Here is a 57,671-nt window from a genome sequence, read left to right as displayed (position 1 = left end):
GCCCGGGCGGTGGGCGCCACCGAGATCGACCTCGCCACGCTGGAGACGGCGGTCGCTCAGGCAGCGGTCCGCTACGACCGGCAGGGCGACCAGCACTACGACGTCGCCAGCGCCCTGATCAAGAGCATCCGCGGCAGCGACGTCGACGCGGCCGTGCACTACCTGGCCCGGATGGTCGAGGCGGGGGAGGACCCGCGCTTCATCGCCCGGCGCCTGGTGATCAGCGCCAGCGAGGACATCGGCATGGCCGACCCCACCGCCCTGACCACGGCGGTGGCCGCCATGCAGGCGGTGCAGTTCATCGGCATGCCGGAGGGCCACTTCCCGCTCGCCCAGGCCGTCGTCCACCTGGCCACCGCGCCGAAGTCGAACGCGGTGACGGTGGCGATCGGGGAGTCGGTGGCCGACGTCCGCGCGGGGCTGGCCGGGCCCGTGCCCCCCGGGCTGCGGGACGCGCACTACGCGGGGGCGAAGAAGCTCGGCCACGGGAAGACCTACTCCTACCCCCACGCCCACCCGGACGGCATCGTGGCCCAGCAGTACCCGCCCGACGCGCTGGTGGGCAGGGACTACTACCGCCCGACCAACCGCGGCGTCGAGGCCCGGCTGGGGGAGCGGCTGGCGAAGCTGCGCGCGATCCTGCGCCGCACGCGTTGAGCCCACGGCGGGGCACGGACGGCTCGGCGGGCCCGCGACTAGTGTGACGACGCCGGAACGTCGCCCCCGGCGCCCCACCCCCTCAGAACAGGAGCACGCGTGTCCGCAGGAGAGATCGCCGGGCTGATCGCAGCCGGGGCCCTGGTGCTGCTGGTGGTGCTCGTGGCCGTCCCGCTGCTGAAGCTCGGCCGCACGCTCGACGAGACCACCCTGACCATCCGCCAGGTCCGCGAGCAGAGCGCGCCGATCCTCGGCCAGGCCAGCACCACGGTCGCGCACGTGAACAGCAACCTGGAGCGCGTCGACGACATCACCGGCAACGCCGCCAACGTCTCCAGCAACGTCGCCGCGCTCACCAGCGTCGTCGCCGCCACCCTGGGCAGCCCGCTGATCAAGGTCGCCGCGTTCAGCTACGGCGTCCGCAGCGCCGCGAAGAAGAAGCGGGAGGGCCAGGCGATCGCCGAGGCCGCCCGCCGCGACAAGGACGCGCGCCGTGCGCGCCGGGCCGCCCGGCGGGCCGCCTGATGCGCCGGCTGTTCTGGCTCGCGATGGGGATCACCATCGGGGCGCTCGTCGTCCGCAAGCTCTCCGCCGCCGCCGAGAAGATGACGCCGGCCGGCATCGGGGCCTCGATCGCCGAGGGGCTGCGCGACCTCGCCGACGCCATCGGTGACTTCGGCGCCGACGTCCGCGAGGCCATGAGCGAGCGGGAGCAGGAGCTGCGCGCCGGCACGGGGCTCGACGCTCCGCTGCCGGACCCGTCCCAGGTCGAGCTCCCGGCCCGCCGCGGCGGCGCGCACGCCGCCGACCTCTGACCCACCGGCCCGCTCCGCACGCGCAGCGGGCCCCGCAGAACTGAGTTGAGATGCAGACCGCCGAGATCCGCCGCCGCTTCCTCGAGCACTTCGCTCAGCGCGGGCACACCGTCGTCCCCAGCGCCTCGCTGGTGTCGCCCGACCCCTCGCTGCTGTTCACGGTCGCCGGCATGGTGCCGTTCATCCCGTACCTGACCGGCCGCGAGCCCGCCCCCTTCCCGCGGGCCACCAGCGTGCAGAAGTGCGTGCGCACCCTCGACATCGAGGAGGTGGGCAAGACCACCCGCCACGGCACGTTCTTCCAGATGAACGGCAACTTCTCCTTCGGCGACTACTTCAAGGAAGGAGCCATCGAGCACGCCTGGGAGCTGATCACCGGGCGGCTCGAGGACGGCGGGCTGGGCTTCGACCCCGACCGCATCTGGGTGACGGTCTACCTCGACGACGACGAAGCCGCCGAGGCCTGGCACCGCATCGCGGGCCTGCCGATCGAGCGCATCCAGCGGCTGGGCAAGAAGGACAACTACTGGCACACCGGGGCGGCCGGCCCGGGCGGCCCCTGCTCGGAGATCTACTTCGACCGCGGCCCGCAGTTCGGCCCGGACGGCGGGCCGCTGGTCGACACCGCGGGCGACCGGTTCCTGGAGATCTGGAACCTCGTCTTCATGCAGTACGAGCTCGCCGACGTCCGCAGCAAGGAGGAGTTCACGGTCCTCGGCGAGCTGCCGAAGAAGAACATCGACACCGGCATGGGCCTGGAGCGGGTGGCCTTCCTGCTGCAGGGCGTCGACAACATGTACGAGATCGACGAGGTCGCGCCGGTGCTGCGCCGGGCCGCCGAGCTGTCGGGCGTCACCTACGGCAAGGACGTCGAGGCCGACGTCCGGCTGCGGGTCGTGGCCGACCACGTGCGCAGCGGGCTGATGCTCATCGGCGACGGCGTGACCCCGGGCAACGAGGGGCGCGGGTACATCCTCCGCCGGCTGCTGCGCCGCGCCGTCCGCTCCATGAAGCTGCTCGGCGTCGACGAGGCGACCCTGCCCGAGCTCCTGCCGGTGTCCAAGGACGCCATGAAGGCCAGCTACCCCGAGCTGGAGACGGACTTCGCGCGGATCTCGGCGGTGGCCTACGCCGAGGAGGAGGCGTTCCGCCGCACCCTCGCCTCCGGGACGGCGCTGTTCGACACCGCCGTGACGCAGGCGAAGAAGGCGGGCACCCCGACGCTGTCGGGGCAGCAGGCGTTCTCCCTGCACGACACCTACGGCTTCCCGATCGACGTCACCCTCGAGATGGCCGCCGAGCAGGGCGTCACCGTCGACGAGGAGGGGTTCCGCGCGCTCATGAAGGAGCAGCGCGACCGCGCCCGGGCCGACGCCCGCGCCAAGCGCACCGGGTCGGTCGACGTCCTGGCCTACCGCCGGCTGCTCGCCGAGCACGGGCCGACCGACTGGCGGGCCTACGAGGCGTTGCGCACCGACTCCCGCGTGCTCGGCATCGTCGCCGAGGGCGAGGACGAGGGTGCGCGCCCCGCCGGGCCGGGCGAGATCACCCGGGTCGTGCTGGACCGCACGCCGTTCTACGCCGAGTCGGGCGGCCAGGTGGCCGACGCCGGCATCCTCACCTGGGACGGCGGCCGGGCCGAGGTGATCGACGTCCAGCGCCCGGTCAAGGGTCTGGTGGCCCACCAGGTGCGGGTGCTCGAAGGGGAGCTGCGCGCCGGCGCCGAGCTGACCGCCGAGGTCGACCGCGAGTGGCGGCTCTCGGCCTGCCAGGCGCACTCGGGCACCCACGTGGTCCACGCCGCGCTGCGCCAGGTGCTGGGCCCGCAGGCGCTGCAGTCCGGCTCCTACAACCGGCCGGGCTACCTGCGGCTGGACTTCGCCTGGCAGGGTGCGCTCACCCCCCAGCAGCGCAGCGACATCGAGGACGTCGCCAACGCCGCCGTCCGCGCCGACCACAAGGTCACCGCCCAGTACATGCCGCTGCCCGAGGCGCAGGCGTTCGGCGCGCTGGCGCTGTTCGGCGAGACCTACGGCGAACAGGTGCGGGTCGTGGAGATCGGCGGCCCGTGGTCCCGGGAGCTCTGCGGTGGCACCCACGTGCGCGGCAGCGCCCAGATCGGCACGCTCGCGCTCACCGGTGAGTCCTCGGTCGGCTCGGGCTCGCGCCGGGTCGAGGCCGTCGTCGGGCTGGAGGGTTTCCGCTACCTGGCGCGCGAGCGGGACCTGGTGCGCCAGCTGGCCGAGATCCTCAAGTCGCCGCAGGACGGCCTCGTCGAGCGGGTGAGCGGCATGGTCTCCCGCATGCGCGACCTGGACCGGGAGCTCGCCGACCTGCGCGCGCAGCAGGCGCTGGCGGCCGCCGGTGAGCTGGCCGCGTCGGCCCGCGACGTCGGTGGCGTCGCCGTCGTCACCGGCTCGCCGGCCGGCCTCGGCGGGGGTGATCTGCGCACCCTGGCGCTCGACGTCCGCGGCCGGCTGGGCGCCGATCGGGCGGCGGTCGTGCTGCTGGCGTCGGAGTCCGGTGGCAAGGTGGCGCTGGTGGCGGCACTGAACCCGGCCGCGGTCACCCGGGGGCTGTCGGCCGACGACGTCCTCAAGGCGGCCTCGGCTCCCGTCGGTGGCCGCGGAGGCGGCAAGTCCGACGTCGCCCAGGGGGGCGGAACCGACCCCGCGGGTATCCCCGCGGCACTGCAGGCCGGCGAGCAGGCGGTCGCGACCGCCACGGGAAGGTGACCAACGTGTCCGACACCGAGTACAACCCCGAGGACACCGGCCCGGTCGGTGGCCGGCGGCGCGAGCTGCCGGCGGTCCCGCCGGCGCGTCCGCGCCCGACGACGGGGGAGCAGCCGACGTACCACCCGACCACCGAGATCGACCTGAGCCAGGGCTTCCCCCCGGTGAAGCACGAGACCACCGAGATCGACCTCTCGGGCGGCTGGCCGCAGCACCTGCAGATCCCCCCGCGCCGCTCCGGCGCCGGGCGCGCCCGCGGCCGGGTGCTCGGCGTCGACGTCGGCACCGTGCGGGTCGGGCTGGCCCTGTCGGACGCCACGGGGACCCTCGCCAGCCCGCTGGAGACCCTCCGCCGGGCCAAGGACGGCTCGGACCTGGACCGGCTGGCCGCCCTGGTCGTGGAGCACGAGGTGTCAGAGGTGGTGGTGGGAGAGCCGGTGCACCTGTCGGGCGCCTCCGGTGCCTCCGCGCAGGATGCTGCCGATTACGCACAGGAACTGGCCGACCGGATCCCGGACGTGCCCGTGAACCTGATCGACGAGAGGCTCTCGACCGTGACCGCAGCCAGCCACCTCCGGGAGGGCGGCGTCGACAGCCGTCGCCAGCGCGCGGTGATCGACCAGGCCGCCGCCGTGGTCATCCTGCAGCAGTACCTCGACAGCCGGCGGGCGCCCTCATGACCGAGCTTGCGAGGGCATGCATGAGCGCAGCAGCCACGGTCTCGAGGACGACGAGCGGCAGCGAGGCGTCCTCGTGACCGCGCCCGGCGGGAAGCCTCGACGGGGGAGGCACGCGTCCGACGACGGGACCGGCGGCATGCCGGCACCGTTCCGGACCGGCTCCGGTGCCTCTGCCGCGGGTGGCTTCCCGCCGGGCCGCTCCGGCGACGAGACCGGTCCGCTCGGCGCGGCGGGCGGGTGGTCGGACCACCCGCTGACCTCACGGCACGCCGACCGGGACGACCACGGCTTCGGCGCCCAGCACCCGTCGGCGCCGCTGCCGCCGCTGCCGGGCGGTGCGTGGGGCCGGCTGCGGCCCCGCGAGGACGCGGTGGACGACGACGCGACCGTCGCCGCGCCCCGGCTCTCCGCCGGCCCCGACGACATCCCCGACGAGCCGCCGGCCCGGTCCGCCGCGGACGACCCGACCGGCGGGCTGGACGTCATCGGCGCGAACGTCGACGACGACCGGCCGCGGCGGCGCGCGCTCCGCCGCCGCCGGGGCGACGAGACCGCTACCGAGCCGGCCGACGTGCGCGCGCACGACGACTCCGCCGTCCACGAGGACCCCGACGGAGGCGGCCTGCTGCACGACGACGAGATCCCGATCGCCCCCTACGACGCGCGCACCGACGCCCAGCGCCGGCGGCGGCGCCGCCGCCCGCTGGCCATCGGCCTGGCGCTGCTCATCCTCGGCGGCATGGTCGTGGGCATCGTCCTCGCCGGCCAGCAGCTGCTCTCGATGATCGACCCGGCCGCCCGGGACTACCCCGGCCCGGGCACCGGGAGCGTGGACGTGCGCGTGCAGGAGGGCGACACCCTCACCGACATCGCCCGCACCCTCGCCGACGCCGACGTCATCGCCTCCACCGGCCCGTTCGTGGACGCCGCGCAGGCCGAGCCCGCGGCCACGGGCATCCAGCCCGGCGTCTACAGCCTCCGGCTGCAGATGAGCGGGCAGGGGGCCCTGGAGATGCTCCTCGACCCGGCCTCCCGCCAGGTCTCGCGGGTGACCGTGCCCGAGGGCTTCACCGTGGACCAGGTCCTCGCCCGGCTGGCGGAGGAGACCGGCACCCCGCTCGCGGAGCTGCAGGCGGCGGCCGACCCCGCGGCGCTGCCCCTGCCCCCGTACGCGGGCGGGCAGCTCGAGGGCTATCTCTTCCCGGCGACCTACGACTTCGAGCCCGGCACCACGCCGCAGGAGATGCTGCAGCGGATGGTCGAGACGTTCAACGGGGTCGCCGCACGGCTGCGGCTGGAGGAGCGGGCCGCCGCCCTCGGGCGCACACCCGGTGAGGTGGTCACCATCGCCTCGATGATCCAGTCGGAGACGCGCCTCGACGAGGAGCGGGCCGACGTCGCCCAGGTCATCTACAACCGGCTGGAGGCCGGCATCGCGCTCGGCATCGACGCGACGCTCGCCTACGGCCTGGACAAGAGCGGCAACGAGCTCACCGTGACCGACCTGCAGACCGACAGCCCGTACAACACCCGCACCCGCCAGGGCCTGCCGCCCACGCCGATCAGCTCGCCGGGCGAGGCGAGCCTGGAGGCGGCGCTGGCCCCGAGCACCGGCGACCTCCTGTACTACGTGCTCGAGTCGCAGGACGGGACGCACTTCTTCACCAGCGACTACGCCGAGTTCCAGCAGGCCCGCCAGCGGTGCGCCGACGCCGGCCTCGGGTGCGGTGGCTGACCGGCCGCAGCGGGCAGCGGTCCTCGGGCGGCCGGTGAGCCACTCGCTCTCGCCGCTGCTGCACCGCGCCGCCTACGCGGCGCTGGGGCTCTCCAGCTGGACCTACGACGCCCTGGACGTCGGGGCCGAGGAGATGCCGGTGCTGCTCGCCGGCCTCGGGGACGAGTGGCGCGGGTTCTCGGTGACGATGCCGTGCAAGCAGGCCGCCGTCGCGGTCGCCGATGTGGTCGAGCCGCTCCCGCGGCTGCTGGGCGCGGCGAACACCCTCGTCCGCACCGACGCCGGCTGGCGGGCGGAGAACACCGACGTCGCCGGTGTGGGCACGGCCCTGCAGGTGGCCGGTGTGGACGAGGTGGGGCACGCGGCGGTGCTCGGCGCCGGGGGCACCGCGGCGGCCGCCGCCGTCGCCCTGGCCTCGCTGGGCGCGGAGCAGGTCGACGTCGTCGTGCGGGACCCGGCCCGGGCGGGTGACGTGGTGCGGGTGCTGCAGACCCTCGGCGTGCGGGCCCAGGTGCTCCCCCTGGAGGGCGCCCGGGTGACGGCCCCCGTCGTCGTCAGCACCGTGCCGGTCGGCGGGCAGCCGGCCGTGGCCGCCCTCGAGTGGCACCCCGGGCAGACGGTGCTGGACGTCCTGTACGCCCCCTGGCCCACCCCGCTGGCCGAGACCGTCTCCGCTGCAGGCGGCACGGTGATCGGCGGGCTCGAGGTGCTGTTCTGGCAGGCCACCGTGCAGGTGGAGCTGATGACCGGGGAGCCGGCCCCCATCGGCGCCATGCGCGCCGCGCTCGACGCCCGCTGACCCGACCGCCGTGGACGTGTCCCGCCCGGTCCTCGCCGGCGTCACGGTGCTCGCCGGGCTGATCCTCGGACCGGTGCTGGCCCGCGTCTCGGTCCGGCTCGCCGCCCGGGACGACGCCGCCCTGCCCACGCCGGCCCGGGTCGCGCTGACCGGGGCGCTCACGGCCGCGCTGCTGGCCGCCGCCGTCCTGCTGGGCGGCGTCCGGCCCGCAACCGTGGCGCTGCTCTGGGTCGCGGGGGCCGCGGTCGTGCTCGCCGGCGTGGACCTCGCGGCGCACCGGCTGCCCGACCGGGTGGTGCTGCCGGCCGCCGCCGTGTGCGGGGCCGCACTGCTCGTCGACGCCGCCGTGCTCGGCACCTGGCTGCCGCTGGGGCGGGCCGGCGCGGCGGGCGCCGTCGCCCTCCTCGTCCCGGGGGTGCTCCGGCTGCTCGCGCCCGCGGCCCTGGGTCTCGGGGACGTCAAGCTGCTCGGGCTCCTGGGGCTGGTGCTGGGCTGGTTCGGCTGGGGGGTGCTGCTCGCCGGTGTGTTCCTCGGCCTGCTCACCGGGGCGGCGGTGTCGGTGGCCCTGGTGGCGACCCGGCGGGCGGGCTGGCGCAGCACGGTCCCCTTCGGCCCGCCGCTGCTCGCCGGTGCCGTCCTGGCGCTCGCGATCGGCGGGCTGCCGCCGGTGCCGTGATCGCCCCTCTGCACGGCCCCGGTCCAGAGGCTCGCCCCGAGCTTGCGAGGGGGGAGGAGGACCGGGGTCCTCCTGCTTCTAGACTTCCCAGCATGTTGCGCTGGCTGACCGCCGGTGAGTCGCACGGCCAGCAGCTCACCGCCATCCTCGAGGGCCTCCCGGCCGGGGTCGAGGTGCAGACGGCCGACCTCGACCTGCAGCTCGCCCGCCGCCGGCTGGGGCACGGGCGGGGTGCCCGGATGTCCTTCGAGCAGGATCTCGTCACCCTCACCGGGGGCGTCCGCCACGGCCGCACCCAGGGCGGGCCGATCGCGGTGCAGGTGGGCAACACCGAGTGGCCCAAGTGGCAGACGGTCATGTCCGCCGACCCGGTCGACGCCGAGATCCTCGCCGGGCAGGCCCGCAACGCGCCGCTGACCCGCCCGCGGCCCGGCCACGCCGACCTGGCGGGCATGCAGAAGTACGGCTTCGACGACGCCCGGCCGGTGCTCGAGCGGGCCAGCGCCCGGGAGACCGCTGCCCGCGTCGCCCTCGGTGCGATCGCCCAGGCGTTCCTGCGGCAGGCGCTCGGGGTCTCTGTGGTCAGCCACGTCGTGGGCATCGGCCCCGTCGTCGCCCCCGACGGCATCGTCCCCGGTCCGGACGACAACCCGCGGCTCGACGAGGACCCGGTGCGCTGCGCCGACCCCGCGACCAGCGCCCGGATGACCGCCGAGATCGACGACGCCCGGAAGAACGGCGACACCCTGGGCGGCGTCATCGAGGTCGTCGTCCACGGGCTGCCGCCGGGGCTGGGCAGCCACGTGCACTGGGACCGGCGCCTCGATGCGCGGCTGGCCGCCGCCCTCATGGGCGTGCAGTCGGTCAAGGCCGTGGAGGTCGGCGACGGGCTGGAGACCGCCCGCCGCCGCGGCTCGGTGGCCCACGACGAGATCGTGCTCGCCGACGGCGGGACGCGGGTCCAGCGGCTCACCGACCGCGCCGGCGGGATCGAGGGGGGGATGACCAACGGCGAGGTGCTGCGCGTCCGCGCCGCCATGAAGCCGATCAGCACGGTGCCCCGGGCGCTGCAGACCGTCGACGTCGCCACCGGCGAGGCGGCGGTCGCGATCAACCAGCGCAGCGACGCCTGCGCCGTCCCCCGGGGCAGCGTCGTCATGGAGGCGATGGTCGCCCTCGTGCTGGCCGACGCGGCGCTCGAGAAGTTCGGCGGCGACTCGGTCGCCGAGACCCGGCGCAACGCCCAGGCCTACCTCGACTCCCTGCCCTACCGGTGAGCGGTCCCGCCCTGGTCCTCGTCGGTCCCCCGGCCTCGGGGAAGACGACGGTCGGCACGGCGGTCGCCGCCGCGCGGGCGCTGCCCTTCCGGGACACCGACCGCGACGTCGAGGAGGAGGTCGGCGCGACGGTCGCCGACCTGTTCGTCCAGCGCGGCGAGCCGCACTTCCGCGCGCTCGAGGAGCGGGCGGTCGCCCGGGCGCTCGGCGAGCACACCGGGGTGCTGGCCCTCGGCGGCGGAGCGGTGACCAGCGCCGCCACCCGGGAGCTGCTGGTCGCCCACGGCCGGGCCGGCGGCACCGTCGTCTGGCTGGACGTCGACGTCGCCTCCGCCGCCCGCCGCGTGGGGCTCTCCCGCGACCGTCCGCTGCTGGCCGTCAACCCGCGCGCCATGCTGCGGTCCATGCTCGAACAGCGCGCCCCCCTGTACGCGGAGGTGGCCACGCACCGCGTGCCCACCGCGGGGCGCCCACCGGAGGAGGTCGTCGCCGAGGTGCTCGCCGTCCTGACCCCGGAGGAGGCCCGGTGACCCGGCGCGTCCCGGTCGCGGGGGAGCAGCCGTACGAGGTCGTCATCGGCCCCGGCGCCCAGGCGGAGCTGGCGCTCGTGCTCGCCGGCACGCCCAAGGTCGCCGTCGTCCACGCGCCGCCCCTCGCCGCCGCGGCCGGCGCCGCCGTGGAGACGCTGCAGACCGCCGGCGTCGCGGCCGAGGCGGTCGTGGTCCCCGACGGCGAGGCGGCCAAGACCGCGCAGGTCGCCGCCGAGGTGTGGGAGGAGTTCGGCCGTCTGGGGCTGACCCGGTCCGACGCCGTCGTCGGCGTCGGGGGCGGGGCCGTCACCGACCTGGCCGGCTTCCTCGCGGCGACGTGGACCCGCGGCATCCGCGTCGTCCAGGTGCCCACCAGCCTGCTCGGCATGGTGGACGCCGCCGTGGGCGGCAAGACCGGCATCAACACCGCGGCGGGCAAGAACCTGGTCGGCGCCTTCCACCCGCCGGCCGCCGTGCTGGCCGACACCGACCTGCTGGCCGGCCTCCCCGGGGACGAGTTCCGCGCGGGGCTGGCCGAGGTGGTCAAGTGCGGCTTCATCGCCGACGGCCGCATCCTCGAGCTGCTCGCCGCCGACCCGACCGGCCGCCGCGACACCGAGGAGCTCATCGAGCGGGCGGTGCGGGTCAAGGCCGCCGCGGTGGGGGAGGACCTGCTCGACACCGGGGTCCGCGAGTTCCTCAACTACGGCCACACCCTGGGCCACGCGGTGGAGCGGGTCGAGGACTTCGGCTGGCGCCACGGCGAGGCGGTCGCCGTCGGGCTGGTCTTCGCCGCCGAGCTCGCCGGCCGGGCCGGGCTGCTGACCCGCGCGGAGATCGACCGGCACCGCGAGCTCCTCACCGCCATGGGCCTGCCCACCACCTACGCCGGCGACTGGGAGCGGCTGCAGCAGGTGATGCGCGTGGACAAGAAGACCCGCGGCGCCTCGCTGCGCTTCGTCGTCCTCGACGGGCTGGGCAACCCCCGCATCCTGACCGACCCCGACCAGGCCTGGCTGGACGCGGCCTGGGCCGCCGTGGCCGAGCACCCACCCGCCCCGCCACCCCATCCGGAGAACCCATGACGATCCAGGTGCTCAACGGCGCCAACCTCGGCCGGCTCGGCACCCGCGAGCCCGAGGTCTACGGCACCACGACCTACGACCAGCTCGTCGAGCTGGTGGAGACCGCCGCCCGGGAGCTCGGCATCGAGGTGGCCGTGCGCCAGACCGACGACGAGGGCCAGCTGCTGCGCTGGATCCACGAGGCCACCGACGCCGGCGACCCCATCGTGGTCAACCCCGGTGGCTGGTCGCACACCTCGATCGTGCTGCACGACGCCCTGGCCGCGGTGACCGCGCCGGTCGTGGAGGTGCACATCAGCAACATCCACCGGCGCGAGGAGTTCCGGCACCACTCCTACGTCTCCCGGGTGGCCGACGGCGTCATCGCCGGGCTCGGGGTGCACGGCTACGTGCTGGCGCTGCAGTGGATGACGCTGCGGGGGGTGCGGTGAGCCCGGCCTCGGGACGGCGGGAGGTCCTGCGCGCCACCGCCGCCGAGCGCGGGCTGGACGCCGTCCTCGTCACCAACCTGCTGAACGTCCGCTACCTCACCGGCTTCACCGGCTCCAACGGCGCGCTGCTGCTGCGGGTCGACGGCGGTGACCTCTTCGGCACCGACGGCCGGTACACGACCCAGGCCGGGGTCCAGGTCCCCGACCTGGAGCTGCTCGTGGACCGGGCGACCGTGCCGGCGCTGGCCCGGGAGGCGGTGCGGCGCGGCGCGGGCCGGATCGGCTACGAGTCCCACGACCTCACCGTCGACGGGCTGCACGGCCTGGAGCGGGTGCTCACCGACGCCGCCGCCGGTGGCACCGTCCCGGAGCTCGCCTCGGTGCGCCGGGCGGTCGAGGGGCAGCGGGCGGTCAAGGACGCCGGGGAGGTCGAGTCGCTGCGCCGGGCGTGCGCCGTCGCCGACCAGGCGCTGGCCGAGCTCGCCGCCGAGGGGGCGCTGCGCCCCGGGCGCACCGAGCTGGAGGTCGGCCGGGAGCTCGACGCCCGGATGCTGGCGCTCGGTGCCGAGGCGCCGTCGTTCGAGACGATCGTCGCGGCCGGGGTCAACTCCGCCGTGCCGCACCACCGGCCCGACCGCACCGAGCTGCGCGCCGGCGACTTCCTCAAGCTGGACTTCGGCGCCACCGTCGACGGCTACCACTCGGACATGACCCGCACCCTGGTGCTCGGCCACGCGGCCGACTGGCAGCGGGAGATCTACGCGCTGGTGGCCGAGTCGCAGGCCGCGGGCCGGGCGGCGCTCGCCGTCGGTGCCGACGTCGTCGCGGTGGACGCCGCGGCGCGCGACGTGATCGTCGCGGCCGGCCACGGCGACCACTTCACCCACGGCCTCGGGCACGGCGTGGGGCTGGAGATCCACGAGGCGCCAGGCATCGGCCAGCAGGGCGCGGGTACGCTTGCCGCCGGTATGGCCGTCACCGTGGAGCCGGGTGTGTACCTGCCCGGCCACGGCGGTGTCCGGATCGAGGACACCCTCATCGTCACCGATGACGCGCCCGAGTTGTTGACCCTCACGAGCAAGGAACTGCTGGTCCTCTAGATGGCTACCACCAACGACCTGAAGAACGGCATCGTCCTCAACCTGGACGGCCAGCTCTGGACCGTCACCGACTTCCAGCACGTCAAGCCCGGCAAGGGCGGGGCCTTCGTGCGGACGACGCTGAAGAACGTGCTGTCGGGCAAGGTCGTGGACAAGACCTTCAACGCCGGCACCAAGGTCGAGACGGCCACCGTGGACAAGCGGTCGATGACCTACCTGTACAAGGAGGGCACCGACTTCGTCTTCATGGACGGCGACACCTTCGAGCAGATCTACGTGCCGGCCGAGACCGTCGGCGACGGCGCGAACTACCTGCTGGACAACACCGAGGTCGTCGTCGCGGTCCACGACGGCTCCCCGCTGTACGTCGAGCTCCCGGTGACCATGGAGCTGGTCGTCGAGCACACCGACCCGGGCCTGCAGGGCGACCGCTCCACCGGTGGCACCAAGCCCGCCACCCTGGAGACCGGCGCGCAGATCCAGGTGCCGCTGTTCATCAGCACCGGCGAGAAGCTGAAGGTCGACACCCGCGACGGCCGTTACCTCGGCCGCGTCAACTGATCGCGGGCTGACTCCGTGGCTGCGCGGACCAAGGCGCGCAAGCGCGCCGTCGACGTCCTGTACGAGGCCGACGTCCGGGGCCGGGAGCGGGTCGAGCTGCTCCGCGAGCGGGTCGCCGACGGCAACCCGCCGGTCCCGGACCACACGATCCGCCTGGTCGAGGGCGTCGACGAGCACGGCGCCCGCATCGACGAGCTGATCGAGGCGCACACCTCCGGCTGGTCGCTGGAGCGGCTGCCCGACGTCGACCGCGCGATCCTGCGCATGGCGACCTACGAGCTGCTGTGGGTGGACGACGTCCCCGACGCCGTCGTCATCGACGAGGCGGTGGAGCTGGCCCGGGCCATCTCGACCGACGAGTCGCCCCGCTACGTGAACGGCGTGCTCGGCGCCATCCTCGCCGCCGAGGTCCCCACCGCCTGACCCGGGCCTCGCCAGGCTCGGGGGGTGGGGGCACCCCCCTGCCGGGGGGTCCCCCCGACGACGGGGTGCAGCACAGTCGCAGGTGGTCGACCGGGTCCGGCGGGGTGCGCCGTCAGGGGTCCGTGAGGGCAGGGGCCCGGACCACCGGAGTGCGAGGAGCGTCCGTTGTCGCGCCAGCTGCAGCAACCCCGTGACCGTCGTCGTCGGTGGGGCGTGGCCGCCGCCGGGACGGCGATGGCCCTCGTCGCGCCGGTTCTGGCCGGCACGGCGCCGGCGTCGGCGTCCCTCACCGGTCCGGGGGTCGGACCGAACAAGAACATCACCGTCTTCCACAACCTCGACTTCGTCGGGGTCTTCGGCTACGGCACGGTCGGCCAGAGCGTGCGGGTCGAGGTGATCCGCGACGGTGCCGTGATCGGCGTCGCCGAGGGGCCGGCCTGGAACACCGACGAAGGCGTCGGCCTGGAGGTCAACCACGGCGTCGAGGCCGGGGCGCCGGTGTACCCGGGCGACTGCTGGGCCGGCGGCACGCCCGACATCAGGCCCGGCGACCGGGTCGTGGTGTACGCGGGGACGATCCGCAACGAGGTCACCGTCGACGACATCCGCTGGACCGGCACCCCCGAGGCGGCGGACGAGAACGGGGACGGGACCTCCGACTCCGTCGTCGTCCGCGGGGTCGCCACGCGCTTCGACGGCACCGTCATCCCGCCGTCGGTCCTCGACTCCGGCGAGTTCCGCAACGAGAGCGGCAAGTACCGCGCCACCCCGGACGCCATCGAGGCCGACCCGGGGGTCCACGGCGGCTTCCTCGTGCGGTACCGCGCCCCCTACCTCGGCTTCCGCAACAGCGACGGCCTGACCGAGGTCCAGCGGCGGCAGGCGCTGCTCACCGAGGACGGTCACGCCATCGGGATCGGGCACACCGAGCCGCTGCCGCGGGAGTCCATGCTGGTCGACGGTCTCGCCGACGTGACCGGCCCGGCGCCCGGCTGCGAGACCTTCGCCCAGGACCTGCTGCCGCCCAAGCCGGTCAGCCACACGCCGGCACCGGGTGCCCGCGACGTGGGCCGGCTGACCAACGTCACCGTCGGCTTCGACGAGCCGGTCACCGGGCTGAGCGCCTCGACCTTCACGCTGTCCGCCTCCGACGGGACGGCGCTGACGGCGGGGGTCGCCTACAACCGGACCACCGGGGTGGCCACCCTCAACCCGTTCCCGGGCACGACCGACCCCTTGGCAGCGGGCACCCGCTACACCGCCACCGTCAGCGCGACGGTCACCGACGCCGCCGGGAACCCGCTCCCGAAGACCAGCTGGTCCTTCGTCACCAGCGGCGAGGGCCCGGACAACGACCGCACCCCGCCCACCGTCGTCAGCCGTGCACCGGAGGACGGCGCGACCGGCGTGGCCCGGGGCGTGAACGTGCTGGTCGGCATGAGCGAGGCGGTGGCGAAACCCGACGCGACGTCGGTCCGGCTGGCCGCGCCGGACGGTTCGACGGTGCCCGCGGTGGTCAACGTCAACGCCACGACGAACACGGTGATCGTCAACCCGGACGCCGATCTCGCCGCCGGCACCACCTACCAGGTCGTCCTGACCGACGGTGTGAAGGACCTCGCCGGCAACGCGCTGGCGCCCACGACATGGACGTTCACCACGAGCGGGACGGCGTCCGGGGACACCGTGCCGCCGAGGGTCACCAGCCAGTCGCCTCCACCGGGCGCGACCGGCGTCGCCAAGGGGGCCAACGTGCTGGCCGGTATGAGCGAGCCGGTCGTCAAGCCGGACTCCTCGGCGGTGTGGCTGGAGACGGCGGACGGGTCGCGGGTGCCCGCCGCGGTCAACTACAACGCCACGACCAGGACGGTCATCCTGAACCCGGGAAGCGACCTGGCGGCCGGCTCGTACACGGTCGTGCTGACCGACGGGGTGGAAGACGTGGCCGGCAACGCGCTAGCACCGACCAGCTGGACGTTCACCGTCGGCGCGGCCTCGGAGGACACCGTGGCGCCGACGGTGACCACCCGTACGCCGGACCGCGACACCACCGGCGTCGGCCGCGCCGCGAACGTGTTCATCACCTTCGACGAGCCGATGACCAAACCGGATGCCTCCGTCGTGTGGCTCGAGGCACCGGACGGATCGCAGGTGCCGACGGCGGTGAACTACAACGCCACGAACAACACCGTGGTCCTCAACCCGGATGCGGATCTCGCCGCGGCGACGACGTACACGGTGGTGCTGACGGCCGGGGTCGTGGACCGCGCGGGCCTGCCCGTCGCCGCCGAGGAGTGGTCCTTCACCACCCGCTGACCCGGACGCGTCCGACCTCTCCGCAGGGGCCCGCCGTCATGCCGGGCCGGCGTCGAGCGGGGCCCCGGAGGGGTCCCCGAGACGTCGGCGGACGCGCTCGTCGCAGGTCGAGACGGCACCTGGCCGCGGTGTCGTCCGGAGGACGACGATGTGCTCAGTGCAGGTCGCGGCGGAGGAACAGCCAGGTGCCGACACCCACGAGCACCGCGGCGAAGCAGCCGACGACGAGGCCGCCCTGCAGGTTGGTGACCAGGTAGGTGGCCGGCGCGGCCGGTGAGGGCCCGCCCCCGAAGTCGACGAGCTCCAGCCCGCCCGGGAGGACCAGGGCGATGGAGTTGGTCGACAGCAGCCACCGGTCCGTCGTGGGCTCGAGGATGCGCAGCGCGTTCTCCGCGATCGCGAAGTAGACGAAGCCGACGCCCAGGGCCGCCCCGGTGTTGCGCACCAGGTTCGCCAGGCCGAAGCCGATGAGGCCGACCAGCACCGTGAGGACGATCCCGCGGCCCTGGGCGGCGAGCAGCCCCGACCAGAACCCGTCGGGGACCCCGCCGTCGCTGCCCACGAGGGCGTCCAGCAGCCAGGCCATGGCCAGCCACCCGAGCTGCGCGGCGACGCCGAGGATCAGCGCCGCGAGGGCGAGGACGCCCGTCTTGGTGCCGATGACCCGGAGCCGGCTGGGCACCCAGAAGAGCAGCGCCACGATGGTGCGGGCGGACCACTCGGCCCCGATCCAGGTGGCCCCGATCAGGAAGGCGAGCACCGCCGCGGCGACGGCGAAGCCCACCGCGCCGGCCTCGCCGGAGGAGGCGAGGTCGAACGGTGCCGTGGTGACGAAGTCCTCGACGCGGACGGTCGAGGCGTCGATGGGCGGGCCGCAGAACTGGTCGACGGGCTGCCCCGCCTGCTCGGCGTCCTGCTCGCAGACCTGCCGGAACTCCTGCTCGCCGGCGAGGAACTCGTCGCGGCGCTCGGTCGCGGCGGCGAGGTCGGCGGCGGTCGGTTCACCGAAGTTGAGCAGCCCGATGACCACCGCCCCGAGCCAGCCGAGGGTGGCCAGCGCCAGGAGCACCTGGATGAACCGGCGGGAGGTGAACCGGTGCACCTCGGCGCGGAACAGGCTGCCCCGCGCCCGCGTCGCCCCCACCGGCGCGGCCGTCGGCTGCTCGGCCACCGCGCTCACGCCCGCTCCCCGGTGATCGCGAGGAAGGCGCTCTCCAGGTCAGGGGTCACACGGACCAGCTCCTCGACGTAGTGGCCGTGCCCGGCGAGCACGCGGGTGATCTCGCCCGGCGCGGGGGCGCCGTGCACGAGGATCTGCCCGTCGGGCGCGGGGGAGACGGAGAAGCCGGCGCCGTGCAGCACCGCCGCGGCGGCGGCCGGGTCGGGCACCGCGACGCGCACGTCCCCCGTGCCGGCCCGGTCGAGGACGGACGAGACCGGCCCGGCGGCGACCTGGCGGCCGCGGGCGAGGATGGTGACCGAGTCGCAGACCTGCTGGATCTCGGCGAGCAGGTGGGAGGAGAGCAGCACCGTCGTCCGGCCGTCGGACCCCAGCCGCCGGATCAGCTCTCGGACGTCGCGGATCCCGGCCGGGTCCAGGCCGTTGCTGGGCTCGTCGAGGATCAGCAGGCGCGGGGCCTTGAGCAGCGCCGCCGCGATGCCGAGGCGCTGCTTCATGCCGAGCGAGTAGCCCTTGAACCGGTCCCCGGCGCGTTCACGCAGGTCCACCAGCTCCAGGCACTCCTCGACGCGGGCCGCGGGGACGCCCGCGGTCTCGGCGAGCACCTCGAGGTTGCGCCGGCCGGTGAAGCCGGGGAAGAACAGCGGGGTCTCGACCAGGGCGCCGACGTCGCCGATCACCCGGGGGAGGTCGGTGGGCACCGGGCGGTCCAGCAGCCGGATGTCACCGGCCGAGGGGCGGACCAGGCCCAGGAGGACGCGGATGGACGTGGTCTTGCCGGAACCGTTGGGCCCGAGGAGCCCGTGCACCCCGCCGGACTCGACCGTCATGTCGAGGCCGTCCAGCGCGCGGAGCTCCTGACCCCCCCGCCTGCGGTAGGTCTTGGCGACCCCGGACATCTGCACCGCCGGCACGCCGGCCTCCAGCCTCCCGGGTCGCGCGCCCGGGTCGCCGCACCCTGGCACATCAGGTGCTCCGATGACAGCACCCTGGTGACGGGGTGGAACGGCCCCCTGCAGGGACCCGCGGCGAGCGTGCGAGCCGTGGGGGGCAGGGGTCCTTCTGTCAGCGCGGAGTGCGCCGGCGGTCGCCCCAGGAGTCGTCCACGTCGTCGTCGAGCTCCTCGTCACCGCCGGAGCTGACGATGCCCTCCATGCCGGGGGAGAGCACGCCCCACTCGATGAGCCGTGAGGTGAGCTCGTCGGGGCTCATGTCGTAGATGATCGCCAGTGACTTGAGGTCCTCGGCGCGGATCGAGAGGACCTTGCCGTTGTAGTCGTGCCGCTGGGCCTGGATGGTGGAGGCGTAGCGGGCGAGCGGGCCGGCCTCGTCGGCGGGCAGCGACCCCAGCGACTCGAGGTTCAGCACGATCTTGTTGGTCGAGGTGACCGCGGAGCTCGGCCGCGGGTCGGGCAGCAGCTCCGACACCGGGACGCCGTAGAAGACCGCGAGCTCGGAGAGGCGCTGCACGGTCACGGCGCGGTCGCCGCGTTCGTAGGAGCCGACGACGACCGCCTTCCAGCGGCCGTGCGACTTGTCCTCCACCCCCTGCAGGGAGAGGCCCTGCTGGTTGCGGATCGCGCGGAGCCGGGCGCCGAGGGCCCGTGAGTAGTCGGTGCTCATCGCTGTCTGCTCACTGTCCGTCGTCTCGGATCGGGGTTGTTCGTCACGCAGCGTACGTGCGAAGCGAGGATCACAACAGCCGGGACGGCACGAAACCGCAGGCGGACGGCGCACCGGCAGGCCCGGCCGGGCGGCGGCGGGCCCGAGGGGGGCGTGCAGTACCGTCGACGCCGGTCCGACCACTCCTTTAACGACCCGTCCAGTGAGGCGGGGAAGGAGGCCTCATGGCCCGCTCGCCCGACCCTGCCCGGAGCACGTCTCCCGGCAGCACCCCCGGCACCCTGCTCTCGTCCGCCGACGTCGCCCGCGTCGTCGACCGCATGGCCCACCAGCTCATCGAGCGGGCGGCCAGCCTGCGTCCCGACGACGGCGCCGACCAGGCCGACGGGGGGCTCCCCGACCTGGTCCTCGTGGGCATCCCGACCCGTGGCGCGCCGCTGGCCCGCCGGCTGGCCGCCCGCATCGCCGCGTTCACCGGCGTGACCGTCGACGTGGGGACCGCCGACATCACGCTCTACCGCGACGACCTGCGGCTGCGCGGCGTCCGGGCGCTGGAGCCCACGGTCATGCCCGACGGCGGCATCGACGACCGGCTCGTCGTCCTCGTGGACGACGTCCTCTACTCCGGCCGGTCCGTGCGGGCCGCGCTGGACGCGCTCCGCGACCTGGGCCGCCCGCGCAGCGTCCAGCTGGCGGTGCTGGTCGACCGGGGTCACCGCGAGCTGCCCATCCGCGCCGACTTCGTCGGCAAGAACGTGCCGACGTCGAGGTCGCAGCAGGTGCGCGTGCACCTCACCGAGACCGACGGCGTCGACGAGGTCCTGGTCACGGAGGGGGACCGGTGAAGCGGCACCTGCTGGAGTCCGCGGACCTGGACAGGGACGACGCGACGCTGGTGCTCGACACCGCGGCGCAGATCGACCAGGCCCTCGCCGGCCGTGAGGTGAAGAAGCTCCCGACGCTGCGCGGGCGGACGGTGGTCAACCTCTTCTACGAGGACTCCACCCGCACCCGGATCAGCTTCGAGCTCGCCGCCAAGCGGCTGTCGGCCGACGTCATCAACTTCTCGGCCAAGGGCAGCAGCGTCTCCAAGGGCGAGAGCCTCAAGGACACCGCGCTCACCCTGGAGGCGATGGGCGCCGACGCCGTCGTCGTCCGGCACTCCGCGTCGGGCGCGCCGCACCGGCTGGCGAACTGGGTGCGCGGCAGCGTGGTCAACGCCGGCGACGGCACCCACGAGCACCCCACCCAGGCGCTGCTGGACGCCTACACGATCCGGCAGCGGCTGGGCCGGCTCGACGGGGTGCGCGTGACGATCGTCGGCGACGTCCTGCACAGCCGGGTGGCCCGCTCCAACGTCGGGTTGCTGCACACCCTGGGGGCCGAGGTCACGCTGGTCGCCCCGCCGACCCTGCTGCCGGTGGGCGTGGGCAGCTGGCCGGCCGAGGTGGGCTACGACCTGGACGCGGTGCTGCCCAAGAGCGACGTCGTGATGATGCTGCGGGTGCAGGCCGAGCGGATGAACGCCTCGTTCTTCCCCAGCGCCCGCGAGTACAGCCGCCGTTACGGCCTGGACGCCCGCCGCATGGCCGCCCTGCCCGACGACGCCATCGTCATGCACCCGGGGCCGATGAACCGCGGCATGGAGATCGCCGCCGAGGTGGCCGACTCCGTCCGCTCCACGATCGTCGAGCAGGTCGCCAACGGGGTCTCGACCCGCATGGCCGTGCTCTACCTGCTGCTCGGAGGCTCTCCCCAGTGACCACGTACCTGATCAAGGGCGCCCGACCGCTGGGCGGCGACCCGGCCGACATCCTGGTGAAGGACGGCCGCATCGCCGCCGTCGGTGACGCGCTGGACGTGCCCGGGGCCGAGGTGGTCGGGGCCGCCGGGCTGGTCGCGCTGCCCGGCCTGGTCGACCTGCACACGCACCTGCGCGAGCCCGGTCGCGAGGACGCCGAGACGGTGGAGACCGGCAGCCGCGCCGCCGCGCTGGGCGGGTTCACCGCGGTCCACGCGATGGCCAACACCGACCCGGTCGCCGACACCGCCGGCGTCGTCGAGCAGGTGTGGCGGCTGGGCCAGGAGGCCGGCCTGGTCGACGTCGTCCCCGTGGGCGCGGTCACCGTCGGCCTGGCCGGAGAGCGGCTGGCCGAGCTCGGCGCGATGGCCGACTCCGCCGCGCGGGTGCGGGTCTTCTCCGACGACGGGCACTGCGTCAGCGACCCCGCACTCATGCGGCGGGCGCTGGAGTACGTGAAGGCCTTCGACGGCGTCGTCGCCCAGCACGCCGAGGAGCCGCGGCTCACCGCGGGCGCGCAGATGCACGAGGGCGACCGCTCCGCCCGCCTGGGCCTCACCGGCTGGCCGGCCGCCGCGGAGGAGGCGATCATCGCCCGCGACGTGCTGCTGGCCGAGCACGTCGGCGCGCGGCTGCACGTCTGCCACGTCTCGACCGCCGGCTCGGTGGAGATCCTGCGCTGGGCGAAGTCCCGCGGCGTCCGGGTGACCGCCGAGGTGACGCCCCACCACCTGCTGCTCACCGACGCCTGCGCCGAGTCCTACGACCCGGTCTTCAAGGTCAACCCGCCGCTGCGCACCGACGCCGACGTGGAGGCGCTCCGGGCGGGCCTGGCCGACGGCACGATCGACGCCGTCGGCACCGACCACGCCCCGCACGCGGTGGAGGACAAGGAGAGCGAGTGGGCGCAGGCCCGGCCCGGGATGCTCGGGCTGGAGCAGGCGCTGTCGGTCGTCATCGGGACGATGGTCGAGGCGGGCCGCCTCGACTGGGCCGGCGTCGCCGACCGCATGTCGGTCCGCCCGGCGGGCATCGGGCGGCTGGACGGGCACGGCCGTCCGCTGGCCCCCGGGGAGCCGGCCAACCTCGTGCTCGTCGACCCCGCCGCCCGCGCGGTGGTCGACCCCGCGGCGCTGGCCAGCCGCAGCCGCAACAGCCCCTATGCCGGCCGGGAGCTCCCCGGTCGGGTGGTCGCGACGTTCCTGCGGGGGACGCCGACCGTCCTGGACGGAAAGGCAACACGGTGACAGAGGCAGTGCTCGTGCTCGAGGACGGGCGGACGTTCCGGGGCGAGTCCTACGGCGCCACGGGGACGACGGTCGGTGAGGCGGTCTTCGCCACCGGCATGACCGGCTACCAGGAGACGCTGACCGACCCCAGCTACGCCGGTCAGATCGTCGCCATGACGGCGCCGCACATCGGCAACACCGGGGTCAACGGCGAGGACGACGAGAGCAGCCGCATGTGGGTGGCCGGCTTCGTCGTCCGCGACCCCGCCCGCCGCACGTCGAACTGGCGGTCGACCGGCAGCCTGGACGACGAGCTGGTCGCCCAGCGGGTCGTGGGCATCAGCGGCGTCGACACCCGGGCGCTGACCCGCCACCTCCGGGACCGGGGCGCGATGCGCGCCGGGATCAGCACCGAGCTGGATGCTGAGGCGCTGCTCGCCCGCGTGACGGCGGCCGAGAGCATGACCGGCGCCGACCTCGCCCCGACGGTGAGCACCGGCGAGCCCTACGTCGTCCCGGCGGTGGGGGAGAAGCGCTTCACCATCGCCGCGCTCGACCTGGGCATCAAGACCGCGACCCCGCGCCACCTGGCCGCGCTCGGCGTCGAGACCCACGTGCTGCCCTCCACGGCCACCGCCGAGGAGCTGCTCGCGGCCGGGCCCGACGGGGTCTTCCTCTCCAACGGCCCCGGCGACCCCGCGGCCGCGGACTACGCGGTCGCGGCGGTGCGGGGGGTGCTCGACGCCCGCCGCCCGCTGTTCGGCATCTGCTTCGGCAACCAGATCCTCGGCCGGGCGCTCGGCCTGGGGACCTACAAGCTCCGCTTCGGCCACCGCGGGCTGAACCAGCCGGTGCTCGACCGGGTCAGCGGCACGGTGCGGGTGACCAGCCACAACCACGGCTTCGCCGTGGACGCGCCGCTGGACCGGCCCACCGACACCCCGTACGGCCCGGTCGAGGTGAGCCACGTCGGGCTCAACGACGACGTCGTCGAGGGGCTGCGGCTGGTCGACGCCCCGGCCTTCAGCGTCCAGTTCCACCCGGAGTCCGCGGCCGGCCCGCACGACGCGGCGCCGCTGTTCCAGCGCTTCGTCGACCTGATGGAGGCGGCCCGCACCGGTGACGGCCCGGCCGTCAGCCCACCCACCACGGTGCAGTCGAGCACGGGGGAGACCAACTGATGCCCAAGCGCACCGACATCGAGCACGTGATGGTGATCGGCTCCGGGCCGATCCTCATCGGCCAGGCCGCCGAGTTCGACTACTCCGGCACGCAGGCCTGCCGGGTGCTGCGCGCCGAGGGGCTGCGGGTCAGCCTGGTCAACAGCAACCCGGCGACGATCATGACCGACCCCGAGATCGCCGACGCCACCTACATCGAGCCGCTGACGCCGGAGTTCGTCGAGAAGGTCATCGCCAAGGAGCGGCCCGACGCGCTGCTGGCCACCCTCGGGGGGCAGACGGCGCTCAACATCGCCATCGGCCTGTACGAGAACGGCGTGCTGGAGAAGTACGGCGTGCAGCTCATCGGCGCCGACGTCGACGCGATCAACCGGGGCGAGGACCGGCAGAAGTTCAAGGACATCGTCCGGTCGATCGGCGCCGACGCCCCGCGGTCCAACGTCTGCGCCACCGTCGAGGAGGCGCTGGCCACCGCCGAGGAGGTCGGCTACCCCGTCGTCATCCGGCCCAGCTTCACCATGGGCGGCCTGGGCTCGGGCTTCGCCACCGACGAGGCCATGCTGCGCCGCATGGCCGCCCACGGCCTGGCCGACTCCCCGGTGCACACCGTGCTCATCGAGGAGTCGGTGCTCGGCTGGAAGGAGTACGAGCTCGAGCTGATGCGCGACCGCAGCGACAACGTGGTCGTCATCTGCTCCATCGAGAACATCGACGCGATGGGCGTGCACACCGGTGACTCGGTCACGGTGGCGCCGGCGATGACGCTCACCGACGTCGAGTACCAACGGATGCGCGACGTCGGCATCGCCGTCCTGCGCGAGGTCGGCGTCGACACCGGCGGTTGCAACATCCAGTTCGCCGTCAACCCGGCGGACGGGCGGCTGGTGGTCATCGAGATGAACCCCCGGGTCTCCCGCTCCAGCGCGCTGGCGTCCAAGGCCACCGGGTTCCCCATCGCCAAGATCGCCGCGAAGCTCGCCATCGGCTACACGCTCGACGAGATCACCAACGACATCACCGGCGTCACCCCGGCGGCGTTCGAGCCGACGCTGGACTACGTCGTGGTGAAGATCCCGCGGTTCGCCTTCGAGAAGTTCCCCGGCGCCGACCCCCGGCTGACCACGACGATGAAGAGCGTCGGCGAGGTCATGGCGATGGGCCGCAACTTCCCCGAGGCGCTGGGCAAGGCGATGCGGTCCACCGAGACCAAGGTCGCCGGGTTCTGGACCGGGGGCGCGGAGACGCGGTCGGCCGACGAGCTCCTCGAGGCGTTGCGCACCCCGGTCGACGGCCGGCTCTACACCGCCGAGGCGGCGCTGGCCGCCGGCGCCACGGTCGAGCAGGTCGCCGAGGCCAGCGGCTTCGACCCGTGGTTCGTCGACCAGATCGCGCTCGTGCGCGAGGTGGCCGCGGACGTCCGCGAGACGCCGTCGCTGACCCCGGAGCTGCTCCGGCGGGCCAAGCGGCACGGGCTCTCGGACCGGCAGATCGCCGCGCTGCGGCCCGAGCTCGCCGGTGAGGACGGCGTCCGGGCGCTGCGCTGGCGGCTCGGCGTGCGGCCGGTCTACAAGACCGTCGACACCTGCGCCGCCGAGTTCGCCGCCCGCACGCCGTACCACTACTCGTCCTACGACGAGGAGACCGAGGTGCAGCCGCGGGAGAAGGAGGCGGTGCTGATCCTCGGCTCCGGCCCCAACCGGATCGGCCAGGGCATCGAGTTCGACTACTCCTGCGTGCACGCGGTCATGGCGCTGCAGGACGCCGGCTACGAGGCGGTGATGGTCAACTGCAACCCCGAGACCGTCTCCACCGACTACGACACCGCCGACCGGCTGTACTTCGAGCCGCTGACCTTCGAGGACGTCCTGGAGGTGGTGCAGGCCGAGCGCGCGGCCGGTCCGGTCGCCGGGGTCATCTGCACGCTCGGAGGGCAGACGCCGCTGGGCCTGGCGCAGCGGCTCAAGGACGCCGGCGTCCCGGTGCTGGGGACCTCGCCCGAGGCGATCGACGCCGCCGAGCACCGCGGGGCCTTCTCCCGCGTGCTCGCCGACACCGGGCTGCTGGCCCCCAAGCACGGCACGGCGACGACCTTCGCCGAGGCTCACGCGATCGCCATGGGGATCGGCTACCCCGTGCTGGTGCGCCCCTCCTACGTGCTCGGCGGCCGCGGCATGGAGATCGTCTACGACGACGCCACGCTCGAGGGCTACATCGCCAAGGCGACCGAGGTCAGCGACGACCACCCGGTGCTGGTCGACCGCTTCCTGGAGGACGCCGTCGAGATCGACGTCGACGCCCTCTACGACGGCACCGACCTGTACCTGGGCGGGGTCATGGAGCACATCGAGGAGGCCGGCATCCACTCCGGCGACTCGGCCTGCGCGCTGCCGCCGATCACCCTTGGCTCGGCCGACCTGCTGAAGATCCGTGCGGCGACCGGGAAGCTGGCCGAGCGCATCGGCGTCCGCGGGCTGATGAACGTCCAGTACGCGATCAAGGACGACATCCTCTACGTCATCGAGGCCAACCCGCGGGCCAGCCGCACGGTGCCCTTCGTGTCCAAGGCGACGGCGGTGCAGCTGGCGAAGGCCGCCGCGCGGATCGCCGTCGGGGAGTCGATCGCCGACCTCCGTGCGGCCGGCGTCCTCCCGGCGACCGGTGACGGCACCGACCTGCCCGACCACGCCCCGATCGCCGTGAAGGAGGCGGTGCTGCCCTTCCACCGCTTCCGCACCGTCGAGGGCCACGGGGTGGACACCGTGCTCTCCCCGGAGATGAAGTCGACCGGCGAGGTCATGGGCCTGGACGCGCAGTTCGGGACGGCGTTCGCCAAGTCGCAGGCCGCCGCCTACGGCTCGCTGCCGACCGACGGCACGGTGTTCGTGTCGCTGGCCAACCGGGACAAGCGCTCGGCGGTCTTCCCGATCAAGCGGCTGGCCGACCTGGGCTTCCGCCTGCTGGCCACCACCGGCACCGCCCAGGTGCTGCGGCGGCACGGCGTCGCGGCCGAGGTCGTGGGCAAGTTCAGCGAGGGCCCGGGCAACGTCGTCGAGCGGATCCAGGCCGGCGAGGTCGACCTGGTGTTCAACACGCCCTTCGGGGCCCCCGGCAACAGCGGCCCGCGGCTGGACGGCTACGAGATCCGCACCGCCGCGGTGAGCGCCGGCATCCCGTGCATCACGACGGTGCAGGGCATGGCCGCCGCGGTGCAGGGCATCGAGGCGCTCCGGCACGGCGGCATCGGGGTCCGCAGCCTGCAGGAGGTGCACGCGGCGCTGGCCGGCGGCACCCACGGCGGCCCGAGCACGTTCGCAGGGACGGGGAAGTGACCTCGGCGCCACCCGGCGCCGTGGCCCGGCTGCGGGACGACCTCGTCGCCCGCGGCCTGGTCGACGGCCTGCCCGCGGCGTTCACCGCGGGGGTCACCCGGTTCGGGCGGCCCCCGCAGGCGGAGCTCGACGCCCTGACCGGCGCGGCCGGCGACCTGGCGGCTCGTCTGGCGACCGGAGCCGTCGGCGCGGAGGACCTGCCGCTGCTGACGCGCGTGCTCGTCACCGCCCGGCAGGGCGACCTGCTCGCCGCGCACGGGCTGGCGACTCCGGCCTACGACGTGCTGGGCTCCTTCCGGGAGAACCTGGAGCGGCCGCTGGGCCTGCTGCTGCCCGAGCGGCCGACGGCGGGTGGCCGGCGCTGGCCGCTGCTGGGCCGCACGGTGGGCTTCCCGATCGGGGTCTCCTCCTGCGTCCTCAACGGCAGCGCGGCGTGGGTGCGGCACAACGTCGCCAACGGCTGGAACGTGCTCACCTACAAGACCGTCCGGGGTCGGGCGCACCCGCCGAACGAGGCGCCGAACTGGACCGTCGCCCCGGGGCAGACCGTCAGCCTCCCCCCGGGGGCCGGCGCGGACGTCGTCTCCGATCCGTGGGACTGGGTCGCGCCGGGGTCAGCGGCGGTGAGCAGCGTGAACTCCTTCGGCGTCCCGTCGCCGGAGCCCGGGGAGTGGATGGCGGACCTCGCCCGCGCCGTGGACGCCGTGGGCGAGGAGCAGGTGCTGCTGGTCAGCGTCATGGGGGAGGGCGACGACCTCGCGGCGGACTTCGTGCGCACCGCGCTGCTGGCGCAGGAGTCCGGTGCGACGGTGGTCGAGCTCAACCTGTCCTGCCCGAACACCCTCGACCGCTCCGCGGCCGGCGTGAAGCCGCCGCTGTGCCTGGACGCCGACGCCACCGTCGCGGTGGTCGAGGCGGTGCGCCGGGCGCTGGACGACCGCACCGGGCTGGTGGCCAAGCTCTCCTGGCTCGACGCCGACCGGCTCGCCGCCCTGGTCCCGCGGCTGGCACCGCTGGTGGACGGGATCGCCGGGATCAACACCGTGCAGAGCCGCGTGCGGCGCAGCGACGGCACGCCCACCTTCCCCGGGCGGGAGCTGGCCGGGCTGTCGGGGATCGCGGTGCGCGAGTCGGCGCTGGACTTCACCCGGCGGCTGGTCGCCCTCCGGGAGCAGAGCGGCGCCCGCTTCGACGTCCTGGCGATGGGCGGGGTGACCGACCCGGCGTCGTTCGAGGCGCTCGTCACCGCCGGGGCGGACGCGGTGCAGACCGCCGCCGGCGCCTTCGCCGATCCGCTCCTGGCCCAGCGCTGCGTCGCCGCGCTGGGGGAGACCCTGCCCCGGGCGGTGGCGCCGTGACCGCGCCGTTCGGGCACCGGCTGGCCGACGCGGTAGCGGACCGCGGGCCGCTGTGCGTCGGCATCGACCCGCACGCCTCGCTCCTCGACGCCTGGGGGCTGCCCGACAGCGCCGACGGGGTGGGCCGGTTCACCGACGCCGTCGTCGACGCGCTCGCCGGCTCGGTCGCCGTCCTCAAGCCGCAGATCGCCTTCTACGAGCGGTTCGGCTCCCGCGGCCTCGCCGTCCTCGAGGAGGGGGTGGCCCGAGCCCGCGCGGCCGGCGCGCTCGTGCTGCTGGACGCCAAGCGCGGCGACATCGGCTCGACGATGGCCGCCTACGCAGACCTGCTCCGCCCGGACCACCCGCTGGCGGTGGACGCGATGACCGTGAGCCCCTACCTCGGCCCCGGCTCCCTGCAGCCGGCGGTGGACAGCGCGCGGCACCACGGCGGCGGGCTGTTCGTGCTCGCCCGCACCTCCAACCCCGACGCCGCGACCCTCCAGCACGCGCTGGTGGGGGAGCGGTCGGCCGCGCAGGTCGTGGTGGACACCGTGCGCGGCTGGAACACGCCGGGCTGGGTCGTGGGCGACCCGCTGCCCGACCCCGCGGCGGTGCGGGACCTCGCCACCGGGTTCGGCCCCACGACCGGCTCCTTCGGGGTGGTGGTCGGCGCGACGCTGCGCGAGCTCGACGTCGACCTGACCGGTCTGGGCGGTCCGGTGCTCGCACCGGGCCTCGGTGCGCAGGGCGGGACGGTGAGCGACCTGCGCCGGTTGTTCGGCGACCGCGCGGCCGTCGTCCCCACGGTGTCCCGCGACGTGCTGGGCGCCGGCCCCGACCCCGCGGCGCTGCGGGCCGCGGCCGAGCGCTGGGCGGAGGCCCTGGCGACCTGAGCCGCCTGCCGGGCGTGTCGTGTCGTCGGCGTGTCGGGGCCGCGCCCACCGCGCTCCCGGGCAGCCGCCGCCACGAAACCGCTCCGTCCGGATACCGACCCTGACCTGGGGTGATCACACTGGGTGAGGGACAAGGTGGCGAATGCGTGAACACCGGGTCGCCGGGCCGTTCGGTTGATCTCCGAGTCCGTGCGTGACCTGCGGATTTGCCGGGCACCACCACGACCGTGAGGCTCGCAGCGGAGGCGCGGTGCGTCTCCAGGAACCGAACGACCGCCGGTCGGACCTCGGCCGACGACGACACGATTGGGTTGCACCATGCCCCTGCCTGACCTGTCCCCGGAACAGCGGGCCGCCGCCCTCGAGAAGGCGGCCGCCGCCCGCAAGGCGCGCGCCGAGCTGCGCGAGCGACTCAAGAGCAAGGGCGCCACGGTCGGCGACGTCCTCAAGCAGGGCGAGACCGACGAAGTGATCGGCAAGATGCGGGTCTCCGCCGTCCTGGAATCCCTGCCCGGTGTGGGCAAGGCGCGGGCTGCGAAGATCATGGAACGCCTGGAGATCTCCCCGACACGACGCGTGCGGGGTCTGGGCGCCAACCAGCGGCGGGCGCTGGAGGCCGAGTTCGGCGGCGAGAAGGTCGACGCCGAGCAGGTCCCCGCCGACGGCTCCGTCTGAGGAGGGTCGTCGGGACCGCCGACGACCCCGGGCGAGGACGACGAGTGGCTGCAGCGACACCGGCACGGCTGACCGTGCTCTCCGGACCCTCCGGGGTCGGCAAGGGCACCGTGGTCGCCGAGGTCCGGCGGCGGCATCCGGAGGTCTGGGTGTCGGTGTCGGCCACCACTCGTCGCCCCCGGCCCGGCGAGGTCGACGGCGTGCACTACCACTTCGTCGCCGACGCCGAGTTCGACCGGCTGATCGCCACCGACGGGCTGCTGGAGTGGGCCGAGTACGCGGGCAACCGCTACGGCACGCCGCTCGCCCCGGTGCAGGCGCAGCTGGCCACCGGCCGGCCGGCGCTGCTGGAGATCGAGCTGCAGGGCGCCCGGCAGGTCCGGGCCCGCGCGCCGGAGGCCCAACTGGTCTTCCTCGCCCCGCCGTCGTGGGCCGAGCTGGTCAGCCGGCTGGCCGGCCGCGGGTCCGAGCCCGCCGCCGTGCAGGAGCGGCGGCTGGCGATCGCGCAGGCCGAGCTGGACTCCTCCGGCGAGTTCGACGTGGTGGTCGTCAACGACGACGTCGCCCGCGCCGCGGACGAGTTGGTAGGCTTGTTGACTGCGCCCTCGCCCGGACCGGTTCCGGGCGCGAGCGCCCACGAGTGAGCCCGCCGGTTCCGCCGGCCCGCCCGCTCCCACGAAACGATCGAGGAGACCCGTCCGACCGTGTCCGGAGTCGCACCCGCCCCCGAGGGCATCACCAACCCGCCGATCGACGAGCTGCTCGAGCGCACCAGCAGCAAGTACGGCCTGGTGATCTTCGCCGCCAAGCGCGCGCGCCAGATCAACGCCTACTACAGCCAGCTCTCCGAGGGCCTGCTGGAGTACGTCGGCCCGCTGGTCGACACCGCGCCCCAGGAGAAGCCGCTGTCGATCGCGCTGCGCGAGATCAACGAGGGCCTGCTCGCCCACACCGCCGGCGAGAACTGAAAGAGGACCCCGTCGCTCCCCACGCCTCGCACGCTCGGCACGGGGCCCTGCGACGGGGCCGACGGCTGGTGACGTGCCCAGCCGTCTCGCTCGTTGTGATGGCGCCCCCGGCAGCTGCCGGGGGCGTCGTCGCGTCTGGGAGAGGATGAGCGCATGAGCCGGATCGTGCTGGGGGTCAGCGGCGGGGTCGCCGCGTACAAGGCCGCGCTGCTGCTGCGAGCCCTCACCGAGGCCGGCCACGACGTCCGCGTCGTCCCCACCCCGGGGGCGCTGCACTTCGTCGGGGCGGCGACCTTCGAAGCGCTCTCGGGCAACCCCGTCACCACCGACGTGTGGTCCGACGTCCCCGAGGTCGCGCACGTCCGCATCGGCCAGGAGGCGGAGCTCGTGGTGGTCGCCCCGGCCACCGCCGACCTGCTGGCCCGCGCCGCCATGGGCCGGGCCGACGACCTGCTCACCGCCACGCTGCTGACCGCGCACTGCCCGGTCGTCTTCGTGCCGGCGATGCACACCGAGATGTGGCTGCACCCGGCCACCCAGGACAACGTCGCGACGCTGCGCCGCCGAGGCTCGATCGTGCTGCCGCCGGCCGTCGGTCGGCTCACCGGGCCCGACTCCGGCCCCGGCCGGCTCCCGGAGCCGGCCGACATCGCCGCGCTGGCGTCGGTGGTCCTCGCCGCGGGCGCCGACACGCTCGCCCCGGACCTGGCGGGCCGCCGGGTCGTGATCAGCGCCGGCGGCACCAGGGAGCCCCTGGACCCGGTCCGGTACCTGGGCAACCGGTCGTCGGGCAAGCAGGGCTGGGCGCTGGCCCGGGTCGCCGCCGCCCGTGGCGCCGAGGTCGTGCTGGTCGCCGCCAACGTCGAGCTGCCGGCGCCCTTCGGCGTCCGCGTGGTGCCCGTCGGCACCGCCGAGGAGCTGCGGACGGCGATGCTCGCCGAGTCGGCGGCGGCCGATGTCGTGGTCATGAGCGCGGCCGTGGCCGACTTCCGGCCGGCGGACGTCGCCGCCACCAAGCTGAAGAAGGGTTCGGCGAGCGAGCCGGCATCGGTGCCGCTGGTGCGCAACCCCGACGTCCTGGCCGAGCTGGTCACCAAGCGGGTCCCGGGCCAGCTCGTCGTCGGCTTCGCGGCCGAGACCGGCGACGGGGACGGGGACGTGCTCACCCACGCCCGGGCCAAGCTCGCCCGCAAGGGCTGCGACCTCCTCGTCGTGAACGACGTCTCGGCCGGGCAGGTGTTCGGCCGGGCGGAGAACGCCGTCGTCGTGCTGTCGCCGGACGGCGGTAGCACCGAGGTGCCCCGGGGGAGCAAGGACGCCGTCGCCGCCGGCATCTGGTCGGCGGTCACGGCCCGGCTGGCCGCGCCCGCGGGGGCCTGACGCACGCCGTCGTGCCCGCCTCCGGGGTGCGCCGGTAACGTGCGCACCCGGTGCTCCGCACCGAGCGACCCCGCCCACCGTCCCCAGGGAGTACCGAGTGCCACGCCGCCTCTTCACGTCCGAGTCGGTGACCGAGGGCCACCCGGACAAGATCGCCGACCAGATCAGCGACTCGATCCTGGATGCGATGCTCACCCAGGACCCGCGCAGCCGGGTCGCCGTCGAGACGATGATCACGACCGGTCAGGTGCACATCGCGGGCGAGGTCACCACGGCCGGCTACGTCGACATCCCGGCGATCGTCCGGGAGACGGTGCTGCGCATCGGCTACGACTCCTCCCGCAAGGGCTTCGACGGCGCCTCCTGCGGCGTCAGCGTCTCCATCGGTGCCCAGTCGCCGGACATCGCGCAGGGCGTCGACACCGGCTACGAGGCGCGGACGGCGGGCACCGCCGACGACGCGATCGAGCGTCAGGGCGCCGGCGACCAGGGCCTGATGTTCGGGTACGCGACCGACGAGACGCCCGAGCTCATGCCGCTGCCCATCGCGCTGGCCCACCGGCTCTCCCGCCGGCTCTCCGCGGTGCGCAAGGACGGCTCGGTGCCCTACCTGCGCCCCGACGGCAAGACCCAGGTCACGGTCGTCTACGAGGACGACCGCCCGGTCGCCGTCGACACCGTGGTCGTCTCCTCGCAGCACGCCGAGGACATCTCCATCGAGACGCTGCTGACCCCGGACATCGAGGAGCTCGTCGTCGAGCCGGAGCTCGCCGCCCTCGGCCTGCCCACCCGCGGGCACCGGCTGCTGGTGAACCCGACCGGGAAGTTCGTCATCGGCGGCCCGATGGGTGACGCCGGCCTCACCGGCCGCAAGATCATCGTCGACACCTACGGCGGCATGGCCCGCCACGGCGGCGGCGCCTTCTCGGGCAAGGACCCGTCGAAGGTCGACCGCTCGGGGGCCTACGCGATGCGCTGGGTGGCCAAGAACGTGGTGGCCGCGGGCCTGGCCCGCCGCTGCGAGGTGCAGGTGGCCTACGCGATCGGCGCCGCCCACCCGGTCGGGCTGTTCGTCGACACCCACGGCACGGGCACCGTCGCCGACGAGGTCCTGGAGAAGGCGATCACCTCGGTGTTCGACCTGCGGCCGGGCGCCATCGTCCGCGACCTGGACCTGCTGCGGCCCATCTACGGCCCCACCGCCGCCTACGGCCACTTCGGCCGGGCGGACCTGGACCTGCCGTGGGAGCGGCTGGACCGGGTCGAGGCGCTCCAGGCCGCCGTCGGCTGAGGAAGGACCCCGCTGCCCCCCCGGACCTCGCAGGCCCGGCCCGGGCCCCTGCAGCGGGGCCGTTCCAGCACGTCACCCGGGGCCGTTCCGGTCGGTAGCGACGGGGAGACTGAGCACGTGCTGGTCGCCCGGGTCGTCGTGGACGTGCCCCTGGCCCACCTCGACCGCCCGTTCGACTACGCGGTGCCGGAGAAGGACGCCGGGACCGTGCAGCCGGGCTGCCGGGTGCGGGTCCGCTTCCACGGCCGTCTCGTCGACGGCGTGGTGTGGGAGCTCGGCGGGTCCAGCGAGTTCGCCGGGAAGCTCCAGCCGCTCTCCCACGTGCCCTCGGGTGAGCCGGTGCTCACGCCGCAGGTCGCCCGGCTGGTGCGGGCCGTCGCCGACCGGTACGCCGGCACCGCGAGCGACGTGCTGCGGCTGGCGCTCCCGCCGCGCCGGGCCGCCGCGGAGAAGCGCGAGTCGCCCACGCCGGAGGCGCTGCCGGAGCCGCCGGACCCCGCCGGGTTCGCCCGGTACCAGGCAGGTCCGGCGCTCCTGGCCGCTCTGGCCGAGGGGCGGCCGGCGCGCGCGGTCTGGACGGCGCTGCCCGGTGAGGACTGGCCGACCCGGCTGGTCGAGCTGTGCCGGGCGGCGCTGTCGGGGCGGCGCGGGGCCCTGGTCGTCGTCCCCGACGGCCGCGACCTCGACCGGCTGACGGCGGCGGCGGAGCGCCTGCTCCCGGAGCACGCGTTCACGGTGCTGCGGGCCGACGACTCGCCGGAGAAGCGCTACCGCCGGTTCCTCGCCGCCTCCCGGGGCGCCGCGCAGGTGGTGCTCGGCACCCGGGCGGCGATGTTCGCGCCGGTCCGCGACCTGGGCCTGGTGGTGGTCTGGGACGACGGCGACGACCTGCACTCCGAGGAACGCGCTCCCTACCCGCACGCCCGCGACGTGCTGGTGCAGCGGGCGTGGCTGGACTCCTGCGCGGCGGTCGTCGCGGGGACCTCGCGGACCGCCGAGGCCGGGCTGCTGGTGGAGTCCGGCTGGGCGAACGAGCTGGTGGCCGACCGGGCGGTGCTGCGCGCGGCCGCGCCCCGGGTGCAGGCGCTGGGCGACGACTTCGAGCTGGCCCGCGACCCTGCCGCCCGCACCGCCCGCCTGCCCTCGCTCGCCTACGAGACGGCGCGCAAGGCGCTGGCCGCCGGCGCCCCCGTGCTCGTCCAGGTCCCGCGCCGCGGGTACGTCCCCTCCCTGGCGTGCGCCCGCTGCCGGGCCCCGGCCCGGTGCGCCCACTGCGCCGGCCCGCTCGGCATCTCCCCACGACCCGGCCCCGGCGGCGCACGGATCCCGGCCTGCCGCTGGTGCGCCCGGCCGGCCGCCACCTTCGACTGCCCGCACTGCCACGGCACCAAGCTGCGGGCCGCGGTGGTGGGGGAGTCGCGCACCGCGGAGGAGCTCGCGCGAGCCTTCCCGGGCACGACCGTCCGCACCTCCGGCAGCACGTCCGGGGTCCTCGCCACCGTCCCGGCGGGCCCCGCGCTGGTGGTGGCGACGCCCGGTGCCGAGCCGGTGGCCGAGGGCGGCTACGGCGCGGCGCTGCTGCTGGACTCCTGGGCGCTGCTCGGCCGCGCCGACCTGCGCGCCGGTGAGGAGACCCTGCGCCGCTGGGCCAACGCGGCGTCGCTGGTGCGCCCCGCCGCGGCCGGGGGCCAGGTCGTCGTGGCCGCCGACGCCGGGCACCCCGTCGTGCAGGCCCTGGTGCGCTGGGACCCGGCCTGGCTGGCCGAGCGGGAGCTGGCCGACCGCCGGGAGCTGGGGTTCCCGCCGGTGACGCGCATGGCGTCGCTGGTGGGGTCGCCGGCGGCGCTGGGGGAGTTCCTCGCCGCCGCGCGCCTGCCCGCCGACGCCGACCTCCTCGGCCCGGTCCCGGAGCGACCACGGCCCGGCCAGGAGGGCGAGCGGGAGCGGTACCTCGTGCGGGTCCCGCGCACCGAGGGCACGGCGCTCGCGCACGCGCTGGCCGAGGTGCAGGGCGTGCGCAGCGCGAAGAAGGTGCCCGAGCACGTGCGGGTGCAGCTCGACCCGCTGGACCTGGTGTAGGCGTCGCCCAGGAGCTCCGCCTGCGTGGGCAGCGGGCGACCGTGCACGGGAGATCAGGACCGCACCTCTTCGCCGGGCGCCGGCGAGCTGCGACGATGCCGCCGATGAGGACGATCGGGCTGCTGGGCGGGATGAGCTGGGAGAGCAGCGCGCTCTACTACCGGCTGCTCAACGAGGCGGTGCGCGACCGCCTGGGCGGGCTGCACTCGGCGCGCTGCATCCTCCTCTCGGTGGACTTCGCCGGGATCGAGCGCCTGCAGGCGGCCGGCGACTGGGCCGTGGCCGGCCAGCTGCTGGCTGCCGACGCGCGGGCGCTGCAGGCCGCCGGCGCCGACCTGCTCCTCCTGTGCACCAACACCATGCACACCGTCGCGGACGCGGTCGCCGGCGCGGTCGGCATCCCGCTCCTGCACATCGGCGACAGCACCGCCGAGGCGGTGACCGCCGCCGGCCTGACCCGCATCGGCCTGCTCGGCACCGGTTACACGATGGAGCAGCCGTTCCTGGTCGACCGGCTGGCGGCCGCGGGGCTGGAGGTGCTGGTCCCCGAGCGGGCCGACCGGGAGCTCGTGCACCGCGTGATCTACGAGGAGCTGGTGCTCGGGGTGGTGCGGGAGGAGTCGCGCCGGGCCTACCGGGAGGTGGTGGACCGGCTCGTGGCCCGCGGCGCCCAGGGGGTCGTGCTCGGCTGCACGGAGATCGAGCTGCTGATCGGCCCGGGCGACCTGCCCGTCCCCGCCTTCCCGACGACGGCGCTGCACGTCGACGCCGCCGTCCGGGCCGCGCTGGCAGGAGGACCCCACTGCCCCCCACCGCTCGCGAGCTCGCGGCGGGACCCTGCAGCGGGGCCGCTCTAGCACCTCACCAGCCCCGCATACGATCGCCCGGTGAGCGTCACCCCCATCCGGCTGTTCGGCGACCCGGTGCTGCACCGGCCCGCGAGCCCGGTCGTCGACTTCGACGCCGAGCTCCGGCAGCTCGTCGCCGACCTCACCGACACCATGCAGGCCGCCGGCGGCGCGGGCCTGGCCGCTCCGCAGATCGGCGTGGGCCTGCGGGTCTTCACCTGGTACGTCGACGGCGAGGTCGGCCACCTGGTCAACCCCGACGTCGCCGCCGTGGGGGAGGAGGTGCAGGACGGCCCCGAGGGCTGCCTGTCGATCCCCGACCTGCGCTACGACTGCCGCCGTTCCCTGCACGTGGTCGCCACCGGCTGGAACGTGCACGGCGAGCCGGTGCGGGTCGAGGGCTCCGAGCTCCTGGCCCGCGCGATCCAGCACGAGACCGACCACCTCGACGGCGTCCTGTTCGTCGACCGGCTCGCCGACGTCGACCGCGCCGCGGCGCTCGCCGAGATCCAGGCCGCCGAGTGGCAGGGCCACGGCAGCTACCTCCCCGTCGTGAAGGTGAGTCCGCACTGAAGCTCCTGTTCGCCGGCACCCCGGCACCGGCCGTCCCGTCCCTGGACGCGCTGCTCGACTCCGACCACGAGGTCCGCGCCGTCCTCACCCGGCCGGACGCCCGCTCCGGGCGGGGCCGGAAGGTGAGCCGTTCCCCGGTCGCCGAGCGGGCGGACGCCGCCGGCATCCCGGTGCTCCAGCCCCGCAGCCCCCGCGATCCCGAGTTCCTCGAGCAGCTCGCGGCGCTGGACGTCGACTGCGTGCCCGTCGTCGCCTACGGCGCCCTGGTGCCGCAGGCGGCGCTGGACGTGCCGCGCCACGGCTGGGTCAACCTGCACTTCTCCCTGCTGCCCGCCTGGCGGGGCGCCGCCCCGGTGCAGCACGCGATCATGGCCGGCGACGAGATCACCGGCGCCTCGACCTTCCTCCTCGAGGCGGGGCTGGACACCGGCCCGGTGTACGGCACCGTCACCGAGGAGATCCGCCCGCGGGACACCGCCGGCGACCTGCTGGAGCGGCTCGCCGTCAGCGGCGCGCAGCTGCTGCGGGCCACCCTGGACGGCATCGCCGCGGGCGCCCTGCAGCCGCAGCCGCAGCCGGGCGAGGGCATCAGCCTCGCCCCCAAGGTCGACACCGCGGACGCCCGCGTCGACTGGGCGCTGCCCGCGCACGTGGTGGACCGGCGGATCCGCGGGGTCTCCCCGGCCCCCGGCGCGTGGACGACCTGGCGGGGTGAGCGGATGCGGCTCGGCCCCGTCCACCCGGTGCCCGATGGACCCGCCCTCGGGCCGGGCGAGCTGCTCGTCGACGCCGGCACCGTGCTCGTGGGGACCGGCAGCGGCGCCGTCCGGCTGGACCAGGTCCAGCCGGCCGGCAAGCGGATGCTCCCGGTGGCCGACTGGGCGCGCGGCGCCCGGCCGGCGCCCGGCGAACGGCTGGGCGGGGAGTGACGCGCCCCGGCCGGGGCGGTGGCCAGGGACGGCGCCGCCACCCCGCCTCGCGGCGCCCGGTGCTCGACGGCGCCCGGCTGACCGCCTACGACGTCCTCGACGCCGTCTCCTCCCGCGACGCGTTCGCCAACCTGCTGCTGCCCCAGCTGCTGCGCGAGCGCCGGCTGGACCCCCGGGACGCCGGCTTCGCGACCCAGCTCGCCTACGGCGCGCTGCGCGCGCAGGGCACGCTCGACGCGATCCTCACCGGGCTCGTCTCCCGCCCGCTGGCCGAGCTGGACCCGCGGGTGCTCGACCTGCTGCGGCTGGGCGCCTACCAGATCGTCGACCTGCGGGTGCCCGCGCACGCCGCCGTGGACACGACGGTGGACCTGACCCGGGCGATCGTCGGCCCCGGCGCCGCCGGGCTGGTCAACGCGGTGCTGCGCAAGGTCGCGGCCGGGGGTGACCGCGCCGCCTGGCTGGCCGCGCTGGGCGCCGAGGGCGACGAGCGGCTCGCGCTGGCGACCGACCACCCCCGCTGGATCGTCGAGGCCTGGCGGGACGCGTTGGGCGGCGACGCCGAGCTGGAGCCCGCGCTGCTGGCCGACGGCGCCGCCCCCGAGGTGCACCTCGTCGCCCGCCGGATGGAGCGGGACGCCCTCGCCGAGGAGTCCGGCGGCGAGCCCGGCCCGTGGTCGCCCTTCGCGGTGCGGCTCGGCGGCGGGGACCCCGGCCGGCTGGCGTCGGTGCGCTCGGGGCTCGCGGCGGTGCAGGACGAGGGCAGCCAGCTCGCCGCGCTGCTGCTCACCCGCGCCCCGATGGAGGGCCGGGACGAGGCGTGGCTGGACATGTGCGCCGGGCCCGGCGGCAAGGCCGGGCTGCTCGCCGCCACCCGGCCGGCCGGGGTTCGGCTGACCGCGGCCGACCGCGCCCCGCACCGCGCCGAGCTGGTCCGCCAGGCGCTGCGGGACGAGGCCGACGTCGAGGTGCTGGCCGCCGACGGGCGCGAACCGCCGTGGGCGCCGGGGACCTTCGACCGGGTCCTGCTGGACGCGCCGTGCACCGGGCTCGGGGCGCTGCGCCGTCGTCCGGAGGTCCGCTGGCGGCGCAGGCCGGAGGACGTCCCGGGGCTGGTCGAGCTGCAGACCGAGCTGCTCGCCGCCGCGCTGGCCTCGGTGCGCCCCGGTGGGGTGCTCGCCTACGTCACCTGCTCGCCGCACACCGACGAGACCGTGGCCGTCGTCGAGACCGCCGCCGCCCGGGACGACGTCGAGGTCCTGCCGGTGGCGCCGCTGTTCCCCGAGGTGCCGGGCATCGCCCGCGGTGACCACGCGCAGCTGTGGCCGCACCGGCACGGCACCGACGCGATGTTCTTGGCGCTGCTCCGCCGCACCCGCTGACGCCCCGCCGTCGGCCGGGGCGGTGGTCAGGTGCGGTCCGCCACCGGGCGGTGGCGCTCCGCCCACAGGGCCGCCTGCGTCCGGTCGGCGACCCCCAGCCGCTGGAGGATGTGGGTGACGTGGGCCTTGACGGTCCGCTCGCTGATGCCGAGCCGTCGCGCGATGGCCTTGTTGGGCTGCCCCTGGCGGATCTGCTCCAGGACCTCGCGCTCCCGCTCGGTCAGGGGGTCGGCCTGGGTGCGGCCACGCAGCTCGAACAGCAGCGACCGGGCCACCGTGGCGTCCACCGGCGCCCCGCCGCGCGCCACCGCACGCACCCCCTCGATGACCTGCTCGGCCTCGCTCTGCTTCAGCAGGTAGCCGTCGGCTCCCGCGTGGACCGCCTCCAGCACGAGATCGGCGTCGCCGAACGACGTGAGCACCAGGATGCGGACCGGGTCGCCGGCCGCCCGCAGCGCCCGGATCATCCCGACGCCGTCCATCACGGGCATCGAGAGGTCGAGCAGGACGACGTCCGGCCGGAGGGCCGCCACGGCCGCCAACCCGGCCCGGCCGTCGGCCTCCGTGCCGACGCACACGATGTCCCCGGCGGCCGCCAGCAGGTGGGACAGCCCCGTCCGGACGATCGAGTGGTCGTCGACCACCAGGACCCGGATCACGACGAGGCCGCGGCCGGCACGGAGGTGTCGCCCATCGGCGGGGCGGCGGGCCCCAGGGGGAGGGTGGCGGTCAGCCGGGTGCCCATGCCGGGACTGCTGGCCGCGGTCAGCGAGCCGCCGGACTCGCCGATCAGGTCCGAGAGGGCGCGCAGGCCCAGGTGACCCTCGGCGCTGCGCTCGGCCAGCCGGGCGTCGTCGAAACCGACCCCGTCGTCGGCGACGACGAGGGTGACGACGTCGTCGTGGCGGGTCAGGGCGATCCGGACGGCGCTGGCCCCGCTGTGACGGGACACGTTGCGCACCGCTTCCAGGGCGAAGCGGTACAGCAGCGCGGCGGCGGGGCGGGGCAGGTGGTCGGCCTCCTCCGCGTCCAGGGCGACCTGGCAGCCCCTGCGCTCCAGCCCCGAGGCGAGCATGTGGAGCGCCGGGCCCAGCCCGGCCGCGGGCAGCGGCGGAGGGCTCAGGTCCACGAGCAGCCGGCGGAGCTCGGAGACGCAGCGCCGGAGCCCGCTGGCCGTGCCGGCGATGAGCGCGCCCGTCCCGGGGTCCGCGGAGCCGCTGAGCCGTGCGGCGTCCAGGTCGTAGGTGAGCCCGGTGAGGTCCTGCACGACGCCGTCGTGGACGTCGTGGGCGATGCGCCTCCGCTCGGCCTGGGAGGCGTCGACCGCGGCCTGGAGCAGGGAGGCCTCTCCCTCCTGGCTCCGCCGCAGGCGCCGGGCCAGCCCCCAGGCCAGCGGAATCTGCAGCAGCTCCAGGACGAGCAGCGCGCCCAGTCCTGCCGGGGCGAATCGCCGCCAGGCCTGCGCGGCCGCCTCGGCGACCCCGTCGTAGGACTGGTAGACCTCGACGACCAGCGGCCGCCCGGCGGTGTCGCGGACGCCGACGTAGGCCTCGAGCAGCGCGCCGTGCCCCCGCTCGTACCTGTTCTCCGGCTCCGTCAGGTCGCTCACGTGCGAGATGACGACGTCGCCGGAGAGGACCGCGCGCTCCTCGTCGTCCAGCGGGAAGGACCGCCCGACCAGCCGGGGCTCGTCCGACCAGACCAGCCTGCCGTCGGCCGCCCAGACCTTCACCCGCACGACGGGTCCGGACTCGAGGACCCGGCGCACGGCCTCGTCCAGCGCCGCGACCGCCCGGGGCTCGCCCGCGGCGACCTCGGGGGTCAGGAGCGGCTCCACGACCCCTCCCGCCACGACCCGGGCGATCCGCTCGGCGGAGCGGGTCGCCTCCTGCTCGCCGGCGCGCTGGGCGAGGACGCCGGTGACCCCGATGAGCGCAGCCGTCACCAGCAGCCCCGCGAGGGTGAACCGGGTGACGGAGCCGGCGACCGAGACCCGGCGTCGGGTCCCGGAGCGGCGGCGTCTGGGGGACACGGGGCGCAGCGTAGGGGCGGACGGGCTGGTGGAGGCCGGTGTCCGGTCCGGACCCCCAGATTCGGGTGGGCCGCTGGTACTAGCCCCAACGTCCACTGGAGACCGCGACCCGGTGCGGCGGAACCTGCTCACCATGCGACGACACGGCGCTCGCCCACGCCCCACCAGGCGCTGAGCGCCCCCAGGCGAAGCGTCCCCCCGGTCGGCCCCCAGCACCGGCCGGGGGGACGCTTCCTCCCCCTCGAGGAGCACCCGCTGCCCGTGCGGACGGGTCCGGAGGACGGCAGTGCGACCGGGGCCGGCCGCGTGGCGGCCACCCGGCGGACGGGTCGGGTTCCCCACCGGCCGCCACCTAGACTCGGCGGACGTGTCCCGGGAACCGTTGATCGCGCCCAGCCTGCTCTCCGCGGACTTCGCCCGGCTGGCCGACGAGGTGGCGCGCGTCGCCGACGCCGACTGGCTGCACGTCGACGTCATGGACGCCCACTTCGTGCCCAACCTGACCCTGGGTCTGCCGGTGGTGGAGGCGATCCAGAAGGTCAGCCCCGTGCCCCTGGACTGCCACCTCATGATCGAGGACCCGGAGCGCTGGGCGCCGGGCTACGCCGAGGCCGGGGCGCGCAACGTCACGGTGCACGCCGAGGCCTGCACCGACCCCCGGGCGGTGGCGCGCGACCTGCGTGCCGCCGGTGCCCTCGCGGGCCTGGCGATCAAGCCGGGCACGCCGCTGGAGGACCACCTCGACGTCCTCGCGGACTTCGACACCCTGCTGGTGATGAGCGTCGAGCCGGGATTCGGCGGCCAGTCCTTCATCGCCGACGTGCTGCCCAAGGTGCGCCGCGCCCGGGAACTGGTGGACGCCGGGGAGCTCCGGCTGCTGGTCGAGATCGACGGCGGCATCAACGCCGACACCATCGAGCAGGCGGCCGAGGCCGGCGTCGACATGTTCGTCGCGGGCTCGGCCGTCTACGGCGCCGACGACCCGGCGAAGGCGATCGCCGCCCTGCGCGCGCAGGCCGCCGCGGCGATGCGCGGGTGAGCCTCTCCCCGGCCGAGCGATCCGCGATGGTGCGGGCGCGGGAGCTCGGCGCGTCCGTGCTCGGGACGACGAGCCCCAACCCCGCGGTGGGCGCCGTCGTTCTCGCCGCCGACGGCAGCGTGGCCGGTGAGGGCGCCACCGCACCGCCCGGTGGCCCGCACGCGGAGGTCCTGGCGCTGGCGCAGGCCGGCGAGCGGGCCCGCGGGGGCACCGCCGTCGTCACCCTGGAGCCGTGCGCGCACACCGGGCGCACCGGCCCGTGCGCCGACGCGCTGCTGGCCGCGGGCGTGTCCCGGGTCGTCGTCGCCGTGCCCGAGCCGACGGAGCTCGCCGGCGGGGGAGCGGAGCGCCTGCGGGCGGCCGGCGTCGACGTCGTCCTGGGCGTGGAGCAGGAGGCCGCCGAGCGCGGCGCGCTGGCCGGCTGGCTGACCGGCGTCCGGGAGCACCGCCCCTACGTCCTCTGGAAGGTGGCGGCCACGCTCGACGGCCGCGTCGCCGCGGCCGACGGCAGCAGCCGCTGGGTGACCGGACCCCAGGCCCGCGCCGAGGTGCACCGGCTGCGGGCCGGCTGCGACGCCGTCGTGGTGGGGTCGGGCACCGCGCTCACCGACGACCCGCAGCTCACCGTCCGCGACGCCGACGGCCGGGACGCGGTTCGTCAGCCGCTGCGGGTGGTCGTCGACCGCCGGGACCGGCTGCCGGCCACCGCCCGGGTGCTGGACGACGCCGCCCCCACCCTGGTCAGCCGGGCCGCCGTGCCGGCCGACCTGCTGGCCGAGCTCTTCGCCCGCGGCGTGCGGCGGGTGCTGCTCGAGGGCGGGCCCACCCTCGCCGCGGCCTTCCTGCGCGCCGGGGTCGTCGACGAGGTCGTCGTCCACCTCGCGCCCAAGCTCCTGGGCGCCGGGCCCTCCCTGGTGGGGGACCTGGGAATTCCCGGGATCGGCTCGGCGCTGACCTTCTCGGTCGCCGACCTCACCCCCCTGGGCGGGGACGTGCAGATCCGGCTGCACCCCACCCGGCACACTGGTGGGGCCACCCGCACCGGCGGGGACGGCGGAGACGGAGGGAGCTGAGGTGTTCACCGGCATCGTCGAAGAGGTGGGCACCCTGGCCGCTCGCGAGGACCAGGGCGACTCCGCCGTCCTCAGCATCCGCGCCCGCACCGTCCTGACCGACGTCTCCCTGGGCGACTCCATCTCCGTGAACGGCGTCTGCCTCACCGTCACCGGCGTGCAGCCCGGTGCGGACGGCGCCGGCATCTGGACCACCGACGTCATGGCCGAGACGCTGCGCCGCAGCAGCCTCGGCGCCGTGACCGACGGCGCGCCGGTCAACCTCGAGCGCGCCGTCGCCCCGCACACCCGCCTGGGCGGGCACATCGTGCAGGGCCACGTCGACGGCGTCGGCCGGATCGCGTCGCGCACCCCCGGCGAGCACTGGGAGGTCGTGCGGATCGCGCTCCCGGCCGACCTCGCCCGCTACGTCGTCGAGAAGGGCTCCATCGCCGTCGACGGCGTCTCGCTGACCGTGAGCGCGGTCAGCGACGTCGCCGACCCCGAGCCCTGGTTCGAGGTCAGCCTCATCCCCACCACCCTCCGCGAGACCACGCTCGGCGCGCGCGCCCCGGGGGAGCCCGTCAACCTGGAGGTCGACGTGATCGCCAAGTACGTGGAACGTCTGCTGGGAGCACGCGCATGACCGAGCCGCGCACCCGGCTGGACTCCATCGAGAGCGCCATCGCCGCGATCAAGGACGGCCGCCCGGTCGTCGTCGTCGACGACGAGGACCGCGAGAACGAGGGCGACCTCATCTTCGCCGCCGAGCTCGCCACCCCGGAGCTCGTCGCGTTCATGGTCCGCTACACCTCCGGCTACGTCTGCGTCGCCGTCACCGAGGCCGACGCCGACCGGCTGGACCTGCCCCCCATGCACCGGGTGAACCAGGACCGCCTCGGCACCGCCTACACGGTCACCGTCGACGCCCGCGAGGGCGTCACCACCGGCATCTCCGCCGCCGACCGGGCGCACACCATCCGCACCCTCGCCGCCGCGGACACCTCCTCGGCCGACCTGGCCCGCCCCGGCCACGTCGTGCCGCTGCGCGCCCGGGACGGCGGCGTGCTGCGCCGCCCGGGCCACACCGAGGCCGCCGTCGACCTCGCGCTGCTGGCGGGCCTGCGGCCGTCGGGCGTGCTCTGCGAGATCGTCAGCGAGAAGGACCCCGTCGGCATGGCGCGCGGCGAGGAGCTGCGGGTCTTCGCCGACGAGCACGACCTGGTGATGATCTCCATCGCCGACCTGATCGCCTACCGCAAGCGCTTCGACAAGCTGGTCGAGCGGGTGGCCGAGGCGATCGTCCCGCTCGCCCCGGGCACCTTCACCGCCGTCGGCTACCGCAGCTCCTACGACGAGCGCGAGCACGTCGCTTTCGTCTACGGCGACATCGGCGACGGCGAGGACGTGCTGGTCCGGGTGCACTCCGAGTGCCTGACCGGCGACGTCTTCGGGTCGCTGCGCTGCGACTGCGGGCCGCAGCTGCAGGCGGCACTGGCCGCCGTCGCCCAGGAGGGCCGCGGGATCGTGCTCTACATCCGCGGGCACGAGGGCCGGGGCATCGGCCTGCTGCACAAGCTGCAGGCCTACCAGCTGCAGGACATGGGCGCCGACACCGTCGACGCCAACCTCGACCTCGGGCTGCCCGCCGACGCCCGCGACTACGGCACCGGCGCGCAGATCCTCGTCGACCTCGGCGTGCGGACCATGCGGCTGCTCACCAACAACCCGGCCAAGCGCGCCGGGCTGGAGGGCTACGGGCTGCGGGTGCTCGGCCGCGTCTCGCTGCCCAGCCACGTCACCGCGGAGAACCTCGGCTACCTGCGCACCAAGCGCGACCGCATGGGTCACCTGCTCGACATCATCGAGCCGGAGACGGAATCCGGTCCGGCCGACGCCCCGGGCGCCACGACGGTGCCGGGCACCGACGTGCCCCTCGGCCAGGACGAGCAGCCGACGTGAGCGGCACGGGAGCACCGCAGGCGGCCCCGGTCGACGCCACCGGGCTGACCCTCGGCATCGTCGCCACCACCTGGCACGCGGAGATCACCGGCGCGCTGCTGGACCGCGCGGTCGCCGCCGCCCGGGCCTGCGGGGTCGCGGCTCCGACCGTGGTCCGCGTGCCGGGCGCGGTGGAGCTGCCGGTCGTCGCGCAGGCCCTCGCCGAGCGGCACGACGCGGTCGTCGCGCTCGGCGTCGTGGTGCGCGGCGGGACCCCGCACTTCGAGTACGTCTGCGACTCGTTCACCGCCGGGCTGACCCGCGTGGCCCTCGACGCCGGCAAGCCGGTGGGCAACGGCGTGCTCACCACGAACGACGAGCAGCAGGCGCGCGACCGGGCCGGGCTGCCGGGCTCGGCCGAGGACAAGGGCTGGGAGGCCACCCTCGCCGCGTTGCAGACCGCGCTCGTGCTCCGCGAGCTGCGCAGCCCCCAGCGGCAGACCGGGTTCTCCGCCGTCCCCGCCGGCCAGGAGGCCCGCTCGTGAAGACCTTCGACAGCCTCTTCGCCGAGCTCAGCGCCAAGGTGGCCGCCGGCGACCCCGCCTCGGGCACCGTCGCGGCGGTGCGGGACGGGGTGCACGCGGCCGGCAAGAAGGTCGTGGAGGAGGCCGCCGAGTCCTGGATGGCGGCCGAGCACGAGGGCGAGGAGCGCACCGCCGAGGAGATCAGCCAGCTCCTCTACCGGGTGCAGGTCCTCATGCTGGCCCGGGGTCTCACGCTCGACGACGTCTACTCTCACCTCTGAAAGGACCCCGCTGCCCCCCACCGCTCGCTGCGCTCGCGGCGGGGCCCTGCAGCGGGTCCGTTCCATCACGTCACCTAGGAGACCTCGAGTGCTGCGCGTGGCTGTGCCGAACAAGGGTGTGCTGAGCGAGCCGGCGGCGGAGATGCTCGCCGAGAGCGGCTACCGCCAGCGGCGCAGCGCCAAGGACCTCGCCGTCTACGACCCCGACAACGACACCGAGTTCTTCTACCTGCGCCCGCGCGACATCGCCGTCTACGTCGCCGCCGGCACGCTCGACGTGGGCATCACCGGCCGCGACATGCTGCTGGAGACCGCCCCGGCCGACGGCGAGGGGCCGAGCGCGGTCGAGGTCATGCCGCTGGGCTTCGGTCGCTCCTCCTTCCGGTTCGCCACCCCGGTGGAGTCGGAGATCCAGCAGGTCGAGCAGCTCGCCGGCAAGCGGATCGCCACGGCCTACCCCGTGCTCCTGCGGCGCTACCTGGACGAGCAGGGCCTCAAGGCCGACGTCGTGAAGCTCGACGGTGCGGTGGAGACCGCGTGCCGGCTTGGCGTCGCGGACGCCGTGTGCGACGTGGTGGAGACCGGGACGACGCTGCGCGCGGCGGGGCTGCACATCATCGGGGAGCCGGTGCTCGGCAGCGAGGCCATCCTCGTCCGGCGCGAGGGCGCCGAGGAGATCCCGGCCGTGGCGCAGCTGCGCCGGCGGCTGCGCGGCGTGCTGGTCGCCCGGCAGTACGTGATGCTCGACTACGACTGCCCCAACGAGCTGCTGGACCGCGCCACCGCCGTCACCCCCGGCATCGAGGGGCCCACCGTCAGCCCCCTGCAGACGCCGGGCTGGTCGGCGGTGCGGGCCATGATCGCCCGCACGGAGACCAACCGGGTGATGGACGAGCTCTGGGAGCTCGGGGCCCGTGCCATCCTCGTGACGAGCATCCACGCCTCGCGCATCTGATGAAGCACCCCGTCCTCCTCACCGCTCGCACGCTCGCGGCGAGCCTCTGGACGGGGACACGGGAGCCCCACGCGTCCCGCGCGCTCGCCGCGCTGCTGCTCCTGGTCGCGGCGCTGGCGCTCGGCGCCTGCGCCTCCGCCCGGAACGGGTCCGCCGGGAGCGGTGACGGCGACGGCGGCGCGACCGGCGTCTCCCAGGCCGCGGACGACCTCGTCGTCGAGGTCGACCGCGGGGACGGGTCGCCTCCGGAGACCTGGACGCTGACCTGCGGCCCCTCCGTCGGCGGCACGCACCCCCGGGCCGAAGCGGCCTGCGCGCACCTGGACGCGATGTCCGAGCCGTTCGCGCCGCTGCCGGACGACCTGGTCTGCACCGAGCAGTACGGCGGACCGCAGACCGCCCACGTCACCGGCCGCTGGCGCGGGGAACCGGTCGACCTGCAGCTGTCCCGGGTGGACGGCTGCCGGATCTCGCAGTGGGACTCCCTGGGCCCCCTCCTGCCCGTGCCGGTGGGGGAGGGGACCCTGCCGGTCGCCTGACGGCGACCGGCTCAGCGCACCCGCGCGGTCCGGTCCACGAGGTCGATGGCGGTGCACAGCCCGAGCGCCATCGCCCGCCCGCTGGTGGCGCCCGTGGAGAGCAGTCGCGCGATCGCCGGGGCCAGCGGGCGCTCGCCGACGAGCCCGCGGAGGACCGCGGCGTACTCGCCGCTGACCTGACCGGCGGCCGCGTGCCGCAGGAGCGCGCGGGACAGCTCGGTGGTGCGGCCCCCGGCGAGGGAGACCACGCCGGCGGCGAAGCGCTGCGCCGAGGGGTGCCCGAGGAGCACCAGACCGGCGATCGTGCCGGCCACGACGTCGTCACCGGCGGGCGTCAGCCCGGGGCCCAGGCCGATGAGCCGGGTGGCCGTGCGCAGGGCCGCCTCGAGGTCCGCCCGTCGCACCGCGCCGCGGAGGGCCGCCAGCGGGCCGCCGGGCCCGGTGGGCAGGCCGGGCAGCGTGAAGGCGCTGTGCGGCACGCCCTCCCCGTAGAGCGCGTTGCGGAGCTGGCGGACGCCCTCGGGCAGCAGGGCGGGGCGGCCGCCGGGCAGCCGCGGGCGCGGGTCCCACCAGGCGGAGGCGCTGACGGCGAGGTCGCCGACGACGATGCGCCCACCGCCCACCTCGGCGGGGGCGCCGGTGGAGACCCCGACCAGGGGACGGCCGTTGCTCGGGCGGAACAGGACGCAGCCCAGCGGCAGCCGGGCGGCGTCACTGGTCAGGACGCCGACCACCTCGCCGGCGCCGCGCTCGCCCCCCACGTGGACGTACACCGCGGCCGGCACGCTCAGCAGCACCCGGGCGGGGCGGACCGGGCCGCGGAGCACGTCCGCGACGGCGGTGCTCGCCGCGGCCGGGACCGCTGACGGCGTCGGCACGGAGGGGGCGGTGCGGCCCGACTCGCGTGGCAGGGGGATGGTCGGCACACCCGCCCGCGCGGCGCGGCCGCGCTGGGCGAGGTGCGGGTTCAGGCCGCTCCGGACCTCGGTGTCGTCGATCGCGCGCATGGGACGCCTCCACCCCGTAGGGACGGCGGAGGCCGGTGCGTCGGCGCCCGCCCGTCGCCCCACCGGCCCGCCGGGGCGGTGCAGGGGCCCCTCACGGAGCGCCTACGATCCAGCGAGCAGGTGGAACGAGGTCGAACCTAAGCGGCGCGTCGCACGCCCTCGTATGGCGGATGTCGCCAAGAATGGGGTCCGGCGTCCGGGGACACCTGACAGGCTTCTGCCGTGTGGCACCCTGGACGACGACTGGAAGGGGATGCCTTGTGACACAGAGTGACGCGTCGCTCAAGTCGTCCACCCACGGTAATGGAACCACCCCGTTCCGTCGTAACTGGGCGGTCGCCGAGTCGCCCCGCATCGAGCGGCGCGACGAGCGCACGAGCTGGCAGCAGCGCATGGGTCTGACCGTGGAGGAGGCCCTCGGGCTGCCGGTCCTCGCCGGCAGCAGCGTGACCACCGGGGGGGCCGGTCTGGGCCGCGTGATCCGGCACATGGTCGTCGACGACCCCGCCGAGCCGCTGGCTGTCGCCGGCCCCGACGTCCTCGTAGTCCTGGGCGCGCGCCTGCCGCCCGCCGACCCGGCCAGCTGCCGTGCGCTGGTCGAGCGGCTCGACGCCATCGGCACCGCTGCGCTGGCCTACCGGCGGGTCGACGGCCCCCCACCGCTGCCCGCCGAGGTGCTGGCCGAGGCCGAGCGCCGCGGTCTGCCGGTGCTCGCGCTGCCGCCGACGGCCCGGCTGGACGAGATCGTCTCCGGCGTCCTGGGCGCCGTCGTCGCCAAGCAGGGGCAGGCCCTCGCGCTCTCCTCGCGCATGGACGATGAGTTCACCGAGGTGGCGCTGACCGGCGGTGGGCTCGCGGAGGTGACCCAGCGCCTGGCCGTGATGCTCGAGGGCGCCGCGGTCCTCGGCCTCGGGCCCGACCGGGAGGTCGTCACCAGCGCCGGCCCGTCCGACGACGTCGACGAGATCAGCGACTGGCTGTGGCTGCTCGACGCCGCCGCCGACGACGAGCTGGCGGCGATGGCGCCGTCGCTGCGGCTCTCGGGGGTCCGCGCGGACCAGACCGTGGTCACCCCCGCCGACCTGGACGCCGATCTCTCGCCCGCCGACGGCATCCTGCTCGTCCCGGGCCACCACGAGCTGCCCGGCGGGATCGGCGAGTACGCGGTGGCGCCGATCATGGCCGGCGAGCAGCGGCACGGCTGGCTGGTCGCCGTCCACCGCACCGGCGCGATGATGCTCGGTGCCGGTGGTGTGCTGGAGCGGGCGGCCGTCATCGCCGCGCTCTCGGTGATCCGCCTCCAGGCCGTGCACTCGGTCGAGCTCCGCTTCCAGGGCGACCTGGTGCGCCGGCTGGTGGGGGGCGCGGTCGGCCACACGGAGCGGACGCTGGCCTACACCCGCTCGTTCGGCTGGCGGCTCGACGGGCCGGTCGCGGTGCTGGTGACCGCCACCGAGACCATGGCGGACGCCGCTGCGGACCCCACCCGCGCCCTCGACGTGCTCGACCGGCTCGCCGACGGCTGGCGGGCCGCGCTGGAGTCCGAGGTGGCGGGTGCGGCCGTCGCCGGGCTGGCGACCGAGATCGTGACGCTGCTGCCCCTGGACGGGCGGACCATGGAGGAGCTGTCGGCCCTGGTCTCGGCGGTGAGCTCCCGGGTGAACGGGCGGCTGCGCCGGGTCGGCCGCGTGCTGGGCACCGGCATCGGCCGCCCCGCCGGATCGCTCTCCGAGCTCGCCGAGGTGCACCGCCAGGCGCAGCGCGCGCTCGGCGTGGGGCAGGAGATCCACGGCGGGTCGGCGGTCACCCACTTCGACCAGCTGGGGGTCTTCCGGCTGCTGTCGCTGATCCCCGACAGCACCGAGCTGCGCTCCTACGTCGACGAGGTGCTCGGCCCGCTGGCCGACGCCGCCGACCACGACTCCGCGGATCTCCGCGAGACGCTGCGGGTCCTGCTGGAGACCAACCTCAACGTCGCGGAGTCCGCCCGGCGGCTGCACTTCCACTACAACACGATGCGGTACCGGATCGGGAAGCTCGAGCGGCTCCTCGGCTCGTTCACCACCGACCCGACGTTGCGGCTGAACCTGCTGCTGGCCCTGCACGCCGCCCGCATGCGCGGGTTGGACCAGCCGGCGCGGCCACCTCTGGACGGCGGCATCGGCCTGCCGGACGACGGCTTCGACGCCCTGCTCTGACGCCGTCGCCACCTCGCTCGGAGGACGCAGCGCCGCAGCGTGCGGCGCAGGAGGAGATCCGCATGACCCAGCCCGACCGCCCGCTCGCCGGCAAGGTGGCCCTGGTGACCGGGGCGTCCTCCGGGATCGGCGAGGCGACGGCGGTCGCGCTCGCCGGAGCGGGGGCCGCCGTCGCCCTGGGAGCCCGGCGGGCCGACCGGCTCGAGGCGCTCGCCGGCCGGCTCACCGACGGCGGGGCGACGGTGCTGCCCCTGGCGCTGGACGTCACCGACGAGCGGGCGTGCGCCGACGCCGTCGCGCGCACCCGGTCGGAGCTGGGCGGGCTCGACGTCCTGGTCAACAACGCGGGCGTCATGCTCCTCGGCACGATCGCCGGGGCCGATCCCGAGGACTGGCGCCGGATGGTCGACACCAACGTCATGGGGGTCCTCTACATGACCCACGCGGCGCTGGACGGCATGCTCGAGCAGGGCTCGGGCGACATCGTGAACATGTCGAGCGTCGCCGGGCGGCAGGCCCGCAAGGGCGCGGGCGTCTACAACGCCAGCAAGTGGGCGGTGAACGCCTTCAGCGAGTCGCTGCGCCAGGAGGTCACCGGCCGGGGTGTGCGGATCTCCCTGGTCGAGCCCGGCGCCGTCACCACCGAGCTGACCTCGCACATCACCCAGGTCGAGGCGAAGGCCGCCTCCGAGCGGATGCACGCGAGCATGCGGGCGCTGCACGCCGACGACATCGCCCGGGCCGTCGTCTACGTGGTGACCCAGCCGCCGCACGTCGCGGTGAACGAGGTGCTGGTCCGCCCGACCGACCAGGAGCGCTGAGCCGGTCGTCCGGGTCCGCGCCGGCAGGCCCGCGGCCTGGGATCAGGGGCCCTGATCGTGGAGCGTCCTCCCTCACGCCACACGGTGAGGGAGGACGCGTCCGGATCAGGTCAGCTGATCGTCGCCGACACCTAGTCGCGGAAGACCTCGATGTCGGCGCCCATCTCGACCAGGCGCTCGTAGAGCTGCTCGTAGCCACGCGCGATGATGTCGACGTTGCGCAGCACCGACGTCCCCTTGGCCGCGAGCATCGCCAGCAGGATGCAGACGGCAGGGCGCAGCGCCGGCGGGCAGACCACCTCGGCGGCCCGCCACCGGGTCGGCCCGGTGGCGAGCACGCGGTGCGGGTCCAGGAGGCGGACGTCGGCGCCGAGCCGGGTCAGGTCGGAGAGGTGGATCGCCCGGTTGTCGTAGACCCAGTCGTGGATGAGCGTCGACCCCTGCGCCTGCGCGGCGATGACGGCGAAGAACGGCAGGTTGTCGATGTTGAGGCCCGGGAAGGGCATCGGGTGGACCTTGTCCAGCGGCGCCTTGAGCTCCGACGGGTGGATGGTGATGTCGGCCAGCCGCGTGTGCCCGTTGTCGGCCACGTATTCGGCGGAGAGCTCGTAGCGCAGCCCCATCTCGGCCAGCACCGCCAGCTCGACCTCGAGGAAGTCCACCGGCGCCCGGGCCACGGTGAGCTCCGAGCCGGTGACGATCCCGGCGGTGAGCAGGCTCATCGCCTCCACCGGGTCCTCGCTGATCGTGTAGTCGACGTCGGCGTCGAGCACCGGCCGCCCGCGGACGACCAGCGTGGTCGAGCCCATGCCCTCGATGTCGACGCCCAGCAGCTGCAGGTAGAGGCAGAGGTCCTGGACCATGTAGTTCGAGCTCGCGTTGCGGATGGTGGTCGTGCCGTCGGTGCGCGCGGCGGCCAGCAGCGCGTTCTCGGTGACGGTGTCCCCGCGCTCGGTCAGCACGATGGTGCGGTCGGCCGCGGCCGGCCCGTCGACGCCGACCTGGTACTCCCCGGCGTGGGCCTCGACGGCCAGGCCGAAAGGACGCAGCGCGATCATGTGCGGCTGCACCGTCCGGGTGCCCAGGTCGCAGCCGCCCGCGTAGGGCAGCCGGAACGAGCGGGCCCGGTGCAGCAGCGGCCCCAGGAACATGATGATGCTGCGGGTGCGCCGCGCGGCGTCGGCGTCGATGCCGTCGAGGTCGAGCTCCTCGGGGACGACGAGGGTGAGGTCGTGCCCGTGCTCGTCCCAGGTGGCGGCGACGCCGATGGAGCGCAGCACGTCCAGGATGCGCTCGACCTCCACGATGCGGGAGACGTTGCGCAGGGTGGTGCGGCCCCGGTTGAGCAGCGAGGCGCACAGCAGCGCGACGGCGGCGTTCTTCGACGACTTGACCGCCACCCGGCCGCGGAGCGGGTGCCCGCCGGTGACGCGCAGGTGGGCCGGGCCGGCCGGGCCGAGGCGGATCAGCTCGCTGTCCAGGGCGGCGGAGAGCCGGCCCAGGAACTCGAGGGTGAGGTTCTGGCTGCCCTGCTCGATGCGCGCGACGGCGCTCTGGCTGGTGCCGAGCCGCTCGGCGAGCTGCTGCTGGGTGAGACCGCGGTGGCGGCGGGCGTCGCGGACGAGCGCCCCGATCCGCCGCACGGCTTCGTCGGCTGGCTGGTCGGTGAGCGTCACCCGGACACGTTATCTCGTATCTGAGATGAGAGCCGCACCACGCCGCGGCGGCGCGGGACGGAAGACTGCCCCCGTGGACGTACTGGTCACCGGCGGCACGGGCCGCCTCGGGGAGCACCTGGTCCCGCAGCTGCGGGACGCCGGGCACCAGGTGCGGTCGATGTCGCGCCGGGGCACCGGCCCCGGCGGCGTGCGGGGGGACCTCGCCACGGGGCGGGACCTGGCGCAGGCGGTGGCCGGCGCCGAGGTGGTCGTGCACGCCGCCAGCGATCCCCGGGGCGACCCGTGGGAGGTCGACGTCGCCGGCACCCGCAGGCTGGTCGAGGCGGTCGACCGGGCACGGCCGCCGCACCTCGTGCACGTCTCCATCGTCGGCGTCGACCGGATCGCGCTGAGCTACTACCGCGCGAAGTACGCCGCCGAGCAGGTGCTGCTCGCGTCGGGGCTGCCGGTCACGCTGGTGCGGATCACCCAGTTCCACGGGTTCGTCGACGAGCTGCTGGGCACCGCGCGCCGCGGGCGGCTGCTGCCGGTGCCCATGGGCTGGCGCGTGCAACCGGTCGACGTCGCCGACGCCGCCGCCCACCTGGTCGACCTCGTGGGCGCCGCGCCCTCGGGCGGGGTCGTGGAGTTCGGCGGCCCCGAGGAGCACTCGGTGGCCGACCTGGCCAGGGCATGGGCGGCGGTGCGGGCGCCGGGCGCGCACGTCATCGCGACCCCCGTGCCCGGCCGGCTCGGGACGGCGCTGCGCGATGGTGCGGCGCTGCCCACGCGGGGTCCGCGCGGCCGGCGCACCTGGGCCGACCACCTGCGCGGCTGAGCGCCGGCGCGGACCGCAGCGTTCCTGCCGGATCCCGCAGCGCGGGTGCCAGCGGCGTGCCGCGGCCGGAAAGCGCCGGAGTCGCGTCGGTGGGCGGCCCTAGGGTCCCCGACGTGACCACTCCCGCCGCCCCCGACGGCCGCACGCTGCTCGCCGTCGCCGTCACCGTGCTCGCCTGGGCCTCGGCATTCGTGGGCATCCGGGCGGTCGGCGAGGACGTCTCGCCCGGCGCCCTGGCGCTGGGTCGGCTGCTGGTCGGCACGCTGGTGCTGGGCCTGCTCGTCGCGCGCCGGGGCTGGGTGCGCCCGGCGGCCCGCGACTGGCGACTGCTGGCCGTCTGCGGCCTGGGCTGGTTCGCCGTCTACAACGTGGCGCTGAACGCCGCCGAGCGGCACCTCGACGCCGGGACGACGGCGATGCTGGTCAACATCGGACCGATCCTCATCGCCGTGCTCGCCGGCCTGCTGCTCGGCGAGGGGTTCCCGAGGTGGCTGGTCGTCGGGCTGGCCGTGGCCTTCGGCGGGGTGCTGCTGATCGGGCTGTCGACCCGCGGCGCGGACGCCGACCTGGTGGGGGTGCTGCTCTGCGTCGTCGCGGCGGTCACCTACGCGGTGGGCGTGGTGGCGCAGAAGCCGTTGCTGCGGCGGCTGCCGGGCCTGCAGGTCACCTTCACCGCCTGCGCGATCGGCGCGGTGGCCTGCCTGCCCTGGGCCGGTGCGCTCGTGACCGACCTGGGCACCGCGCCCGCGGGTTCGGTGGCGGGCCTGGTCTACCTGGGTGTCGTCCCCACGGCGCTGGCCTTCAGCACCTGGGCCTACGCCCTGTCGCGCATGGACGCCGGGCGCCTCGGCGTCACCACCTACCTGGTGCCCCCGCTGGTGATCCTGCTCAGCTGGTTGCTGCTGGACGAGGCGCCGCCGCCGCTGGCCCTCGTCGGGGGCGTGGTCTGCCTGGCCGGTGTGGCGGTGTCCCGCCGGCGGTCCCGGCCGGCGCTGGTGCCGGCAGCCGGGAGGCCCGCCGCACGGGCCGGGGCGGCCGGCCGGGGGTAGGCACCGGCGACCGGGTGTGCACCGCGACGCGGCGATGGGGTAGGCACGCACCGGGGCCGCCGCCGGTGGTCCTGCGTGGCGACCGGCCGGGAGGTGCGTGGTGGAGGAGCAGGAATGGGCGCAGGTGGTGGCGGCGGCCACGCGGGCGCCGTCGATCCACAACACGCAGCCGTGGCGGTTCGTGGCCCGCCCCGACCGGCTGGAGCTGCACCACGACCCGGAGCGCGCCCTGCCGGTGCTCGACCCATCCGGCCGGCAGCAGGTGATCAGCTGCGGCGCCCTGCTCGAGTTCGCCGTCGTCGCGCTCGCCGCCGGCGGCCGGGGCGTCGAGGTGACGCTGCTGCCGGACGACGGGTCGCCGGGCCATCTCGCGACGGTGCGGGTCGCCGGCGCGGCCGAGGCGTCCGACGACGACCGCGCGCTGGCCGAGGCGATCGCCCACCGGCACACCGTGCGGGCGCCGTTCGAGCCGCGGGCGGTGCCCGAGGAGCTGCTCGACCGCCTGCAGGCGGAGACCGCCGTTTTCGGTGCCTGGCTCAAGCCGATCACCCGCTCGGAGGAGGAGGTCGCCACGGTGTTCCTCATCTCCCGGGCCGAGGAGATGGAGCAGGGCGATCCCGCCTACCTCGCCGAGCTGGAGCGGTGGCTGCGCGCCGACCCGGCCGCCGAGGACGGCGTACCGGTGGGCAGCGTGCCCAGCGGCGACCCCCACGAGCGCGCCTCCGACTGGCTGATCCGGGACTTCGTGGCGGGGCAGCGCGAGCAGCACGCGTTCCGGGCCGCCGGCGACCCCGCGGCACCTCCGCCGGAGGTGGAGCGGCCGGCGGTCGTGCTCATGGGCACCGACGGCGACGACCGCGCCGACTGGCTGCTCGCCGGGCGGGCGCTGGGCCGCCTGCTGCTGCGGGCGACCGCGGCCGGGCTCGTCGCCTCGCCGCTGACCCAGGCGCTGGACTGGCCGGCGACCCGCGCGCGGATGCAGTCGCGGCTGTCGCTGGTGGGGCACCCGCAGATGCTGCTGCGGCTGGGCTACCCGCGACCGGTGGACGTCGCGGCGCCGGCGGTCAGCGGCCGGCGCCCGGTCCGCGACGTGCTGCGGTTCGAGCCCGCCGGCTGACCGCCGGGCCGCTCAGCAGCCGGCGCCGCTCAGCAGCCGGCGCCGCTCAGCTCTGCCGGCGCATGGGGGCCCAGGGGTCCTCGGGGTCGCCGTCCTCGCCGTCGTCGGCCGGTGCCTCGGAGTCCGGGCCTCCCGTACCGGCCCGCCGGTCGCGCCCGGCGGCGGACTCCAGAGCGGCGTCGCGGGCGCGGGCCTGCTCCTCCTGCCGCGCGCGCTCCCGGGCGCGCTCGGCGCGCAACGACGACCCCGCCGCGGCCAGGTCCCCGCGGCGGCCCAGCCACCACAGGACGGCGCCGCTCAGCGCCAGGGCGATCGGCAGCGGGTAGGCCGCCAGGCGCTCCATGCCGCCCTCGCCGAGGTACCGGGTGACGCCGGTCAGGAAGAAGATGGTGCCGGCGGTGGCCGCGATGCCGAGCAGCACCACGACCGTCCCCAGCGCCTCCGACAGCGGCCGGACGGCGTAGGCGAGGGCGACGAGCCCGAGGGCGCCCCCCACCAGGTACAGCACCGCGCCCACGGTGTGCACGGTGCCGTTGCCGTCGGTGGGGAACACCCCGACCAGGAGCACGCCCACCGCGGCCGCGCCCAGCAGCGCCGGCACCGCGCGCGCGGCCCCGCCGCGCAGCGCCGGGAGGAGCAGGAGGGCCCCGCCCAGGATCAGCGCGGCCTGGACGACGAACGAGGCGTTCATCAGCTGCCGGCCGGGGGAGTCGGCGGCGCCCAGTGCGCTGATCACGTCGCCCGCCCGGGAGTACGGCCCGGTGTAGCGGGCCTGCGCCACGGCCTCCACGACGAAGAACTGGAGGGTCAGGACCCAGGCGAGAGCGCCCGAGCGCAGGCGGTGGGGAGTCACGGCAGCCATCGTCCCAGCTCCTCCGGGGGGATCCGCTCGAGGACGGCGGACAGCTGCGCGGCCGAGAGCCAGGACGGGTTGCTGCCCGCCGGCATGCGCAGCACCTCCGCGCCGGTGAAGGCGGGGTCGGCGCGCAGCTCGGCCCGCCCGACCGGTAGGTCGAGGCGGAGCAGGCGGACCGGGACGACGGGGCCGTCCGCGTTCTCGCCGACCGGCCCGGTGACCCGGCCGATCGCGTGGACGCCGGGCGAGCCCCGCCCGCTCACCCAGAGGAGGACCGGCTGCCCGGCCGCGACGAGGTCGAGGCGGTAGCTCCGGCGCACGCAGCGCGCCAGGTCGCGGGTGGTGCCGGGCAGCCACCCGTCGTCGAGGGCCACCGGTGACCGGGCGCTCTTGAGCAGCCAGCCGGCCACGTCGGCGGCACGCAGCCGCACCGACGCCGCCGGCCGGGACGTCCGCGCGGTCAGTCGGTGGCCGAGTGCAGGTCGGCGCCGGCCGGGTCGGCGTCGTCGGACCCGACGGCCTGCCGCTCCTGCTCGGTGCGGTGCTCGAGGACCTCGTCGCTGGGGTGCGGGTCCTTCGCGTGCTGCGTGCGGTCGCGGGTCGGGTGCTCCTGCGGCTCCATCACGTCGTCGAGGTTCGGGGTGTCGTGCGGGCCGGTCATCGTGGTGCCCTCCGGTCTGTCGGGATGCGGTCGGGGAGGGCCATAGCCCCGACCCGGTCCCGCTAACCGGGACGGCGGTCACCGCGGCTCGAGGCGGGCCGCCGGCAGCCACGCCTCGACCAGCGCCGGGCCGTGCGGGCCGCGCACCGTGTAGGCGACCCGGCCCTGCCAGGCGCCGTCCCGCTGGCGCCACTCCACGAGCAGGCCCGGCCAGGTGCCGGGGGAGTCGGGCGGGTCGCGCACCCAGCAGTGCCGCCCCTCCCCGCCGCCCGCACCGGCGTTCGGGGACCCCGCGACGGCGGCACGCGGGTGCGGGCCGGTCGGCGCTGGGGGAGGGACCTTGGGGACGACGCCCGACTCCGCCGCCCGCTCACCCAGGGAGCGGCCGCCGCGCCCCCGGTTCATCCCGCCCGCCACGGGAGCAGTCTCGCACGCCCGTCGAACGTGTGTTCGACGGCGTACCGGCCGCGGGACGCGGAACGGGGGGGGGGGGCGGGGGGGGGGGGGGGGGGCGGGGGGGGGGGGGGGGGGGGGGGGGGGGGGGGGGGGGGGGCGCGCCGCCCCCCCGGGGGGTTGGCGCGG

General features: G+C 75.5%; 57 protein-coding genes (1 of these 57 running past the window's edge). 46 read left to right on the top strand and 11 right to left on the bottom strand.

All coding sequences use genetic code 11. The features are described from left to right. From ACI794_RS17975 to ACI794_RS17900, 16 genes are all read left to right on the top strand, one after another. On the top strand, window positions 1-657 hold the end of the coding sequence (locus ACI794_RS17975; protein WP_456582218.1) for a replication-associated recombination protein A. The gene continues 681 nt to the left of window position 1, outside the view; the window shows 657 of its 1,338 coding nt (coding positions 682-1,338); its start codon lies off the left edge, out of view; its stop codon occupies window positions 655-657. 99 nt (window positions 658-756) lie between these two features. After that, window positions 757-1,182 carry a DUF948 domain-containing protein gene (locus tag ACI794_RS17970; RefSeq protein ID WP_456582219.1) on the top strand — a complete coding sequence of 142 codons (426 nt, stop codon included), beginning with the start codon at window positions 757-759 and terminating at the stop codon, window positions 1,180-1,182. Next, window positions 1,182-1,472, top strand: coding sequence for a hypothetical protein (locus ACI794_RS17965; RefSeq protein WP_091931173.1), 291 nt, complete (start codon window positions 1,182-1,184; stop codon window positions 1,470-1,472). Before ACI794_RS17970 ends, ACI794_RS17965 begins: the two co-directional genes overlap by 1 nt. Window positions 1,473-1,522: 50 nt before the next feature. Continuing rightward, complete coding sequence (gene alaS / locus ACI794_RS17960) at window positions 1,523-4,207, top strand: alanine--tRNA ligase (protein ID WP_456617037.1); 2,685 nt, start codon at window positions 1,523-1,525, stop codon at window positions 4,205-4,207. A gap of 5 nt (window positions 4,208-4,212) precedes the next feature. Continuing rightward, window positions 4,213-4,887, top strand: coding sequence for a Holliday junction resolvase RuvX (gene ruvX / locus ACI794_RS17955; protein WP_456617036.1), 675 nt, complete (start codon window positions 4,213-4,215; stop codon window positions 4,885-4,887). Window positions 4,888-5,023: 136 nt separating this feature from the next. Then, on the top strand, window positions 5,024-6,622 hold the full coding sequence (gene mltG / locus ACI794_RS17950) for an endolytic transglycosylase MltG (protein WP_456617035.1): 1,599 nt from the start codon (window positions 5,024-5,026) through the stop codon (window positions 6,620-6,622). After that, entirely contained in the window at window positions 6,615-7,421 is an 807-nt protein-coding gene (locus ACI794_RS17945) for a shikimate dehydrogenase (protein WP_456617034.1), read from the top strand. The genes mltG and ACI794_RS17945 overlap by 8 nt, the downstream gene beginning before the upstream one ends. Before the next feature lie 10 nt (window positions 7,422-7,431). Continuing rightward, a complete protein-coding gene (locus ACI794_RS17940) occupies window positions 7,432-8,097 on the top strand; it encodes a prepilin peptidase (protein ID WP_456617033.1) in 666 nt (221 codons plus the stop codon). Between the two features lie 92 nt (window positions 8,098-8,189). After that, window positions 8,190-9,374: a chorismate synthase gene (aroC, locus tag ACI794_RS17935; RefSeq protein WP_456601982.1), complete on the top strand. Its 1,185-nt coding sequence runs from the start codon at window positions 8,190-8,192 to the stop codon at window positions 9,372-9,374. Then, window positions 9,371-9,904, top strand: a complete 534-nt coding sequence (locus ACI794_RS17930; RefSeq protein ID WP_456582227.1) for a shikimate kinase — start codon at window positions 9,371-9,373, stop codon at window positions 9,902-9,904. The genes aroC and ACI794_RS17930 overlap by 4 nt, the downstream gene beginning before the upstream one ends. Further along, window positions 9,901-10,989 carry a 3-dehydroquinate synthase gene (gene aroB, locus ACI794_RS17925; RefSeq protein ID WP_456617032.1) on the top strand — a complete coding sequence of 363 codons (1,089 nt, stop codon included), beginning with the start codon at window positions 9,901-9,903 and terminating at the stop codon, window positions 10,987-10,989. The genes ACI794_RS17930 and aroB overlap by 4 nt, the downstream gene beginning before the upstream one ends. Further along, the gene (aroQ, locus tag ACI794_RS17920) at window positions 10,986-11,420 is read left to right on the top strand and encodes a type II 3-dehydroquinate dehydratase (protein ID WP_456582229.1); all 435 of its coding nucleotides are present in this window, start codon (window positions 10,986-10,988) and stop codon (window positions 11,418-11,420) included. The genes aroB and aroQ overlap by 4 nt, the downstream gene beginning before the upstream one ends. Beyond that, window positions 11,417-12,520, top strand: a complete 1,104-nt coding sequence (locus ACI794_RS17915; protein ID WP_456617031.1) for a M24 family metallopeptidase — start codon at window positions 11,417-11,419, stop codon at window positions 12,518-12,520. Before aroQ ends, ACI794_RS17915 begins: the two co-directional genes overlap by 4 nt. Further along, on the top strand, window positions 12,521-13,081 hold the full coding sequence (efp, locus tag ACI794_RS17910) for an elongation factor P (RefSeq protein WP_456617030.1): 561 nt from the start codon (window positions 12,521-12,523) through the stop codon (window positions 13,079-13,081). It abuts the gene before it with no gap. Window positions 13,082-13,096: 15 nt separating this feature from the next. Then, on the top strand, window positions 13,097-13,504 hold the full coding sequence (nusB, locus tag ACI794_RS17905) for a transcription antitermination factor NusB (RefSeq protein WP_456617029.1): 408 nt from the start codon (window positions 13,097-13,099) through the stop codon (window positions 13,502-13,504). A gap of 165 nt (window positions 13,505-13,669) precedes the next feature. Further along, window positions 13,670-15,820: an Ig-like domain-containing protein gene (locus ACI794_RS17900; protein WP_456617028.1), complete on the top strand. Its 2,151-nt coding sequence runs from the start codon at window positions 13,670-13,672 to the stop codon at window positions 15,818-15,820. A 154-nt stretch (window positions 15,821-15,974) separates the two neighbouring features. On the opposite strand, the gene ACI794_RS17895 is transcribed toward ACI794_RS17900, so the two are convergent. The 3 genes from ACI794_RS17895 to bldD all read right to left on the bottom strand — a co-directional run bounded on the left by ACI794_RS17895 (window position 15,975) and on the right by bldD (window position 18,623). Then, complete coding sequence (locus ACI794_RS17895; RefSeq protein ID WP_456601987.1) at window positions 15,975-17,000, bottom strand: hypothetical protein; 1,026 nt, start codon at window positions 16,998-17,000, stop codon at window positions 15,975-15,977. Beyond that, complete coding sequence (locus tag ACI794_RS17890) at window positions 16,997-17,914, bottom strand: ABC transporter ATP-binding protein (RefSeq protein WP_456601988.1); 918 nt, start codon at window positions 17,912-17,914, stop codon at window positions 16,997-16,999. Before ACI794_RS17890 ends, ACI794_RS17895 begins: the two co-directional genes overlap by 4 nt. 151 nt (window positions 17,915-18,065) lie before the next feature. Next, complete coding sequence (gene bldD, locus ACI794_RS17885) at window positions 18,066-18,623, bottom strand: transcriptional regulator BldD (protein WP_456582236.1); 558 nt, start codon at window positions 18,621-18,623, stop codon at window positions 18,066-18,068. A gap of 224 nt (window positions 18,624-18,847) precedes the next feature. Here bldD and pyrR point away from each other — a divergent pair, with 224 nt between their 5' ends. The 17 genes from pyrR to ACI794_RS17800 all read left to right on the top strand — a co-directional run bounded on the left by pyrR (window position 18,848) and on the right by ACI794_RS17800 (window position 38,521). Next, window positions 18,848-19,468, top strand: a complete 621-nt coding sequence (gene pyrR / locus ACI794_RS17880; RefSeq protein WP_456617027.1) for a bifunctional pyr operon transcriptional regulator/uracil phosphoribosyltransferase PyrR — start codon at window positions 18,848-18,850, stop codon at window positions 19,466-19,468. After that, entirely contained in the window at window positions 19,465-20,385 is a 921-nt protein-coding gene (locus tag ACI794_RS17875) for an aspartate carbamoyltransferase catalytic subunit (protein ID WP_456601990.1), read from the top strand. Before pyrR ends, ACI794_RS17875 begins: the two co-directional genes overlap by 4 nt. Then, window positions 20,382-21,671, top strand: coding sequence for a dihydroorotase (locus ACI794_RS17870; RefSeq protein WP_456617026.1), 1,290 nt, complete (start codon window positions 20,382-20,384; stop codon window positions 21,669-21,671). Before ACI794_RS17875 ends, ACI794_RS17870 begins: the two co-directional genes overlap by 4 nt. Beyond that, window positions 21,668-22,834 carry a glutamine-hydrolyzing carbamoyl-phosphate synthase small subunit gene (carA, locus tag ACI794_RS17865; RefSeq protein WP_456617025.1) on the top strand — a complete coding sequence of 389 codons (1,167 nt, stop codon included), beginning with the start codon at window positions 21,668-21,670 and terminating at the stop codon, window positions 22,832-22,834. Before ACI794_RS17870 ends, carA begins: the two co-directional genes overlap by 4 nt. After that, entirely contained in the window at window positions 22,834-26,163 is a 3,330-nt protein-coding gene (gene carB, locus ACI794_RS17860) for a carbamoyl-phosphate synthase large subunit (RefSeq protein ID WP_456617024.1), read from the top strand. The genes carA and carB overlap by 1 nt, the downstream gene beginning before the upstream one ends. After that, a complete protein-coding gene (locus tag ACI794_RS17855; protein ID WP_456601994.1) occupies window positions 26,160-27,521 on the top strand; it encodes a dihydroorotate oxidase in 1,362 nt (453 codons plus the stop codon). The genes carB and ACI794_RS17855 overlap by 4 nt, the downstream gene beginning before the upstream one ends. Further along, on the top strand, window positions 27,518-28,396 hold the full coding sequence (gene pyrF, locus ACI794_RS17850; RefSeq protein ID WP_456617023.1) for an orotidine-5'-phosphate decarboxylase: 879 nt from the start codon (window positions 27,518-27,520) through the stop codon (window positions 28,394-28,396). Before ACI794_RS17855 ends, pyrF begins: the two co-directional genes overlap by 4 nt. Before the next feature lie 318 nt (window positions 28,397-28,714). Then, window positions 28,715-29,071 carry an integration host factor, actinobacterial type gene (gene mihF, locus ACI794_RS17845; RefSeq protein WP_456582244.1) on the top strand — a complete coding sequence of 119 codons (357 nt, stop codon included), beginning with the start codon at window positions 28,715-28,717 and terminating at the stop codon, window positions 29,069-29,071. Window positions 29,072-29,115: 44 nt separating this feature from the next. Beyond that, window positions 29,116-29,715, top strand: coding sequence for a guanylate kinase (gmk, locus tag ACI794_RS17840; RefSeq protein WP_456601996.1), 600 nt, complete (start codon window positions 29,116-29,118; stop codon window positions 29,713-29,715). Between the two features lie 60 nt (window positions 29,716-29,775). After that, the gene (rpoZ, locus tag ACI794_RS17835; protein WP_014376157.1) at window positions 29,776-30,039 is read left to right on the top strand and encodes a DNA-directed RNA polymerase subunit omega; all 264 of its coding nucleotides are present in this window, start codon (window positions 29,776-29,778) and stop codon (window positions 30,037-30,039) included. 153 nt (window positions 30,040-30,192) lie between these two features. Further along, window positions 30,193-31,419, top strand: a complete 1,227-nt coding sequence (coaBC, locus tag ACI794_RS17830) for a bifunctional phosphopantothenoylcysteine decarboxylase/phosphopantothenate--cysteine ligase CoaBC (protein WP_456601997.1) — start codon at window positions 30,193-30,195, stop codon at window positions 31,417-31,419. A gap of 97 nt (window positions 31,420-31,516) precedes the next feature. Then, window positions 31,517-32,710 carry a methionine adenosyltransferase gene (metK, locus tag ACI794_RS17825; RefSeq protein WP_456582247.1) on the top strand — a complete coding sequence of 398 codons (1,194 nt, stop codon included), beginning with the start codon at window positions 31,517-31,519 and terminating at the stop codon, window positions 32,708-32,710. A 117-nt stretch (window positions 32,711-32,827) separates the two neighbouring features. After that, the gene (locus ACI794_RS17820; protein ID WP_456601998.1) at window positions 32,828-34,789 is read left to right on the top strand and encodes a primosomal protein N'; all 1,962 of its coding nucleotides are present in this window, start codon (window positions 32,828-32,830) and stop codon (window positions 34,787-34,789) included. A 104-nt stretch (window positions 34,790-34,893) separates the two neighbouring features. Further along, the gene (locus tag ACI794_RS17815; RefSeq protein WP_456601999.1) at window positions 34,894-35,646 is read left to right on the top strand and encodes an aspartate/glutamate racemase family protein; all 753 of its coding nucleotides are present in this window, start codon (window positions 34,894-34,896) and stop codon (window positions 35,644-35,646) included. 30 nt (window positions 35,647-35,676) lie between these two features. Further along, window positions 35,677-36,210 carry a peptide deformylase gene (gene def / locus ACI794_RS17810; protein ID WP_456602000.1) on the top strand — a complete coding sequence of 178 codons (534 nt, stop codon included), beginning with the start codon at window positions 35,677-35,679 and terminating at the stop codon, window positions 36,208-36,210. Then, window positions 36,159-37,139, top strand: a complete 981-nt coding sequence (fmt, locus tag ACI794_RS17805) for a methionyl-tRNA formyltransferase (protein ID WP_456602001.1) — start codon at window positions 36,159-36,161, stop codon at window positions 37,137-37,139. Before def ends, fmt begins: the two co-directional genes overlap by 52 nt. Before the next feature lie 59 nt (window positions 37,140-37,198). Beyond that, entirely contained in the window at window positions 37,199-38,521 is a 1,323-nt protein-coding gene (locus tag ACI794_RS17800; protein ID WP_456602002.1) for an RsmB/NOP family class I SAM-dependent RNA methyltransferase, read from the top strand. 26 nt (window positions 38,522-38,547) lie between these two features. On the opposite strand, the gene ACI794_RS17795 is transcribed toward ACI794_RS17800, so the two are convergent. Next, window positions 38,548-39,180: a response regulator gene (locus ACI794_RS17795; RefSeq protein WP_456582253.1), complete on the bottom strand. Its 633-nt coding sequence runs from the start codon at window positions 39,178-39,180 to the stop codon at window positions 38,548-38,550. Further along, window positions 39,177-40,553, bottom strand: a complete 1,377-nt coding sequence (locus tag ACI794_RS17790) for a sensor histidine kinase (protein WP_456617022.1) — start codon at window positions 40,551-40,553, stop codon at window positions 39,177-39,179. The genes ACI794_RS17795 and ACI794_RS17790 overlap by 4 nt, the downstream gene beginning before the upstream one ends. A 367-nt stretch (window positions 40,554-40,920) precedes the next feature. On the opposite strand from ACI794_RS17790, the gene rpe reads away from it, so the two are divergent. The 8 genes from rpe (at window position 40,921) to ACI794_RS17750 (ending at window position 46,884) form a co-directional block, all read left to right on the top strand. Continuing rightward, the gene (gene rpe / locus ACI794_RS17785; protein WP_456582255.1) at window positions 40,921-41,592 is read left to right on the top strand and encodes a ribulose-phosphate 3-epimerase; all 672 of its coding nucleotides are present in this window, start codon (window positions 40,921-40,923) and stop codon (window positions 41,590-41,592) included. Further along, window positions 41,589-42,665, top strand: coding sequence for a bifunctional diaminohydroxyphosphoribosylaminopyrimidine deaminase/5-amino-6-(5-phosphoribosylamino)uracil reductase RibD (ribD, locus tag ACI794_RS17780; RefSeq protein WP_456617021.1), 1,077 nt, complete (start codon window positions 41,589-41,591; stop codon window positions 42,663-42,665). The genes rpe and ribD overlap by 4 nt, the downstream gene beginning before the upstream one ends. A gap of 1 nt (window position 42,666) precedes the next feature. Then, window positions 42,667-43,290 (top strand): riboflavin synthase, encoded by a 624-nt coding sequence (locus ACI794_RS17775; RefSeq protein WP_456602005.1) that lies wholly within the window; start codon window positions 42,667-42,669, stop codon window positions 43,288-43,290. Beyond that, window positions 43,287-44,606, top strand: a complete 1,320-nt coding sequence (locus ACI794_RS17770; RefSeq protein WP_456602006.1) for a bifunctional 3,4-dihydroxy-2-butanone-4-phosphate synthase/GTP cyclohydrolase II — start codon at window positions 43,287-43,289, stop codon at window positions 44,604-44,606. Before ACI794_RS17775 ends, ACI794_RS17770 begins: the two co-directional genes overlap by 4 nt. Next, entirely contained in the window at window positions 44,603-45,130 is a 528-nt protein-coding gene (ribH, locus tag ACI794_RS17765) for a 6,7-dimethyl-8-ribityllumazine synthase (protein ID WP_456602007.1), read from the top strand. Before ACI794_RS17770 ends, ribH begins: the two co-directional genes overlap by 4 nt. Further along, entirely contained in the window at window positions 45,127-45,390 is a 264-nt protein-coding gene (locus ACI794_RS17760) for a phosphoribosyl-ATP diphosphatase (protein ID WP_456602008.1), read from the top strand. Before ribH ends, ACI794_RS17760 begins: the two co-directional genes overlap by 4 nt. Before the next feature lie 97 nt (window positions 45,391-45,487). Beyond that, complete coding sequence (hisG, locus tag ACI794_RS17755) at window positions 45,488-46,345, top strand: ATP phosphoribosyltransferase (RefSeq protein WP_456617020.1); 858 nt, start codon at window positions 45,488-45,490, stop codon at window positions 46,343-46,345. Continuing rightward, the gene (locus tag ACI794_RS17750; RefSeq protein ID WP_456617019.1) at window positions 46,345-46,884 is read left to right on the top strand and encodes an SSI family serine proteinase inhibitor; all 540 of its coding nucleotides are present in this window, start codon (window positions 46,345-46,347) and stop codon (window positions 46,882-46,884) included. Before hisG ends, ACI794_RS17750 begins: the two co-directional genes overlap by 1 nt. Before the next feature lie 11 nt (window positions 46,885-46,895). On the opposite strand, the gene ACI794_RS17745 is transcribed toward ACI794_RS17750, so the two are convergent. Further along, complete coding sequence (locus ACI794_RS17745; protein WP_456602010.1) at window positions 46,896-47,891, bottom strand: DUF2877 domain-containing protein; 996 nt, start codon at window positions 47,889-47,891, stop codon at window positions 46,896-46,898. A gap of 260 nt (window positions 47,892-48,151) precedes the next feature. Between ACI794_RS17745 and ACI794_RS17740 the strand changes: the two genes are divergently transcribed. Then, window positions 48,152-50,089, top strand: coding sequence for a PucR family transcriptional regulator (locus ACI794_RS17740; RefSeq protein WP_456617018.1), 1,938 nt, complete (start codon window positions 48,152-48,154; stop codon window positions 50,087-50,089). A 62-nt stretch (window positions 50,090-50,151) separates the two neighbouring features. Next, a complete protein-coding gene (locus ACI794_RS17735) occupies window positions 50,152-50,910 on the top strand; it encodes an SDR family NAD(P)-dependent oxidoreductase (protein ID WP_456582265.1) in 759 nt (252 codons plus the stop codon). Between the two features lie 131 nt (window positions 50,911-51,041). Here ACI794_RS17735 and ACI794_RS17730 read toward each other — a convergent pair whose 3' ends face one another. After that, window positions 51,042-52,586: a UDP-N-acetylglucosamine 1-carboxyvinyltransferase gene (locus ACI794_RS17730; RefSeq protein ID WP_456582266.1), complete on the bottom strand. Its 1,545-nt coding sequence runs from the start codon at window positions 52,584-52,586 to the stop codon at window positions 51,042-51,044. A 73-nt stretch (window positions 52,587-52,659) separates the two neighbouring features. Here ACI794_RS17730 and ACI794_RS17725 point away from each other — a divergent pair, with 73 nt between their 5' ends. The 3 genes from ACI794_RS17725 (at window position 52,660) to ACI794_RS17715 (ending at window position 55,572) form a co-directional block, all read left to right on the top strand. Beyond that, on the top strand, window positions 52,660-53,406 hold the full coding sequence (locus tag ACI794_RS17725; RefSeq protein ID WP_456617017.1) for an SDR family oxidoreductase: 747 nt from the start codon (window positions 52,660-52,662) through the stop codon (window positions 53,404-53,406). 113 nt (window positions 53,407-53,519) lie between these two features. Further along, window positions 53,520-54,455 (top strand): DMT family transporter, encoded by a 936-nt coding sequence (locus ACI794_RS17720; RefSeq protein ID WP_456602013.1) that lies wholly within the window; start codon window positions 53,520-53,522, stop codon window positions 54,453-54,455. 100 nt (window positions 54,456-54,555) lie between these two features. Then, entirely contained in the window at window positions 54,556-55,572 is a 1,017-nt protein-coding gene (locus tag ACI794_RS17715; protein WP_456617016.1) for an Acg family FMN-binding oxidoreductase, read from the top strand. A gap of 46 nt (window positions 55,573-55,618) precedes the next feature. On the opposite strand, the gene ACI794_RS17710 is transcribed toward ACI794_RS17715, so the two are convergent. From ACI794_RS17710 to ACI794_RS17695, 4 genes are all read right to left on the bottom strand, one after another. Continuing rightward, window positions 55,619-56,434 carry a DUF998 domain-containing protein gene (locus ACI794_RS17710; RefSeq protein ID WP_456617015.1) on the bottom strand — a complete coding sequence of 272 codons (816 nt, stop codon included), beginning with the start codon at window positions 56,432-56,434 and terminating at the stop codon, window positions 55,619-55,621. Continuing rightward, window positions 56,422-56,859, bottom strand: coding sequence for a hypothetical protein (locus ACI794_RS17705; RefSeq protein ID WP_456617014.1), 438 nt, complete (start codon window positions 56,857-56,859; stop codon window positions 56,422-56,424). The genes ACI794_RS17710 and ACI794_RS17705 overlap by 13 nt, the downstream gene beginning before the upstream one ends. Window positions 56,860-56,888: 29 nt before the next feature. Next, the gene (locus tag ACI794_RS17700; RefSeq protein WP_456582272.1) at window positions 56,889-57,089 is read right to left on the bottom strand and encodes a hypothetical protein; all 201 of its coding nucleotides are present in this window, start codon (window positions 57,087-57,089) and stop codon (window positions 56,889-56,891) included. Window positions 57,090-57,167: 78 nt separating this feature from the next. Further along, the gene (locus ACI794_RS17695) at window positions 57,168-57,506 is read right to left on the bottom strand and encodes a hypothetical protein (protein WP_456617013.1); all 339 of its coding nucleotides are present in this window, start codon (window positions 57,504-57,506) and stop codon (window positions 57,168-57,170) included. Window positions 57,507-57,671 lie beyond the last annotated feature (165 nt).

The organism is Blastococcus sp. SYSU DS0541, assembly GCF_054050875.1.
Note: the sequence above shows the minus strand (reverse complement) of the source record. Positions and strands in the feature narration are given on the sequence as shown.

Excerpts from the sequence above, each read along its gene's own strand:
- ACI794_RS17965 (WP_091931173.1), top strand. The coding sequence starts at position 1,182 with ATGCGCCGGCTGTTCTGGCTCGCGATGGGGATCACCATCGGGGCGCTC.
- alaS (WP_456617037.1), top strand. The coding sequence starts at position 1,523 with ATGCAGACCGCCGAGATCCGCCGCCGCTTCCTCGAGCACTTCGCTCAG.
- mltG (WP_456617035.1), top strand. The coding sequence starts at position 5,024 with ATGCCGGCACCGTTCCGGACCGGCTCCGGTGCCTCTGCCGCGGGTGGC.
- aroC (WP_456601982.1), top strand. The coding sequence starts at position 8,190 with ATGTTGCGCTGGCTGACCGCCGGTGAGTCGCACGGCCAGCAGCTCACC.
- aroQ (WP_456582229.1), top strand. The coding sequence starts at position 10,986 with ATGACGATCCAGGTGCTCAACGGCGCCAACCTCGGCCGGCTCGGCACC.
- efp (WP_456617030.1), top strand. The coding sequence starts at position 12,521 with ATGGCTACCACCAACGACCTGAAGAACGGCATCGTCCTCAACCTGGAC.
- bldD (WP_456582236.1), bottom strand. The coding sequence starts at position 18,623 with ATGAGCACCGACTACTCACGGGCCCTCGGCGCCCGGCTCCGCGCGATC.
- pyrR (WP_456617027.1), top strand. The coding sequence starts at position 18,848 with ATGGCCCGCTCGCCCGACCCTGCCCGGAGCACGTCTCCCGGCAGCACC.
- carB (WP_456617024.1), top strand. The coding sequence starts at position 22,834 with ATGCCCAAGCGCACCGACATCGAGCACGTGATGGTGATCGGCTCCGGG.
- mihF (WP_456582244.1), top strand. The coding sequence starts at position 28,715 with ATGCCCCTGCCTGACCTGTCCCCGGAACAGCGGGCCGCCGCCCTCGAG.
- coaBC (WP_456601997.1), top strand. The coding sequence starts at position 30,193 with ATGAGCCGGATCGTGCTGGGGGTCAGCGGCGGGGTCGCCGCGTACAAG.
- ACI794_RS17815 (WP_456601999.1), top strand. The coding sequence starts at position 34,894 with ATGAGGACGATCGGGCTGCTGGGCGGGATGAGCTGGGAGAGCAGCGCG.
- ACI794_RS17770 (WP_456602006.1), top strand. The coding sequence starts at position 43,287 with ATGACCGAGCCGCGCACCCGGCTGGACTCCATCGAGAGCGCCATCGCC.
- ACI794_RS17750 (WP_456617019.1), top strand. The coding sequence starts at position 46,345 with ATGAAGCACCCCGTCCTCCTCACCGCTCGCACGCTCGCGGCGAGCCTC.
- ACI794_RS17745 (WP_456602010.1), bottom strand. The coding sequence starts at position 47,891 with ATGCGCGCGATCGACGACACCGAGGTCCGGAGCGGCCTGAACCCGCAC.
- ACI794_RS17735 (WP_456582265.1), top strand. The coding sequence starts at position 50,152 with ATGACCCAGCCCGACCGCCCGCTCGCCGGCAAGGTGGCCCTGGTGACC.
- ACI794_RS17710 (WP_456617015.1), bottom strand. The coding sequence starts at position 56,434 with ATGGCTGCCGTGACTCCCCACCGCCTGCGCTCGGGCGCTCTCGCCTGG.
- ACI794_RS17700 (WP_456582272.1), bottom strand. The coding sequence starts at position 57,089 with ATGACCGGCCCGCACGACACCCCGAACCTCGACGACGTGATGGAGCCG.